The 41,647-nt window shown below is 68.1% G+C and carries 46 protein-coding genes, 4 tRNA genes and 1 pseudogene; 2 read left to right on the forward strand and 49 right to left on the reverse strand.

The window, feature by feature from the left end:
* The 3 genes and pseudogenes from ABS52_14290 to ABS52_14300 all read right to left on the reverse strand — a co-directional run.
* Nucleotides 1-888, reverse strand: an 888-nt coding sequence (locus ABS52_14290; protein ODT02283.1) for a hypothetical protein, incomplete at its 3' end; no start/stop codon positions are given.
* 98 nt (nucleotides 889-986) lie between these two features.
* Nucleotides 987-2,027: pseudogene (locus tag ABS52_14295) on the reverse strand (type IV pili twitching motility protein PilT).
* Nucleotides 2,028-2,154: 127 nt separating this feature from the next.
* Nucleotides 2,155-3,129 (reverse strand): tryptophan--tRNA ligase, encoded by a 975-nt coding sequence (locus ABS52_14300; GenBank protein ID ODT02284.1) that lies wholly within the window; start codon nucleotides 3,127-3,129, stop codon nucleotides 2,155-2,157.
* A gap of 24 nt (nucleotides 3,130-3,153) precedes the next feature.
* On the opposite strand from ABS52_14300, the gene ABS52_14305 reads away from it, so the two are divergent.
* Both ABS52_14305 and ABS52_14310 read left to right on the forward strand, forming a co-directional pair.
* Complete coding sequence (locus tag ABS52_14305) at nucleotides 3,154-3,966, forward strand: hypothetical protein (protein ID ODT02285.1); 813 nt, start codon at nucleotides 3,154-3,156, stop codon at nucleotides 3,964-3,966.
* A 201-nt stretch (nucleotides 3,967-4,167) separates the two neighbouring features.
* Nucleotides 4,168-5,691, forward strand: a complete 1,524-nt coding sequence (locus tag ABS52_14310; GenBank protein ODT02286.1) for a glutamate formimidoyltransferase — start codon at nucleotides 4,168-4,170, stop codon at nucleotides 5,689-5,691.
* Nucleotides 5,692-5,763: 72 nt separating this feature from the next.
* Here the strand turns inward: ABS52_14310 and ABS52_14315 are convergent, their stop codons facing one another.
* The 46 genes from ABS52_14315 to ABS52_14540 form a co-directional block, all read right to left on the reverse strand.
* Nucleotides 5,764-6,519 (reverse strand): type I methionyl aminopeptidase, encoded by a 756-nt coding sequence (locus ABS52_14315; GenBank protein ODT02287.1) that lies wholly within the window; start codon nucleotides 6,517-6,519, stop codon nucleotides 5,764-5,766.
* Nucleotides 6,520-6,522: 3 nt separating this feature from the next.
* Nucleotides 6,523-7,170, reverse strand: a complete 648-nt coding sequence (locus ABS52_14320; protein ODT02288.1) for an adenylate kinase — start codon at nucleotides 7,168-7,170, stop codon at nucleotides 6,523-6,525.
* A 153-nt stretch (nucleotides 7,171-7,323) separates the two neighbouring features.
* On the reverse strand, nucleotides 7,324-8,655 hold the full coding sequence (locus tag ABS52_14325; protein ODT02289.1) for a preprotein translocase subunit SecY: 1,332 nt from the start codon (nucleotides 8,653-8,655) through the stop codon (nucleotides 7,324-7,326).
* Nucleotides 8,656-9,105, reverse strand: a complete 450-nt coding sequence (locus ABS52_14330) for a 50S ribosomal protein L15 (protein ODT02325.1) — start codon at nucleotides 9,103-9,105, stop codon at nucleotides 8,656-8,658.
* Nucleotides 9,106-9,127: 22 nt separating this feature from the next.
* Nucleotides 9,128-9,259, reverse strand: coding sequence for a 50S ribosomal protein L30 (locus tag ABS52_14335; GenBank protein ODT02326.1), 132 nt, complete (start codon nucleotides 9,257-9,259; stop codon nucleotides 9,128-9,130).
* Nucleotides 9,260-9,374: 115 nt separating this feature from the next.
* Nucleotides 9,375-9,878, reverse strand: coding sequence for a 30S ribosomal protein S5 (locus ABS52_14340; GenBank protein ID ODT02290.1), 504 nt, complete (start codon nucleotides 9,876-9,878; stop codon nucleotides 9,375-9,377).
* Nucleotides 9,879-10,140: 262 nt separating this feature from the next.
* Nucleotides 10,141-10,497 carry a 50S ribosomal protein L18 gene (locus tag ABS52_14345; GenBank protein ID ODT02291.1) on the reverse strand — a complete coding sequence of 119 codons (357 nt, stop codon included), beginning with the start codon at nucleotides 10,495-10,497 and terminating at the stop codon, nucleotides 10,141-10,143.
* Nucleotides 10,497-11,036, reverse strand: a complete 540-nt coding sequence (locus ABS52_14350) for a 50S ribosomal protein L6 (protein ODT02292.1) — start codon at nucleotides 11,034-11,036, stop codon at nucleotides 10,497-10,499. Before ABS52_14350 ends, ABS52_14345 begins: the two co-directional genes overlap by 1 nt.
* Nucleotides 11,037-11,048: 12 nt before the next feature.
* Nucleotides 11,049-11,447 carry a 30S ribosomal protein S8 gene (locus ABS52_14355; protein ID ODT02293.1) on the reverse strand — a complete coding sequence of 133 codons (399 nt, stop codon included), beginning with the start codon at nucleotides 11,445-11,447 and terminating at the stop codon, nucleotides 11,049-11,051.
* A 140-nt stretch (nucleotides 11,448-11,587) separates the two neighbouring features.
* Nucleotides 11,588-11,893 (reverse strand): 30S ribosomal protein S14, encoded by a 306-nt coding sequence (locus ABS52_14360; protein ODT02294.1) that lies wholly within the window; start codon nucleotides 11,891-11,893, stop codon nucleotides 11,588-11,590.
* A gap of 24 nt (nucleotides 11,894-11,917) precedes the next feature.
* A complete protein-coding gene (locus tag ABS52_14365; GenBank protein ODT02327.1) occupies nucleotides 11,918-12,535 on the reverse strand; it encodes a 50S ribosomal protein L5 in 618 nt (205 codons plus the stop codon).
* Between the two features lie 92 nt (nucleotides 12,536-12,627).
* Nucleotides 12,628-12,948, reverse strand: a complete 321-nt coding sequence (locus tag ABS52_14370; protein ODT02328.1) for a 50S ribosomal protein L24 — start codon at nucleotides 12,946-12,948, stop codon at nucleotides 12,628-12,630.
* Nucleotides 12,949-13,030: 82 nt separating this feature from the next.
* On the reverse strand, nucleotides 13,031-13,399 hold the full coding sequence (locus tag ABS52_14375; GenBank protein ID ODT02295.1) for a 50S ribosomal protein L14: 369 nt from the start codon (nucleotides 13,397-13,399) through the stop codon (nucleotides 13,031-13,033).
* Nucleotides 13,400-13,411: 12 nt separating this feature from the next.
* Complete coding sequence (locus ABS52_14380) at nucleotides 13,412-13,696, reverse strand: 30S ribosomal protein S17 (protein ID ODT02296.1); 285 nt, start codon at nucleotides 13,694-13,696, stop codon at nucleotides 13,412-13,414.
* 18 nt (nucleotides 13,697-13,714) lie between these two features.
* The gene (locus ABS52_14385; GenBank protein ID ODT02297.1) at nucleotides 13,715-13,921 is read right to left on the reverse strand and encodes a 50S ribosomal protein L29; all 207 of its coding nucleotides are present in this window, start codon (nucleotides 13,919-13,921) and stop codon (nucleotides 13,715-13,717) included.
* On the reverse strand, nucleotides 13,911-14,339 hold the full coding sequence (locus tag ABS52_14390; GenBank protein ID ODT02298.1) for a 50S ribosomal protein L16: 429 nt from the start codon (nucleotides 14,337-14,339) through the stop codon (nucleotides 13,911-13,913). The genes ABS52_14385 and ABS52_14390 overlap by 11 nt, the downstream gene beginning before the upstream one ends.
* Nucleotides 14,340-14,459: 120 nt before the next feature.
* The gene (locus ABS52_14395) at nucleotides 14,460-15,119 is read right to left on the reverse strand and encodes a 30S ribosomal protein S3 (GenBank protein ODT02299.1); all 660 of its coding nucleotides are present in this window, start codon (nucleotides 15,117-15,119) and stop codon (nucleotides 14,460-14,462) included.
* Nucleotides 15,119-15,481 (reverse strand): 50S ribosomal protein L22, encoded by a 363-nt coding sequence (locus ABS52_14400; protein ODT02300.1) that lies wholly within the window; start codon nucleotides 15,479-15,481, stop codon nucleotides 15,119-15,121. The genes ABS52_14395 and ABS52_14400 overlap by 1 nt, the downstream gene beginning before the upstream one ends.
* A 3-nt stretch (nucleotides 15,482-15,484) precedes the next feature.
* Complete coding sequence (locus ABS52_14405; GenBank protein ID ODT02301.1) at nucleotides 15,485-15,796, reverse strand: 30S ribosomal protein S19; 312 nt, start codon at nucleotides 15,794-15,796, stop codon at nucleotides 15,485-15,487.
* 84 nt (nucleotides 15,797-15,880) lie between these two features.
* Entirely contained in the window at nucleotides 15,881-16,720 is an 840-nt protein-coding gene (locus tag ABS52_14410) for a 50S ribosomal protein L2 (protein ID ODT02302.1), read from the reverse strand.
* A gap of 6 nt (nucleotides 16,721-16,726) precedes the next feature.
* Nucleotides 16,727-17,017 (reverse strand): 50S ribosomal protein L23, encoded by a 291-nt coding sequence (locus tag ABS52_14415; GenBank protein ID ODT02303.1) that lies wholly within the window; start codon nucleotides 17,015-17,017, stop codon nucleotides 16,727-16,729.
* 3 nt (nucleotides 17,018-17,020) lie between these two features.
* On the reverse strand, nucleotides 17,021-17,911 hold the full coding sequence (locus tag ABS52_14420) for a 50S ribosomal protein L4 (protein ODT02304.1): 891 nt from the start codon (nucleotides 17,909-17,911) through the stop codon (nucleotides 17,021-17,023).
* Between the two features lie 3 nt (nucleotides 17,912-17,914).
* Complete coding sequence (locus tag ABS52_14425) at nucleotides 17,915-18,601, reverse strand: 50S ribosomal protein L3 (protein ID ODT02305.1); 687 nt, start codon at nucleotides 18,599-18,601, stop codon at nucleotides 17,915-17,917.
* 148 nt (nucleotides 18,602-18,749) lie between these two features.
* On the reverse strand, nucleotides 18,750-19,058 hold the full coding sequence (locus ABS52_14430; protein ID ODT02306.1) for a 30S ribosomal protein S10: 309 nt from the start codon (nucleotides 19,056-19,058) through the stop codon (nucleotides 18,750-18,752).
* A 100-nt stretch (nucleotides 19,059-19,158) separates the two neighbouring features.
* Nucleotides 19,159-20,361, reverse strand: a complete 1,203-nt coding sequence (locus ABS52_14435; GenBank protein ODT02307.1) for a translation elongation factor Tu — start codon at nucleotides 20,359-20,361, stop codon at nucleotides 19,159-19,161.
* A gap of 91 nt (nucleotides 20,362-20,452) precedes the next feature.
* Nucleotides 20,453-22,570 carry a translation elongation factor G gene (locus ABS52_14440; protein ID ODT02308.1) on the reverse strand — a complete coding sequence of 706 codons (2,118 nt, stop codon included), beginning with the start codon at nucleotides 22,568-22,570 and terminating at the stop codon, nucleotides 20,453-20,455.
* Nucleotides 22,571-23,010: 440 nt separating this feature from the next.
* Nucleotides 23,011-24,204, reverse strand: a complete 1,194-nt coding sequence (locus ABS52_14445; protein ID ODT02309.1) for a hypothetical protein — start codon at nucleotides 24,202-24,204, stop codon at nucleotides 23,011-23,013.
* Nucleotides 24,205-24,206: 2 nt separating this feature from the next.
* The gene (locus tag ABS52_14450) at nucleotides 24,207-25,013 is read right to left on the reverse strand and encodes a hypothetical protein (protein ODT02310.1); all 807 of its coding nucleotides are present in this window, start codon (nucleotides 25,011-25,013) and stop codon (nucleotides 24,207-24,209) included.
* The gene (locus tag ABS52_14455; protein ID ODT02311.1) at nucleotides 25,010-26,047 is read right to left on the reverse strand and encodes a hypothetical protein; all 1,038 of its coding nucleotides are present in this window, start codon (nucleotides 26,045-26,047) and stop codon (nucleotides 25,010-25,012) included. Before ABS52_14455 ends, ABS52_14450 begins: the two co-directional genes overlap by 4 nt.
* Before the next feature lie 2 nt (nucleotides 26,048-26,049).
* Nucleotides 26,050-26,502, reverse strand: a complete 453-nt coding sequence (locus tag ABS52_14460; protein ODT02312.1) for a hypothetical protein — start codon at nucleotides 26,500-26,502, stop codon at nucleotides 26,050-26,052.
* Nucleotides 26,486-26,788, reverse strand: a complete 303-nt coding sequence (locus tag ABS52_14465; GenBank protein ID ODT02313.1) for a hypothetical protein — start codon at nucleotides 26,786-26,788, stop codon at nucleotides 26,486-26,488. The genes ABS52_14460 and ABS52_14465 overlap by 17 nt, the downstream gene beginning before the upstream one ends.
* 352 nt (nucleotides 26,789-27,140) lie before the next feature.
* Nucleotides 27,141-27,611, reverse strand: coding sequence for a 30S ribosomal protein S7 (locus ABS52_14470; GenBank protein ID ODT02314.1), 471 nt, complete (start codon nucleotides 27,609-27,611; stop codon nucleotides 27,141-27,143).
* Complete coding sequence (locus ABS52_14475; protein ID ODT02315.1) at nucleotides 27,608-28,012, reverse strand: 30S ribosomal protein S12; 405 nt, start codon at nucleotides 28,010-28,012, stop codon at nucleotides 27,608-27,610. The genes ABS52_14470 and ABS52_14475 overlap by 4 nt, the downstream gene beginning before the upstream one ends.
* Nucleotides 28,013-28,221: 209 nt before the next feature.
* Nucleotides 28,222-32,532: a DNA-directed RNA polymerase subunit beta' gene (locus ABS52_14480; GenBank protein ODT02316.1), complete on the reverse strand. Its 4,311-nt coding sequence runs from the start codon at nucleotides 32,530-32,532 to the stop codon at nucleotides 28,222-28,224.
* Nucleotides 32,533-32,535: 3 nt separating this feature from the next.
* Nucleotides 32,536-37,182, reverse strand: a complete 4,647-nt coding sequence (locus ABS52_14485; GenBank protein ID ODT02317.1) for a DNA-directed RNA polymerase subunit beta — start codon at nucleotides 37,180-37,182, stop codon at nucleotides 32,536-32,538.
* Nucleotides 37,183-37,482: 300 nt separating this feature from the next.
* Nucleotides 37,483-37,869 carry a 50S ribosomal protein L7/L12 gene (locus ABS52_14490; GenBank protein ID ODT02318.1) on the reverse strand — a complete coding sequence of 129 codons (387 nt, stop codon included), beginning with the start codon at nucleotides 37,867-37,869 and terminating at the stop codon, nucleotides 37,483-37,485.
* A gap of 135 nt (nucleotides 37,870-38,004) precedes the next feature.
* Nucleotides 38,005-38,487 (reverse strand): 50S ribosomal protein L10, encoded by a 483-nt coding sequence (locus ABS52_14495; protein ID ODT02319.1) that lies wholly within the window; start codon nucleotides 38,485-38,487, stop codon nucleotides 38,005-38,007.
* 6 nt (nucleotides 38,488-38,493) lie between these two features.
* On the reverse strand, nucleotides 38,494-39,186 hold the full coding sequence (locus ABS52_14500; protein ID ODT02320.1) for a 50S ribosomal protein L1: 693 nt from the start codon (nucleotides 39,184-39,186) through the stop codon (nucleotides 38,494-38,496).
* Complete coding sequence (locus ABS52_14505) at nucleotides 39,186-39,611, reverse strand: 50S ribosomal protein L11 (protein ID ODT02321.1); 426 nt, start codon at nucleotides 39,609-39,611, stop codon at nucleotides 39,186-39,188. Before ABS52_14505 ends, ABS52_14500 begins: the two co-directional genes overlap by 1 nt.
* Before the next feature lie 370 nt (nucleotides 39,612-39,981).
* Nucleotides 39,982-40,539, reverse strand: a complete 558-nt coding sequence (locus tag ABS52_14510; GenBank protein ID ODT02322.1) for a transcription termination/antitermination factor NusG — start codon at nucleotides 40,537-40,539, stop codon at nucleotides 39,982-39,984.
* Between the two features lie 3 nt (nucleotides 40,540-40,542).
* Nucleotides 40,543-40,770, reverse strand: coding sequence for a preprotein translocase subunit SecE (locus ABS52_14515; protein ID ODT02323.1), 228 nt, complete (start codon nucleotides 40,768-40,770; stop codon nucleotides 40,543-40,545).
* A gap of 2 nt (nucleotides 40,771-40,772) precedes the next feature.
* Nucleotides 40,773-40,925: a 50S ribosomal protein L33 gene (locus ABS52_14520; GenBank protein ID ODT02324.1), complete on the reverse strand. Its 153-nt coding sequence runs from the start codon at nucleotides 40,923-40,925 to the stop codon at nucleotides 40,773-40,775.
* Between the two features lie 144 nt (nucleotides 40,926-41,069).
* Nucleotides 41,070-41,142: transfer RNA gene (locus ABS52_14525), tRNA-Thr, on the reverse strand.
* Between the two features lie 79 nt (nucleotides 41,143-41,221).
* Nucleotides 41,222-41,294: transfer RNA gene (locus ABS52_14530), tRNA-Gly, on the reverse strand.
* A gap of 38 nt (nucleotides 41,295-41,332) precedes the next feature.
* A tRNA-Tyr gene (locus ABS52_14535) sits at nucleotides 41,333-41,415 on the reverse strand.
* A 39-nt stretch (nucleotides 41,416-41,454) separates the two neighbouring features.
* A tRNA-Thr gene (locus ABS52_14540) sits at nucleotides 41,455-41,527 on the reverse strand.
* Nucleotides 41,528-41,647 lie beyond the last annotated feature (120 nt).

Genomic DNA, 41,647 nt, shown 5'->3' on the forward strand with positions numbered 1-41,647 from the left:
CGCCACGCTCGACTCGCGCAGGAGCTCCGCCACCAGGGCGGCGTCGGACGGGGAGAGGTCGAGGAGTGGAAGGCGAACGGGACCGCCATGTAGCCCGACACGCTGCATCGCCACCTTCACCGCCGGGATCCCCATCCGCCCCACGATCTCCATCCCCAGCGGCGTCAGGCGGCGCTGCGCCTCCGACGCCTCGGGCTCCTGCTTCGCCTTCGCAAGGCGCGCGATCTCCTGCGTGAGCTCCGGGGCAAAGAGCGCCACCGCCATGATCCCGCCCACGACCCCCATGTGGATGGCCTTGAGCCAGCTCCCGGCGTGCCCGGTGACGATCCCGAAGTGCGGCGTCTGCGCCAGCAGGTACTTCGCCATCGTCTCCAGGTCGCCGGAGCTGTCCTTCATCCCGATGATGTTGTCGTGCTCGGCCAGCCTCGCCACCAGCTCGGGCTCGAGCCGGAAGTGCATGTACTTCGGAATGTTGTAGAGCAGGATCGGGACCGGCGACTCGTCGGCCACCCGCTCGTAGTGCGCCTGCAACGCGGCGGTGGACATCGCGTTGGAGTAGTAGTGCGGCGCCACCACGAGGCAGGCGTTCGCTCCGCGTTCCGCGGCCTCGCGACAGCGGCGCACGCACGCCTTGGTCGACTCGGCCCCCGTGCCGACCAGCAGCTGCCGCGACGCCGGGATCACCGAGCGCGCCATCTCCACGAGTCGCAGGCGCTCGCTCTCCTCCAGCAGCGCCGCCTCGCCCGTGGAGCCGGCCACCAGCACACCGTCGAGCCCAGCGGCGATGTGCGCCTTGAGATTGGCGCCGAAGGCGTCGAGGTCGAGTTCGCCGCGACGGTCGAAGGTCGTGATGACCGGTCCGAAGATTCCCTTGATCGACGGGATCACTGCCACATTCCTCCTGTGGAGCCAAGGTTGATGTCCCCGCCGAACCCGTCGGCGGGGAGGTTCATGTCACGCGCCGGCTTCTTGAACACCGACATCTGCAGCTCGAAGTCCGCCGGGCGCGTCGACGCCGCCAGCGCCACGTCGAACGAGACGATCCCCTGCGTCACCATCTCTGCCAGGTGCTGGTCGAAGGTCTGCATCCCGTACTGGTCGCGCCCTTCGGCCATGTAGTCCCGGATCTCCCCCACCTTCTGCTGCTCGATGAGGTCGCGGATCGTCGGCGTGTTCACCATGATCTCGCACGCCACCGTCCGCCCCTTCCCGTCCTGGCGCGGGAGCAGGCGCTGCGAGATGACCGCGTACAGCGACTCCGCCAGGCGCAACCTCACGACTTCCTGCTCCTCCGGCGGGAACATCGACACCATCCGCATGATGGTCGACTGGGCGTCCGGCGTGTGCACCGTCGCCATCAGGAGGTGTCCCGTCTCGGCCGCCTTCATCGCCGTGTCGATCGTCTCCGGGTCGCGCAGCTCGCCGAGGACGATCACGTCCGGGTCCTGCCGCAGCGCCGCCTTGAGCCCCCGCCGGAACGTCTCCGTGTCGACCCCGATCTCGCGCTGCGTGATCGAGCTCCGCACGTCGCGGTGCAGGAACTCGATCGGCTCCTCCAGCGTGACGATGTGCTTCTCCAGGTGGGTGTTGATGTGCGAGATCATCGCCGCCAGCGTCGACGACTTCCCCGACCCCGTCACCCCCGTCACCAGCACCATCCCGCGCTCGGCGAGCGCGAGGCGCTCCAGGACCGGCGGGAGCGACAGGTCGCCGATGGTCGGGACGTTGAACGGGATCACCCGCATCACGATCATGAAGCTCGAGCGCTGCCGCAGGATGTTCACGCGGAATCGCCCGATCCCCGGGGCCCCCCACGAGCAGTCGTGGTCGAGGAGCGTGTCGATCTGCTCGCGCACCTTCTCGTTGCTGATCAGGCGGAGGGCGATCGCCCGCGTCTGCTCGGGGGTGAGCGCCTGCTTCGTCATCGCCACGAGCTTCCCGTCGATGCGCGCGCGAAACACGTCCCCTGCCTTGATGTGCAGGTCCGACGCCCCCCGGTCGACGGCCGCCTTGATGATCTTTTCCACGTGTTCGCTATCCGCTCCTGGTCGTCGCGCCCCGAACCGTTGAATCTGCCCGCGCGCGCCCGGTTTGGCGAGCGCCCGTCACCTACATGAGCCAACGCTCATCCGTGCCGCTCCGCCCCGCGCCCGGTCAGTCCAGCCCCATCCGGGCGCGCACCTCGGCCATCGTCGCCTTGGCCACCGTCCGCGCCGTCGCCGCGCCGTCGCCTAACGCGTCCGTGATCAGCGACGGCGTGGCCGCCAGCTCGGCCGCTCGGGCCCGGATCGGGACGAGCTCCGTCTCCATCGACGCCGCCAGCACCCGCTTGCAGTCGATGCACCCCCATCCCGCACTGCGGCACTGTGCATCGACGTGCGCCACCGTCGCGGGGTCACTGAACGCCTTGTGCAGCGAGAAGATGTTGCAGACGTCGGGGTTGCCCGGGTCGGTCCGCTTCACCCGCGCCGGATCGGTCACCGCCGGACGCAGCTTCTCCCAGATCGCCTTCGGCTCCTCCAGCAACGCCACCGTGTTCCCCAGCGACTTCGACATCTTGGCCTGCCCGTCGAGCCCCAGGATGCGCCGCGTCGGCGTCAGCTTCGCCTTGGGCTCGGGGAAGTACCCGTCGCCGAATCTCGCATTCCACCGGCGGGCGATCTCCCGCGACAGCTCCAGGTGCTGCAGCTGGTCCTCCCCTACGGGGACCGTGTCGGCGTGGTAGATGAGGATGTCCGCCGCCTGCAACACCGGATAGTTGAGGATCCCGGCCGGCACGCTCTCCTGCCGGGCCGACTTCTCCTTGAACTGCGTCTGTCGCTCCAGCTCGCCAAGCGGCGTGATGGCGTTCAGTAGCCACTGCAGCTCGGCATGCTCCGGGACCGCCGATTGCACGAAGAGCGTCGCCACCCCAGGGTCGATCCCGGCCGCCAGCAGCGAGACCGCCATTTCGTGCGTTCGCCTCTTGAGATCCGCCGGCTCGTAGGGGATCGTGATGGCGTGGTAGTTCACGATGCAGATGAACGACTCGATCTCACGCTGCAGCGCGACCCAGTTCTTCACGGCCCCGAGGTAATTCCCGATGTGCAGCTCCCCGGAGGGCTGGATCCCGCTGAAGATTCTCGGCATCAAGGCAACTTAAGGGGACCGACTTTGCCGTCGCAACGACACGACACCGCCCTCCGCACCCGCCTCCTCGAGGCGTCACTGCACGCCGCGCGCGGCGCCGCCGACTACGTGCGCGAGCGCACGCGCGACCTCGCCACGATCGATTGGCAGGTCAAGTCCCGCGCCGACTTCGTGAGCGACGTCGATCTCGGCGCCGAATCCCGCATCGGCGACTCGCTCCTCGAGCGCTTCCCGGAAGCGCTCGTCCTGGGGGAAGAGCTGAGCCCACTGGCCGCCGCGAACGAGGGGATCGTCTTCGTGGTCGACCCGCTCGACGGGACGACGAATTTCCTCCATGGCTACCCGGAGTATGCCGTCTCGATCGGTGCGCTGGTCGGCGGCGAGCTGGCCGCTGGCGTCGTGCTCCACATCCCCCAGGACGTGACGTACTCCGCCATCGCGGGCGGCGGGGCGTATCGCGACGGCGAGCCGCTGGTCGTCTCGTCCATCGACCAGCCGCTGCGGGCCCTCATCGGGACGGGGTTCCCCTTCAAGGAGCCCGACCAGGTGGAGCCGTACCTGGCGCAGCTCGGCCGCGTGATGACCGAGGTCGCCGGAGTACGCCGCCCCGGCTCCGCCGCCCTCGACCTCGCCCACGTCGCCGAGGGGCGCTTCGACGCCTTCTGGGAGCAGATGCTCTCCCCGTGGGACATCGCCGCCGGGATCCTGCTCGTGCGCGAGGCAGGGGGCCGCGTGACCGACTACGCGGGAGCGGACATATCGCCGTCGCATACGCCGGTGGTGGCCAGCAACGGCAGGCTGCACGACTGGCTCCTGGGACGGCTGTCCGAGGCCTAGCCGCGGCCCTCCCGCGGCGACAGGGGCGCGAAACGCGGGGACGCGCCGTCGAGGTGCAACAAGATGGTACGGGACGCGGCGAATGGATGATGCAAATGCCGCATCCCGTGAGCATTTTTTGACTGGGGGGGGACCCCACGCCCATCACGAACCCCCCATCCTCTCGTCCTCTCGTCCTCTCGTCTTCTCGTCTTCTCAGCGATGAAACTCATCGAGTGCGTCCCCAACTTCTCCGAGGGGCGCCGCCCCGAGGTCATCACCGCCATCCGTGACGCCATCGCCGCCGTCGACGGCGTCGCCATCCTCGACGTCTCCAGCGACACGTCGCACAACCGCACGGTCGTCACCTTCGTGGCCCCGGTCGAGCACGCCGTCGACGCCGCCCTTGCCGGGATGCGCGCCGCCGCCGCCCACATCGACCTCACCACCCATCAGGGCGAGCACCCCCGCATCGGCGCCACCGACGTCGTCCCCTTCATCCCGCTCGACGGCGCCACGATGGACGACTGCATCGCCCTCGCCCGCGCGTTAGGCGAGCGCGCCGCCGCGGAGCTGGGCATTCCCGTCTACCTCTACGAGCGCGCCGCGTCGACCCCCGCGCGCGAGAACCTCGCCGATGTCCGCCGCGGCGAGTTCGAGGGACTGCGCGACGAGATCGCCACCAACCCCCAGCGCCGCCCCGACTTCGGCGAGGCGCGCGTCCACCCCACGGCCGGCGCCACCGCCGTCGGCGCCCGCCCCTTCCTCGTCGCCTACAACGTCTACCTCGGGGGGAAGGAGAACCTCCACGTCGCCAAGGACGTCGCCAAGGCGCTCCGTCACTCGTCCGGCGGGCTACGGTACGTCAAGGGCCTCGGCCTCGAGGTCGATGGCCAGGCGCAAGTGTCGATGAACCTGGTCGACATCGACAAGACCCCGCTCTTCCGCGCCTTCGACATGGTCAAGATGGAGGCCCAGGCACAGGGCGTCACGCCCACCTGGAGCGAGGTCGTCGGCCTCGTCCCCGAACGGGCGCTCTTCGACACCGCCGCCCGCCACCTGCAACTGCGTGGCTTCTCCCCCGACCTGGTGCTCGAGCGCCAGGTGCGCGCCGCCGTCGGCGGCGGTGAGACCGTCAGCCGATTCGTCGCCAGCGTCGCCGCCCCGACGCCGGCCCCGGGCGGCGGGTCGGTGGCTGCCCACACCGGCGCCCTCGGCGCCGCCCTCGCCCAGATGGTCGCCGGGCTCACCATCGGCCGGAAGAAGTACGCCGCCGTCGAGGGCGAGATGAAGACCCTCGCGCTCGAGGCGACGGCGTTAGGCAACGCCCTCGCCACCCTCGTCGTGCGCGATGCGAACGCCTACGGCGAGGTGATGAAGGCCTACACGCTCCCGAAGGACACGGCGGAGCAGCTCGCCCTCCGCACGCAGGCCATCGACGAGGCCCTCCTCGGGGCCGCCGCCGTCCCGCTCGAGACGGCCCGGGCCTGCGCCGCCGTGGCCGAGCTGGCCGAGCGGGCCGCCGCCCGCGGCAACGCCAATTGCGCCTCCGATGCCGGCGTCGCCGCCCTCGTGGCCGAGGCGGCATGCCGGGGCGCCGTGTACAACGTGCGCATCAACGTCGCCTCGCTCAGCGACCGGTCACGCGGCGCCGCGCTCCTCGAGGAATGCGCCGCGCTCCTGGTGAAGGCCCGCGCCCACGTGGACGGCGCCACCCGGATCGTCGAGGCAGCGATCGGGGCGTGATCCCTCCCCCCGGCGACGGGAAAGGGCCGGGGGCGCCATCCGCCCCCGGCCCGAATTGCGCCTGACGGCTCCCTACGCCAGCGCCGTCAGCACCCGCGGCCCCTCGGGGAGGACGGCCACCGTGTGCTCGAAGTGCGCCGAGCGCGATCCGTCGGCCGTCACCACCGTCCACCGGTCCGACAGCGTGCGGATGGCCCCCCCGCCGATGTTCACCATCGGCTCGATGGCGATCGTGAGTCCCGCCAGCAGCTTGGGACCCCGCTTCGGCTTTCCGAAGTTGGGCACCTGCGGGTCGCCGTGCGGCTTGGTCCCCACGTAGTGCCCCACCAGGTCGTCCGCCGTCGTGAACCCCGCCGCCTTCACCACGCTCGAGATCGCCGAGCCGATGTCGCCGATGTGGTTCCCCAGCCGGGCGGCCGCCACCCCGGCGTCGAGCGCCTCCTTCGTCACCCGCAGCAGGCGCTGGTCCTCGGCGCTGATCTCGCCCACCGGGACGGTGATGGCGGAATCGGTGTAGAACCCGTCCAGCTTGACGCCGAAATCGAGCGAGACGATGTCACCGTCCTTGAGCACGCGCTTCGCCGACGGGATCCCGTGCACGATCTCCTCGTTGACCGAGATGCACACCGACCCGGGGAAGCCGTACAGCCCCTTGAACGCCGCCGTCGCCCCCGCATGGCTGCGGATGAACTCCTCGGCGATCGCGTCCAGCGCCTTGGTGGTGATCCCGGGGCGGACCTCGCTCCGCAGCAGCTCCAGGGTCTGGGCCAGCAGCTGCCCCCCCCGGGCCATGATCTCGATCTCGCGCGTCGACTTGAGGTGAATCACGGGCTAGATGCCTAACGCTGTACGAAGGCGGGCCAGGACCTCCTCGAGCGTCCCCAGGCCATCCACGAACTTGAGTGGCGCACCGTGCGCCCGGTACCACTCGATCACCGGCGCCGTCTGCTGCTGGTAGACGACGAGCCGGTTGCGGACCGCGTCCGGCTCGTCGTCCTTGCGGCGCACCAGCGTCCCCTCGGGCACGTGCCCGCCGGCGCTGCACTTCTCCCCCGGCGCGCGCCCCGTGTACGGGCGCTGGCACACGTCGCACACCGTGCGCGCGCTCAGCCGCGCCACGATCGCCTCGTCCGGAACCTCGACGACGAGCACGGCATCGAGCGGTCGCCCCAGCTCGTCGAGTACGCGCGCCAGCCCCTCGGCCTGCGGCGTGGTGCGGACGACCCCGTCCAGGATCGCCCCCTTCGCCGCCGACGGCGCCGCCAGCGCTTCCTTCATGATCCCGAGGATCACCGCGTCGGGGACGAGGTCCCCGCGGTCCATCGCCGCCTTGGCGGCCAGCCCCAGCGGGGTCCCCTCGCGCACCGCGGCGCGCAGGACATCGCCGGTGGCGATCTTCGGGATGCCGAGCTCCTCGGCGAGTCGCTCCCCCTGGGTGCCCTTCCCGGCGCCAGGGGGTCCAAGCAGGACGATGATCATCTCTCGGCCAACCTGTGGTGGAGTGCGGACGACGGACGCAGGAAAGGTGCCCTGGAAGACACGACCCGGCCAATGCGCGAGCACCGCCGGGTCGTGGGTCCTTCGTCGCTATGGAGGTCGGGGAGTGCCCTCGCGGGCCCCCCCCGGCTTGGATCAGAACCCGCCGGTCGTCTGGCGGCCGCGGAAGCGCACGCGCCCCTTCTTCATGAAGCCGTCGTACTTGCGAAGCAGGAGGTGCTGCTGCATCTGCGACATCGTGTCGAGGGCGACGCCCACCACGATCAGGAGCGACGTCCCCCCGAACTGGAACGGGACGTTGATCCACGTCGCGATGACGACCGGGAGGAGCGCGATCACCGTGAGGAAGATCGCCCCGGGCAGCGTGATGCGCGACATCACCTGGTCGATGTACTCCGCCGTCTTCGCCCCCGGCTTCACGCCCGGGATGAAGCCCCCCTGCTTCTTCAGGTTCTCCGCCAAGTCGATCGGGTTGAAGATGATCGACGTGTAGAAGTAGGTGAAGAAGACGATCAGCACGGCCGACGTGGCCACGTACAGCCACGTCCCCGGCTGGAAGAGCTCCGCCAGCCGCTGCGCCGAGGGATTGCCCGAGAACTGCGCGATGGCCCCGGGGACGACGATCACCGACTGCGCGAAGATGATCGGCATCACCCCCGAGGAGTTGATGCGCAGGGGGATGAAGTTCCGCGCCGCCTCGCGCATCCGCCCGCGGGCCATGCTGCGCTGCGGGATCTGGATCAGGATGCGGCGGGCGGCCAGCGTCATGGCCACGACGCCCGCCACCACCCCGGCCATCACCAGGCCCAGGACGGCGAGCGAGAACGGTCCGACCGCCCCCGTGCCGACGAACTTGAAGGTCTGGATGATCCCCGGCCAGAAGCGCTCGACGATCGAGAAGAAGATCAGGAGCGATGCCCCGTTGCCGAGTCCGCGCTCCGTGATCTGCTCGCCGAGCCACATCACGAAGATCGCCCCCGTCGTCAGGAAGAGCGCCGTCTGCAGGCGGAACCCGAACCCGGGGTTGGCCACCGCCTGCTGCAACGACTCCGTGAAGAGCGCGAAGCCCCACGCCTGCACGATGGCCAGGACCACGGTGCCGTAGCGGGTCCACTGCGTCAGTTTCTTCCGCCCCTCCTCGTCCTTCTGCATCTTCTCGAGCGTGGGGACGACCGCCCCCGCGATCTGCACGAAGATGCTCGAGGAGATGTACGGCATGATCCCGAGCGCGAACACGGTCGCGCGCGAGAGCCCGCCGCCCACGAAGAGGTCGTACAACCCCAGGAGCCCACCCGAACCCTGATTGGCGAAGAAGTCGGTCAGTGCGATGACGTCCACGCCGGGGACGGTGACGTGCGCCCCGAGTCGGTAGATCGCCAGGCAGAGAATCGTGAAGACGATCTTCTCCCAGAGCTCCGGCGTGTTGCGAATGTTCGCGAGCGCCTGGGCGGGATTCGGCTGCGCCATTTACTCCTCGATGCGGCCACCGGCCGCGGCGATCTTCTCACGCGCGCCGCCCGAGACCTTGATGCCGCGCACGGTGTAGGCGCCCGACACCTCGCCGGTCGCCAGGAGCTTCGCCGGCCCCTTGCGCAGCTTGATCAGCCCCGCCTTGGCCAGCGCCTCACGCGTCACCTCGTTCCCCTCGATCTTCGCCAGGTCGCCGAGGCGCACCAGCTGGTTCTCGACACGGAACCGGTCGTTGTTGAAGCCGCGCTTCGGAATCCGGCGCGTGAGCGGCATCTGGCCGCCCTCGAACCCGGGCTTCCCGCCACCCGGGCCACCATGCCCGGTGCGCGCCATGCTTCCCTTGTGCCCCTTGCCCGCCGTCTTCCCCTGCCCCGTGCCGGGACCGCGCCCGAGGCGCTTCCGGTTCCGGTGCGAGCCAGGCGCCGGCGAAAGGTTATGCAGCCCGATCTTTTCTTGGGTCGCCACGATCTCACTCCTTGACGGGCGTCACCTGAACCAGGTGGCGCACCTTCTTGATCTGCCCGCGAAGCGCGGGCGTGTCGTTCAGGATCACCGACGTCTGGTGGTGCCGGATCCCCAGCGCGCGAAGCGTGAGACGCATCGTCTCGCTGTGGCCGATCTCGCTCCTGACCTGCGTGACCTTCACCTTGCCGCCGGTCGCCGGCTCCTCCTTCGGCGTGACCCTGGGGCCACGCGTCCGGTGCCACACGAATGTCCTAGGCATGCGCCGCCTCCTTGCCCTTGTGACGCGAGCGGTAGCCGATGGCCGTGGTCTCGACCCCGCGCTCGCGCGCGATCTGCTCCACCGTGGTCAGCTGCGTGAGGCCGTCGAACGCCGCCCGCACCATGTTGTGCGGGTTCGTCGACCCTAACGACTTCGTCAGGATGTCGGTGATGCCGGCGCACTCCATCACGGCGCGCACCGCCCCACCCGCGATCACCCCGGCGCCAGGCGCCGCGGGCTTCATCACGACGCGCCCCGCCCCGTGCTGGCCGATCACCTCGTGCGGGATCGTCGAGCCCGTCAGCGGGATGCTGACCATCCGGCGACGCGCCCCCTCGACGGCCTTGCGGACCGCCTCGGACACTTCGTTCGCCTTCCCCGTCGCGAAGCCGACCTTCCCCTGCCCGTCGCCCACGGCGACCAGGGCATTGAAGGAGAAGCGACGCCCACCCTTCACGACCTTGGCCACGCGGTTGATCGCGACCACGTTCTCCACGAGGTCCGACCCCCCTTCACCACGTCCGGGGGCCTCGCCGCCGCGCGGGCCGCGCCCGCCGTCGCGCCCGCCGGGGGCGCCGCCCTCACGTCCGCGACCGCTGCCGCCGCGACCCGGGCCGCCACCGCCGGGGCCGCCGCGTCCGGGACCACGTCCCCCGCGGCCGCCGCCTGGGCCACCGGGGCCACCACGGCCACCGCGGCCACCGCCAGCGGGGCGCGACCCGCCGGTCGCCGAACCAGTTGTCTCGTTCTCAGCCATGTCAGAACTCCAGACCGCCCTCGCGGGCGCCATCGGCCAGCGCCTTCACGCGGCCGTGATAACGATAACCCGCGCGATCGAACACCACCTTCGCGATCCCCTGCTCCTTCGCGGCCGCCGCCAGCTGCTTGCCGACCACCGCCGCCTTCTCCGCCTTCTTTCCCGCGAGCTCGCCGTCGCCGACCGTCAGCAGCGTCCGCTGCGCCACGTCGTCCACGAGCTGCGCATAGATGTGCTTGAGCGAACGGAAGATGACCAGGCGCGGCCGCTCGGCCGTCCCCGTCACCCGCTTGCGAATGCGCAGGTGCCGGCGATAGCGGAGTTCCTGGCGCGTCTTCGGGATTCCCATGCTGCGCATTACTTGCCTCCCGCCTTACCGGCCTTCCGGCGAATGACCTCGCCCGCGTAGCGCACGCCCTTGCCCTTGTACGGCTCCGGCTTGCGCAGCTTGCGGATCTCCGATGCGATGCGGCCGACGACTTCCTTGTCGGCCCCTTCCACCACCACCTGGGTCGGTTGCGGCGCGGTGAGCTTCACCCCGGCCGGCGCCTTCACCTCGATGGTGTGCGAGTAGCCCAGGGACATCAGGAGGCCGTACGGCTTCACCTCGGCCTTGTACCCGACGCCCGTGATTTCCAGCTGTCTCGTGAAGCCCTTCGTCACGCCCTCGACCATGTTGGCCACCAGCGTTCGCGTCAGCCCGTGCAGCGCCTTGTGGCGCGTCTCGTCCGACGGGCGGGTCACCGTGATCTGGCCGTTCTCGTACGCCAGCTGCATCTCGGGATGGAACTCCCGCGACAGCTCTCCCTTCGGTCCCTTCACCGCGAGCGTCGACCCGTCCAGGGTCACCGTCACGCCGCCCGGGATAGCGACCGGTTGCTTGCCAATTCGCGACATCGTGGGCTCTCCTTACCAGACGAGGGCGAGCAGCTCGCCGCCGGTGTGCGCCTTGCGCGCATCGGCGTCCGACATCACGCCACGCGACGTGCTGAGAATCGCCATCCCGAGGCCGTTGCGCACGCGGGGGATCTCCCCGACCGCGACGTACTTCCGCAGCCCGGGCGTCGACACCCGCTGGAGCTCGCGGATCACCGGCTGCCCCCCCGCATAGCGGAGGATGATGCGCAGCAGCTTGTGTCCCTGCTCGTTCTCCACGTGCCGGAAGTCCTGGATGAAGTGGTTCTCCTTCAGGATCCGCGCGATCTCGGTCTTCACGCGCGACGCCGGCATGTCCACGCGACGGTGCTTCGATCCGCACGCATTGCGGATCCGCGTGAGCATATCGGCGATCGGGTCAGTCATGCTCATGTGTGTCTCGCTCTCCTATCGTATCCCACCCGGGACGTTTAGGAATGAATGGAAAAGGGGCCTGGAGCGGACGGCGACGAGTGGCGGCGCGGTGCGCCGCCGGACTCCCCTCCCCCGTCTCCCGCCTCCCGACTCGTGCCCTACCAGCTCGCTTTCCGCACGCCGGGGATCAGCCCGTTCAGCGCCATCTCGCGGAGCGCGAGGCGCGACAGGCCGAAGTACCCCTCGTACCCGCGCGCGCGCCCGGTCATCGAGCAGCGGTTGCGGATGCGGGTGCGCGAGGAGTTCCGCGGGAGCTTGCGCAGCTTGCTGTACGCCGCCTCGCGCTCCTCATCGGTCGTCTTCGGGTTCTTGATGGTCGCGAGGAGGGCGCGCCGCTTCTCGGCGTGACGCGCCACCAGCACCTTCCGCTCCTCGTTCTTGACGATCTTGGACGTCTTGGCCATGGCTGCCTAACGGCTTCGGCTGATTCAGTTGGTGAACGCGACGACGATCGGCTTCTCGTCGCCGCGGAAGGGCATGCCCAGCTCGCGCAGCAGCGCGAACGACTGGTCATCCCGGTCCGTGGTCGTCACGAACGTGATGTCCATCCCGTGGATCTGCTCGACCATGTCGTAGTTGATCTCCGGGAAGATCATCTGTTCCTTGATCCCCAGCGAGTAGTTCCCGCGCCCGTCGAACGACCGGGTGCCGAGGCCGCGGAAGTCGCGGACGCGCGGCAGCGCAGAGTTGATGAAGCGGTCCAGGAACTCCCACATGCGCGCCCCGCGCAGCGTCACCGCCGCGCCGATCTCCTGCCCCTCGCGCAGCCCGAAGTTGGCGATCGACTTCTTCGCCTTCTTCCGGACCGGGCGCTGCCCGGTGATCAGCGCCAGTTCCTCGACCACCGAGTCGAGCAGCTTCGGCTGCTTGATCGCCTCACCCAGCCCGACGTTGATCACGATCTTCGTGAGCGCCGGTGCCTGGTGCACGTTGGTCAGCCCGAACTGCTGCATGAGCCTCGGGGCCACGGTCGACTTGTAGTACCCCGCCAGCCGCGGCGCCGGCACCGGCAGCTTCGCCCCGGCGTGCGGCCCCTTCGGCAGCATCGACTTGCGGTCGCCGCCCTTGCCGCCCGTCGCCTTCGCGCCCGGGGCGGCGCCCTTCTTTTCCTTGGTCGCCATAATCTATCGTCCTCGCCTCAGCGGTTCCGCGGGATGGCATCCCCGCTCTTCGCGCTGATGCGTTCCTTCGTCCCGTCCGCATCGATCCGGCGGCGGGTGCGCGTCGGCGCCCCCGACTTCGGGTCGAGCAGCATCACGTTCGAATGGTGGATCGGGGCCGGCATCTCGATGATCGCGCTCTGCTCCTCGGCTCGGCGCGCCTTCCGGTGCCGCTTCACGATGTTCACCCCTTCCACCGTCACGCGCCCCGTCTTGGTGAAGACGCGGAGGACCTTCCCCTCCTTCCCCTTGTCCTCACCCCGCATCACGCGCACGGTGTCGCCCTTGGTGACCGGCATCGCGACCCGCTCGACCTTCCGCGCGTGCCGCACCGCCCCCAGGCGCTTTCCCTCGGTCTTGCGATACTTGAGCACCCGCATCTTACAGGACCTCCGGCGCCAGCGAGACGATCTTCATGTACCGCTTCTCGCGCAGCTCGCGAGCCACGGGGCCGAAGATGCGCGTCCCGCGCGGTTCGCCCTTGTCGTCAATGATCACCACCGCATTCTCGTCGAAGCGGATGTAGCTCCCGTCCTTCCGGCGGGTCTCCTTCACGGTGCGCACGACGACCGCCTTCGCGACGTCGGACTTCTTCACCGTCCCGTTCGGCAGCGCGTCCTTCACTGCCACGATCACCTTGTCGCCAAGTCCGGCATACCGTCGCTTGGTCCCACCAAGCACGCGGATCACCAGCGCCCGCTTGGCGCCCGAGTTGTCCGCCACCTTGACCATCGATTCCTGTTGGATCATCGCTCAGTTCTCCTAGCGCGCCCGCTCGACGATCTCGACCACGCGCCACCGCTTGTCCTTCGACAGGGGGCGGGTCTCCATGATGCGCACGGTGTCACCCGTCTTCGCCGAGTTCTCCTCGTCGTGGGCTTTCACCTTCGTCGTGCGCGTCACCATCTTGCCGTACACCGGATGCGGCACCCGGCGGTCGATCTTCACGACTACCGTCTTCTGCATCTTGTCGCTCACGACCACGCCCACGCGCACCTTGCGTGCGCCGCGTGTCGTGTCCAGCCCGTTGTTGGTCGTCTCGGCCATGTTCGCTCGTGCTCCTCGCTAGCGCTTGGCCGGTGCGGCCAGCTCCCGTTCACGCAGCACCGTCCTCAGGCGCGCGATGTTCTTGCGGATCTCCCGCAGCTGCAGCGGGTCCTCCAGCGGCTCCGTCGCGCTGCGGAAGCGCAGCCGGAACCGCTCCTCCTCCAGCTCGGCGATGCGCGCCTGGAGGTCCGCCAGGGACAGTTCCCGAATCTCCTCAGCTCGCATCGGTGGGCGCCTCCTCGCGGACCACGAACTTCGTCTTCACTCCCAGCTTGGCCGACGCCAGCGCCATCGCCTTCTCGGCGATCTCGCGCGTCACCCCTTCCAGCTCGAACATCACGCGGCCGGGCTTCACCACGGCCACCCATCCCTCCGGCGACCCCTTCCCCTTCCCCATGCGGGTCTCGGCCGGCTTCTTCGTGATCGGCTTGTCCGGGAAGATGCGGATCCACACCTTGCCGCCGCGCTTGATGTGGCGCGTCATGGCGACACGGCATGCCTCGATCTGCCGGTTCGTCACCCACCCGGGCTCGAGCGCCTGCAGGCCGTAGTGCCCGAAGGAGATCTCGGCGCCACGCTGCGCCAACCCCTTCGTCCGGCCCTTGAACATCTTCCGGAACTTTACTCGCTTAGGACTGAGCATATCAAAGGACAGTTATGAGAAGACGGGAGGACGAGAAGACGAGACACCGATCCTGACTGCCTGGCACTCGAGTGCGAGTCGACGAGGTCGCGGTCTCGTCTTCTCGTCTTCTCGCCTTCTCTAGACTCCGGTCGAATACGTCTTGCCGCGCCGCTCCTCCACCACCTCGCCCTTGAAGATCCACACCTTCACCCCGATGGTGCCGAACGTGGTCTTCGCCGTCGACGTGGCGTAGTCGATGTCGGCGCGCAGCGTGTGCAGCGGCACGCGCCCCTCGTGGTACCCCTCGACACGCGCGATCTCCGCGCCGCCCAGGCGGCCCCCCGCCTTCACCTTGATTCCCTGCGCCCCCATCCGCATCGCGCTCTGCACCGCCCGCTTCATCGCCCGGCGGAACGAGATGCGCTGCGACAGCTGGTTCGCGATGTTGTCCGCCACCAGCTGGCTGTCGAGCTCGGGACGCTTGATCTCCTCGACGTTGATCCCGACTTCCTTCCCCGTCAGTTGCGCCAGCTCGTCGCGCAGCTTGTCCACCTCCGCGCCCTTCTTCCCGATCACCACCCCCGGTCGCCCGGTGTGGATCGTCACCACCACCTTCCCCGGCTTCCGTTCGATGTGGATGTCGGAGATCGCGGCATGCCCCAGGCGCGTCTTCAGGTACTTCCGCAGCAGCGCGTCCTCCTTCAGCAGCTGCGGGAACTCACGGTTCGCGTACCAGCGCGAGCGCCAATCCTTCGTGATCCCGAGGCGAAAGCCGATCGGATTCGTCTTCTGGCCCATTATCGACCTTCCTTCTCCGCCACGACGATCTCGACGTGGCTGGTTCGCTTGATCATCGGCGTGGCCCGCCCCATCGCCGCCGGCGTCCACCGCTTGAGCTTCGGTCCCTCGTTGATGATCGCCTTCTTCACGAAGAGCGTGTCCACGTCCAGCGACGTGTTCGCCGCACGCGCCGTCTGCTCGGCATTCGCCACCGCCGACGCCAGCGTCTTCGCGATCTGCACCGCCGCGTGCTTCTTCGAGAACTTCAGCAGCGCCAGCGCATCGTTGACCATCATCCCGCGAATCTGGTCGATGACCAGCCGCATCTTGTACGGCGACTGCCGCGTGGTGCGCTGGATCGCGCGTGCCTCGGTAGCCATCGCTTACCTCCCTCCCTTGGCCGCCGCCGGAGCGGGGGCCTTCTTGTCGGTCGGGCGGTTCCCCGAGTGCCCGCGGAACAGGCGCGTCGGCGCAAACTCACCCAGCTTGTGCCCCACCATGTTCTCCGTCACGTACACCGGGACGAACTTGTTCCCGTTGTGCACCGCGAACGTGTGCCCCACGAAGTCGGGAAGGATCGTGCTCGCGCGCGACCACGTCTTCATCACCTTCTTCTCGTTCCGCGCGTTCATCCCCGCCACCTTCTTCAGCAGCGCCTCCTGGACGAACGGGCCTTTCTTGATGCTACGAGCCATGGAAGAGTCTTCGGATATCGTTAGGTATTTCCAGAAGACCGGTCAGACGCCTCTCGTCTTCCCGTCTTCTCGTCGTCGTGTCTTCTAGAACCCCGACTGCGTGGCCTTGCCGCGCTTGCGGCCGCGGACGATGAGGCGCTGCGACGGCTTCTTCATGTTGCGCGTCTTCACGCCCTCCTTCTTGCCCCACGGGCTCACCACGTTCCGGCCACCGCGTGTCCGGCCACCGTGCGGGTGATCCACCGGGTTCATCACCTCGCCACGCACCTTCGGACGCCAGCCCTTCCAGCGCGTCTTCCCGGCCTTCCCCCACGACTGCAGCTCGTGCTCCGCGTTCCCCACCTCGCCGATCGTGGCCAGGCAACGCTGGTGCACCCGCCGCATCTCCGTCGACCCCATGCGCAACGTCACGTAGTCGCCTTCCTTCGCCACCACCTCGGCCGACATCCCCGCCGAACGGGCCATCTGCCCGCCCTTCCCCGGAAGCAGCTCGATGTTGTGGACCGCCGTCCCCAGCGGCACCTCTCCCAGCGGCAGCGCGTTCCCCGTCCGCACGTCCGAGCCCGGCCCCGACACCACCGTGTCGCCGACCGCCAGCCCCTTCGGGTGCAGGATGTAGCGCTTCTCCCCGTCCGCATACTGCACCAGCGCGATGCGCGCCGAACGGTTCGGGTCGTACTCGATCGTCTTCACCGTCGCCACGTCGCCGAAGCGGTTGCGCTTGAAGTCGATGATGCGGTACTGCCGCTTGTGGCCACCGCCACGACGGCGCATGGCGATGTGCCCATGATTGTCGCGACCGCCCGACTTCTTGAGCGGCTCGACGAGCGACTTCTCGGGGGTGCTCCGCGTGATCTCCGCGAAATCGGAGATCGAGCGGAATCGCGTCCCCTTCGTCACCGGCTTGAATTGACGGATGCCCATGCTCGCTTAGCCCTCGAAGATGTCGATCTTGTCGCCCGCCTGGAGCGTCACGATCGCCTTTTTCCAGCTCGGTCGCACGCCCGACGTCTTCCCCATGCTGCGACGCGGCTTCCCGCGCATGTTCATGGTCCAGACCCCGGTCACCTTCACGCCGAACAACTTTTCAATCGCCTGCTTGATCGCCGGCTTCGTCGCGTCGTTCGCCACCTCGAAGACATACTCCCCCTTGGCCTGGTAGGCCGCCGAGGTCTTCTCGGTCACGACGGGACGCACGACGGTGCGGTGAAGCGTCGCCATCGCCTAGTCTCCCTTCTTCCGGGCGGCCTTCTTCGCCGCCGGCTTCTTGTCGTTAGCCGCCTCGGACTTGGGCGCAGCCTGCTTCGCCGCCGCCTTCGCCTTGGGCGCGCTCTTGGTGGCACCCGTGGTCGCGCCCATCGTGGCGCCCGCCGTGGCGCCCTTCGCCGCCGCCTTCGCCGCCGCCTTCGGCTTCGCCGCCTTGGCCGGCTTCGCCGCCTTGGCCGCCTTGGCCGCCGGCGCCGCTTCCTTCTCCGCGATCGGGGCCAGCGTGTGGCCAATGGCCGTCGCCTCGATCAGCAGCACGTCCGACCACAGGATGTGGTAGGCCGACGCGTCGCCGAAGGGGAGCACGTGCACGTTCGGGAGGTTCCGCCCGCTCAGGTGCACGTTCTGCTTCACGCCGTCGGTGAGGATCAGGACCTTCTGGCCGTCCGCGCCCACCCGCTCGACGAGCGCCTTGACGGTCCGGGTACGCGGCTCGGTGTAGTTGAAGGCGTCGATCACGTAGATCGCCCCCTCGCTGGCCCGCGCGTTGAGCGCGCTCTTGCGCGCCAGCGCCTTCACCTTGCGCGGCACGTCCTCGGAGTAGTTCCGGTCGCCGTGCGGGCCGAAGACGGTCCCACCGCCCGGCCAGTTCGGGGCGCGCGTCGACCCCTGGCGGGCCCGCCCGGTCCCCTTCTGCTTCCACGGCTTCTGGTTGCCGCCCACCACCAGCCCGCGCGTCTTGGTGTACGCGAGGCCGAGGCGCTGGTTGGCCAGGTACGCCTTCACCACCTGGTGCATCACCGGCATGTTGACCGTGCCGTCGAACGTGGCCGACGGGAGGGTCACGCGCTCACGCGCCGTGCCTAACGCGGTAAACGCCGCGGCGTCTAAGGTCGTCTGTTCGGACATGGCTTACCCCTGCTTGCGCACGAGCACGATGCCGTTGGTCGGCCCGGCAATCGCGCCTCGGATGTAGATCAGGTGCCGCTCGGTGTCGATCTTCTCGACGCGCAGGTTCACCTGGGTGTGCCGGTCCGTCCCGTAGTGCCCGGGCATCTTCTTCCCCTTGATGACGCGCGAGGGGTCGGTGCCGGGCGAGATGGAGCCGGGCTTGCGGTGCTTCGTGTTGCCGTGCGTGTTGGGGCCGCCGCCGAAGCCGTAGCGCTTCACCACGCCCTGGAAACCGCGCCCCTTCGTCGTCCCGGTGACCTTCACCAGCTCGCCGACCGTGAAGATCGTCGCGTCGATGGTGTCACCCGCCTTGTACGCGGGGAGCTCACTCCCCTTCGGCGCATCGTCCAGCCGGAAGGCGCGCAGCACGCGCGGCGGCGCCGAGAGCCCCGCCTTCGCCGCGTGGCCCACCTCGGCCCGGTTCGCACGACGACCACGCGGATCCCGCTCGCCCTTCTTCGACTCCCGACGCACCCGCTGCGAGCCGTAGCCCAGCTGCACAGCGCGATAGCCGCTCTTGTCCATCTCGTTCTCGAGCACCTGCACCACCGGGTTCGGCTTCGCCTCCACCACGGTGCACGGGATCTGCTGTCCCTGCTCGTTGAAGATCTGGGTCATCCCCAGCTTCCTGCCAATGATGCCTAACATGTCTTCCTCTCGTGAAGTCGCGGTCCGGGCGGCCAGTCGGCGCGCCGCGTTGGGATGACCGTTGGACTTGGATGCCGGACGGGGAACGGGAGACGGGAGACGGGAGGGGAATCGCCCACTCCGATCTCGGGCCTCGGGTCACTCGTCCTCAGTTCACCTTGATCTCGACGTCCACGCCGGCCGGAAGATCCAGCTTGGTGAGCGCGTCCACCGTCTGCGCGCGCGAATCGAGGATGTCGATCACGCGCATGTGCGTCTTCAGCTCGAACTGCTCCCGCGACTTCTTGTCGACGTGCGGCGACCGCAGCACGGTCCAGCGGCGCGTCTTGGTCGGCAGCGGGATCGGCCCCGACACCTGCGCGCCCGTCTTCTCGGCGGTGCGCACGATGTCCCCCGCGGCCTGGTCGATCACCGCGTGGTCGAAGGCCTTCAAGCGAATGCGAATACGTCCAGCCATATCGATCGAGTAGTTAGAAGACGAGAGGACGAGAAGACGGGAACCGATGGGCGACGAACCATCTCGTCTTCCCGGCGTCCCGTCTTCCCGTCGTCTGCATTTAGGCGAGGATCTTGGTCACGACGCCAGCACCCACGGTGCGGCCGCCCTCGCGGATCGCGAAGCGCAGCTGCTCCTCCATGGCGATCGGCGTGATCAGCTCGATCGTCATCTGGATGTTGTCGCCCGGCATCACCATCTCCGTCCCGCCCGGCAGCTCGATCGACCCCGTCACGTCCGTCGTGCGGAAGTAGAACTGCGGACGGTACCCCTTGAAGAACGGCGTGTGGCGCCCGCCCTCTTCCTTCGTGAGGACGTAGACCTCGGCCTCGAACTTCGTGTGCGGCGTGATCGAGCCGGGCTTCGCCAGCACCATCCCGCGCTCGATCTCCTTCTTGTCGACGCCGCGGAGCAGGAGGCCGACGTTGTCGCCCGCCTGCCCGTCGTCGAGGAGCTTGCGGAACATCTCGACGCCGGTCACGATCGACTTCTTTTCCGAGCCGAAGCCGACGAGGGCGACTTCCTCGCCCACCTTGATCTTCCCGCGCTCGATGCGCCCGGTGGCCACCGTGCCGCGCCCGGTGATCGAGAACACGTCCTCGACCGGCATCAGGAACGCCTTGTCGATCTCACGGACCGGCTCGGCGATGAACGTGTCGAGGGCATCGTACAGCTCCTCGATCTTGGCGACCCAGGCCGGGTCACCCTCGATCGCCTTGATGGCCGAGCCGCGGATCACCGGGGCGTCGTCGCCCGGATAGTTGTACTTGCTGAGCAGCTCGCGCACCTCGAGCTCGACGAGGTCGAGAAGCTCCGCGTCCTCGACGAGGTCGCACTTGTTCAGGAAGACGACGATGTTGGGCACGTTGACCTGGCGGGCGAGCAGGATGTGCTCGCGCGTCTGCGGCATCGGACCGTCGACCGCCGAGACCACGAGGATCGCGCCGTCCATCTGCGCCGCACCCGTGATCATGTTCTTCACGTAGTCCGCGTGCCCCGGGCAGTCCACGTGCGCGTAGTGACGATTGTTCGTCTCGTACTCGACGTGCGAGGTCGCGATCGTCAGGATCTTCGTCGAGTCACGACGCCCCTGCGATTCCGACGCCTTCGCCACCTCGTCGTAGGCGACGTACTTCGTCCCGAAGCCCTTGTCCGCCGAGATCTTCGTCAGGGCAGCCGTGGTGGTGGTCTTGCCGTGGTCGACGTGACCGATGGTGCCGACGTTTACGTGCGGCTTGCTCCGCTCGAATTTTGCCTTGGCCATTGCAGCGTTTCCTGGTGGTGTGGAGGTGCCCCGAACGGGGAGAGTCGCGCCGGGATTCCCTCCCGTCTCCCGTCTCCCGTTTCCCGTCTGCTTACTTCACCTTGCTGATGATCTCTTCCGCCTTGCTCTTCGGCACTTCCTCGTAGTGTGAGAACTCCATCGAGTACACCGCGCGGCCCTGCGACATCGAGCGGAGCTTGGTGGAGTAGCCGAACATCTCCGAGAGAGGCACCGTGGCGGCAATCACCTGCGCCTCCCCGCGCTGCGTCATGCCGCCGATCTTCCCGCGGCGCGACGACAGGTCGCCAAGGACGTCGCCCATGTACGACTCCGGGCTCACGACCTCGACCTTCATCATGGGCTCGAGGATGCACGGGGAGGCCTGCTTCGCCCCCTCCTTGAACGCCATCGAACCCGCAATCTTGAACGCCATCTCGCTCGAGTCGACCTCGTGGTACGACCCGTACACGAGCTGGACCTTCACGTCGACCATCGGGTAGCCGGCCAGCACGCCGTTCTCCAGCGCTTCCTTGATCCCCTGTTCCACGGGACCGATGTATTCGCGCGGAACCACGCCGCCCACGATCTTGTCCTCGAACACGAACCCCTGCCCTGCCTCGGCCGGCTCGATGTTGATGACCACGTGGCCGTACTGCCCCTTGCCCCCCGACTGCCGGATGAACTTCCCCTCGACCTTCTCGGCCCGGCGGCGAATCGTCTCGCGATAGGCCACCTGCGGACGCCCCACGTTCGCGTCCACCTTGAACTCGCGCATCATGCGGTCGACGATGATCTCGAGATGCAGCTCGCCCATCCCGGAGATGATCGTCTGTCCCGTCTCCGCGTCCGTGTGCACGCGGAACGTCGGGTCCTCTTCGGCGAGCTTGTTCAGCGCCACGCCCAGCTTGTCCTGGTCGGCCTTGGTCTTCGGCTCGATCGCCACGTCGATGACGGGCGTCGGGAACTTCATCGCCTCGAGGATGATCGGCTTCTCGTCGTCGCACATCGTGTCGCCGGTGCGCGTGTCCTTGAGCCCGATCGCCGCCGCGATGTCGCCCGCCCGCACTTCCTCGATCTCCTCACGCTTGTTGGCGTGCATCTGGAGGAGGCGCCCGACGCGCTCGCGCTTGTCCTTCGTCGAGTTGTACACGTAGCTCCCCGACTTCAGGACCCCCGAATACACCCGGAAGAACGTCAGCTTCCCGACGAACGGGTCGGTCGCGATCTTGAACGCCAGCGCCGCAAAGGGCGCCTGGTCCGACACCGCCCGCGTCTCGAAGGTCTCGTCGTGGTGCGGGAGGTGCCCCTGCACCGCCTCGATGTCCACCGGCGCCGGAAGGAAGTCGACCACCGCATCGAGCAGCGCCTGCACCCCCTTGTTCTTGAACGACGCGCCACACAGGATCGGCGTGAACTTCATCGCGCACGTCGCCGTGCGGATCAGCCCGCGGATCTCGTCGACCGACAGCTCCTCGCCGGCCAGGTAGCGCTCCATCAGCACCTCGTCATGCTCGACGATCGCCTCGATCAACTCGTGGCGCGCCCGCTCCACCACCTCCCGGAACTCCTCCGGTACCTCGCGCACGTCGAACGTCCGGCCCAACGTCTCTTCGTGGAAGATGTACTCCTTCCGCTCCACGACGTCGATGTGTCCCGTGAACAGCTCGCCCGAGCCCACCGGGAGCTGGATCGGGCAGGCGTTCTTCGTCAGGCGGTCGCGGATCATCGCGACGCAGCGCTCGAAGTTCGCCCCCACGCGGTCCATCTTGTTGGCGAACACCATGCGCGGAACCTTGTACCGGTCCGCCTGCCGCCACACCGTCTCCGTCTGCGGCTCCACCCCCGCCACCGAATCGAGCAGCGTCACCGCCCCGTCGAGCACCCGCAGCGACCGCTCCACCTCGACCGTGAAGTCCACGTGCCCCGGCGTGTCGATGATGTTGACGCGGTACTCCGGCCCCGTCCCCTGCTGGTGGCTCTGGCCGTGCCGGCGCCAGAAGCACGTCGTCGCCGCGGACGTGATCGTGATCCCGCGCTCCTGCTCCTGCTCCATCCAGTCCATCGTGGCGGCGCCATCGTGGACCTCGCCAAGCTTGTGGCTCTTGCCGGTATAGTACAGGATGCGCTCGGTCGTCGTCGTCTTCCCGGCATCGATGTGGGCCATGATGCCGATGTTGCGATAGTGCTCGAGCGGAGTCGTACGAGGCATTGGTGTCTTCTAGGCGTTAGGCGGCGTGGTATCCCACGCACGGCCGAATCTCACATCAGCAAAAATGCGGGTGGACCATGGCGCTCCTTCAGGCAGGAGCCGGTATCCATCCGCTGCCGCCGGGTACACCCGCCACTGCTGCACGAGTGGGGACCCATGGCGCGCCAGGCCATCCCGGCCTGACGTCGAATTGTCCTGCGTTGCTTTTCGGGAACCCGGCATCGCATCGATGCCGCGCCGGTTTCCTGCACCCCCGCGACGTCGCGGGCCCATAAGTGCCGACTCGCAGTTCGTCGGCTTCGCTCGGCTGGACCAGCACCCCGTAGGGCCCGCTTCAGCCGCACCCCGCACCCAACGGAAGATCCGCCGCGTATCGGGAGCCGAGGAATCTGGTCGGGCGGGAAGCGAAAGTCAATGCGCGAGTTAGCCCGACTTTCCCGTCAGCGCGCTATCCCCACCACGTAGCGCAGCCAATCACCCGCCCGCGGCAGGTGCCGGAACGCCCGCAGCACCCCCCCCTCCCGCCTGCTCGGGTCGACGTTCTCCGGCGCCATGTCGTCCAGCAGCCACGGACGCGCGCTCCCGTGCCCCGAGCGCGCCGGCTGGATCGCCGCCGTCCACAACGTCCGACGCAACCACTGCGACGGGCACCGCTCCGGCGAGGGAAACATCTCCCGGGCGGCGTGCCGCTCGCACATCCCCCGAAAGCTCGTCGTCACCGAGCGCCCCAACCGCTCCATCACCTCCGCCGGCACCTCCGCCCCCACCAGCTGGCCGGCCAGCCGGAACGTCCAGTAGCTGACCGACTCGGCCCGGTATCGACGCGCCAGCCCCTCGAACCGCGCCCAGTCGATCCCCGCATCGATCAGCGCAATCATGTCCCGAAACGCCCGCCACGCCCCGAACAGCAGCATGTGCGACCACGCGTAATGAATGCAGGTGTGAAGGAGGAGGAGCTCGCGCGTGGGGACCGACGCCGTCCCGGCGCCGATGCGCACCGTCTCCCCCTCCCGGAACAGCTCCGCCGCGCCGAGCCCGAAGGGATTCCCCTCCACCATCAGCTCCCGATGCAGCTCCAGGCGCGTGTCCAACCCGCGTTCGTCCACGAGCGGCGGATAGTGATGGTGCCGCTCGTAGCGCTCGAGGGGGTACGCGCCCGCGTCCCATCGCCACCCCACCTCCTGGAGCGCCGCGAAGGCGGCGTCCCCTTCCCGCTCCGGAACCACGAGGTCCACGTCGCCCATCGGCCGATCGGCGAACGAGCCGTACACCGTGACCGCCAGCGCCCCCCCCTTGAGCAGGAGCACCGGGATGCCGCGCGCGTTCAGGTGCGCAAGCGTGGCCCCGATGCGCTCGCCCAGATAGCCGGCCGAGAAGTCGGCGATCATCGCCATCCGTTCGAACGACGAGCGTACCTCCGGCGGCATCGACGGCGGCACGTCCGCCTTCACGCGACGCCACACGATCGCCGTCGCGCGCTCCCGATCGGCCATCTCCAGCAGGCGCCCCCAGTTCACCTCCCCACCGCGTGCCAGCGCGGCCAGCTCCCGGTCGGTCGCCGACGACCCTGCCGCCAGCACGAGAAGGCGAGCTTCGGGAGACAGCCGGTCGAGCAGGCGCGGGGTGGAGGTCATCGTCAGTACTGCGAGAGGGTCCCGCGCCGGCGCGCATGTGCCAGCGCCAGCGTCATCGCCAGGATCCCCAGCGACAGCAGGCACCCGGCAAAGGCCGCCAGCATCAGGACGTCATCCTTCAGCTGCGGAAGCGCGCGCCCCTCGAGCACCGCCTGCCGGATCGCCCGCAACCCGTACGTCATCGGGACGAACTCCGAAACGGTGTACACCCACGACGGGATCACGCTCGTCGGCCAATATACGCCGCCAAGGAACCCCGAGGTGGCGATGACCAGCTGCGGGATGGAGAGCGTCGTCCGGAAGGCGACCATGAGCCCCGTCGCCACGAGGGCGATCCCGAAATGCGCCACGGCCAGGAGCGCCACCACGAGCGCGACCTCGGGGAGCCGCGCGGCCGACATGTTCACCCCGAGGATCGCCGCCAGGGCGAGCATGATCGCACCGCGGACGACGGTGAACAGGACCGGATACGCCACCAACCCGACGAGGATCGTGGGGGTCCCCACGGGGGCGCCCAGCAGCGCCTCGAAAAAGCCGTTGTTGATGTCGCCCGACACCTGGGTCGGGAGCGAGTCCACGCACATCACCACGAACGACATCACCACGAAGCCGACGATGAGAAAGGCGAAGAAATCCTTCCCCTCGGCCTGGATCGTGGGCCCCATCATCGGCTGCAATGCGCGGGCGACGAAGAACACGGGGACGACGGTGACCAGCGACGTCACCAGCGCCTGGATGAAGCGCACCCGATAGCTCGATGCGGTCAGGAACGACGCCCTGAGCAGCGCCGCGATCGCCCGGAAGTTCACGCGCCCTCCCGCGAGCGCCGGACGACCCGGTCGATGAGCGCCGCCAGCGAGACGGGAACACGCTCCAACGCCGCGACGGGGATCCCGTGGGTGACGAGCTGGGCGAGCAGCGCTGCCGCGCCCTCCGCCCCTCCGCGAATCTCCAACGCCACCGGGTGCCACCCCTCGAGCTCACGCAGGGCGACCGGGGCGGACTCGAAGTCCCCCTCGTCGCCCGCCACGGCATGCGTGGCGAAGAGCGGATGTCCGGGCTGCGTGGTCCACGCCACGTACCGGTTCCCTGCAAGCTCCTGCGCCAGCTCCGACGCCACCCCCAGCGCCAGGAGCCGCCCCCCGTCCAGGACGGCAACCCGGTGACACAGGTCGAAGGCCTCCTCGGCGCTATGGGTGGCGATGATCACGGCGCACTGCCGGCGCTCGGCCAGCTCCTCGCGGAGGAATCGGCGGAAGCTGCGCGCCGAGATGGGGTCGAGGCTGCGCGTCGGCTCGTCGAGGAGGAGGACGCGAGGGTCCGCGAGCAGGGCCCGCGCGATCAGGAGACGCTGCATCATCCCCGACGAGAACTGTCCCACGAGCTTGCTCGCCGTGTCGCGCAGGTCCACCACGCCGAGCACGTCGTCGACCCTCGCGGCGATGTCGCCGGCGGGAACGCGCCACAGCCGGGCGAAGAGCTCGAGGTTCTCCCGCGCCGTGAGCCGCCAGTAGAGGCTCCGCTCGCTGGCGATCACCGGGACCACGAGGGCACGCGCCCGCTCGGGCTCGGCCGCCACGTCGACCCCCTCGACCAGCGCCTCCCCCGCATCGGGGGTGATGAAGGTGGCGAGCATCTTGAGCAGCGTCGTCTTGCCGGCGCCGTTGGGGCCGAGGAGGCCGAAGAACTCGCCGCGCCCGACATCGAAGCTCACCCCGTCCACGCTGGTGATCCAGCGCTTCTCGAACGGGCGCCGGAACGTCGCCCCCCACCCGCGGCGCACCGGGAAGCGCTTGGTGAGCGCTCGCACGCAGACGCTGGCGTCCGTCGCCGACGGCGCCATGCCTAACGCTTGCCGCCGCCGTGCGCCGTGGCCAGCAGCTCGAAGCCACGCACGTGCGCCCGCGAATCGCCCACGATCTCGCCCGAGAACTCGACCCAGGCGTGCGCGGCGATGCGCGCGTCGTCAGGACGCACGCCGATGCGGACGATCGCGCCGGCGATCCCCTCGCGCTCGAGGAGCGTGGTGATCGCCAGCGAGCGCGCCAGGCACTGCGGACGGGTGAGGCCGTGCAGCGCGACCCGGCGCACGGCGTCGCCGATCTCCCTCGCGCGTGGCAGCTGGCGGGGATCCGCCGTCCCCCCGGACGCCGGATGGCCGGCACTCCAGTCGTCGAGCAAGGCGCCGGTCGGGCGGCGGCGCAGCGCCCACTGCGCTTGCCAGAGCGACCACTGCGCCGCCAGCAGGTCGCGCCATTCGCGCGCCGAGAGCGTCAGGAGCTTACGGACGAGTCGCATCGGAGGCGTCGTCCTCCGGGCGCGGCGGTGTCACGAGTCCGTTGGCGGCGAGCTGTTCCAGGAACCGCCGGGCATCGCCCCGGACCACCTCGGCACTGACGTCGGAGTAGTCGGCCACCAGGGCGGCGCAGAGCTCGTCGAACGTCCGGGTCGCCGGGGGGAGGAGCTCCCAGATGCGGGCACCGACGGTGTTCACGCCGAAGTAGACCTCGCTGGTCGTCGAGAACAGGACTCCTCCCTCGGGAAGGGCCCGGAAGATCGCGGACTCCGATGGCCTCGGCAGCAACCTGTCAGTACTCGACACCACAACGCCTCCCGACTCGAATGGACACCGCGACTACGACTCACCGGCGCGTGCATCGGTCACACGCACCGACGTGGCAGGCACGGCCGGTTCGACGGCCCGGCAACGCGTTGGGCACCCGTCGCCCCCACCACTCCTTCCCACGCCCCAGTGCAGATTTGGTGCCCCGCCTTCCGGGATCCAGGCGCCCGTGCGATCCCGGAGGGGGGCGGCACCACCGGCGGAAATCTCGACACGCGGGGTGACAGCGTGCAAGCGCCCCACAGGGAATGCCGCGCCAAAACGACAGCGGGCGGCCCGAAGGCCGCCCGCTACGCCACATCCCGAAATGAGCCTACCAGCGGTAGTGCGCGAAAGCCTTGTTGGCCTCGGCCATGCGGTGGGTGTCTTCCTTCTTCTTGACCGCGTTGCCTTCGCCCTTCGAGGCGGCGATGACCTCGGCGGCGAGCTTCTCGGCCATCGACTTCTCGTTGCGATCGCGCGAGTAGCTGATGAGCCAGCGCATGGCCAGGGCCGTGCGGCGCTCGGGGCGCACTTCGACCGGGACCTGGTAGGTGGCGCCGCCGACGCGGCGCGACTTGACCTCGATGACCGGCTTGAGGTTCGCCAGCGCCTGCTTGAAGACGTTCACGCCCGGCTGGCTCGTCTTGGACTCGACGATGTCCATGGCCCCGTAGAAGAGGCGCTCGGCGTTGGACTTCTTCCCTTCGAACATCAGGGAGTTGATGAACTTCGAGACAGTCTGGCTGTCATAGCGCGCATCCGCGAGAACGGGACGCTTCACCGACTTCTTACGGCGGCTCACTTCTTCTTACCTCCAGCAGGGGCGGCGCCCGCCTTGGGCTTCTTGGTGCCGTACTTCGAACGGCTGCGGTTGCGGCCATTGACGCCAGCGGCGTCCAGGGTCCCGCGGACAATGTGGTAACGCACCCCGGGGAGGTCCTTCACACGGCCACCGCGCACGAGCACGATCGAGTGCTCCTGCAGGTTGTGCCCTTCACCCGGAATGTAGGCGATCACTTCGATCTGGTTCGTCAGGCGAACCTTGGCCACCTTGCGCAGCGCCGAGTTCGGCTTCTTGGGCGTGGTGGTGTACACGCGGGTGCACACACCGCGGCGGAACGGATTCGCCTTGAGCGCCGGCGACTTTTCCTTCTTGAGAACGTCCTTGCGCGCGCGCCGGACGAGCTGATTGATCGTTGGCATCCAGAACCAGTTCGTGAATCGACTTCTACGTGGATCGCCCCGTATGGGCGGCACGGAACAGAACGATGAAATTAGAGGCCCCGACTCGCGGAAGCAAGGTGCATGCCCCACACGAGCCGGGCCGTCGCCCCCGAACCCCTCCCCTGACGAAGACGCCCGGGCACGAGGCCCGGGCGTCTCGCCCATGAACACGGTCCCGCAGGCGCGGGTTACAGCTCGTCGTTCCCGCCGAAGCTGAACGTGCTGTCGGCGAAGCTCGCCGAGAAGACGCCGGGGAGCGGCTCCTCGGTCATCGGCAGCTCCGGGGTCGGCTGCGGAAGCTCCGCCCCCTCGATCTCCACGTCGTTGTACCGGTATTGCCCGGTCCCGGCGGGGATGAGGTGCCCGATGATGATGTTCTCCTTGAGCCCCATCAGGTCGTCCCGCGCGCCGCGGATGGCGGCATCGGTGAGGACCCGCGTGGTCTCCTGGAACGACGCCGCCGAGATGAACGACTGCGTCGTCAGCGACGCCTTCGTGATCCCCAGCAGGAGCGGTTCGGCCGTCGCCGGCTTCTCCTTCCGCTTCTTCGCGCGATCGTTCTGCTCGCGGAACACCTGCTTGTCGACGTGCTCCCCCTCGAGGAACTCCGTGTCGCCCGGATCGACGATGCGGACCTTCTGGAGCATCTGCTTCACGATCACGCCGATGTGCTTGTCGGAGATCTTCACGCCCTGCAGGCGATAGACCTCCTGCACCTCGTTGAGCAGGTACTCCTGCACCGCACGCGGCCCCTTGATGCGGAGGATGTCGTGCGGGTTCACCGGCCCTTCCGTCAGGCGGTCGCCGGCGCGCACGCGGTCGCCCTCGTGCACGCGCAAGTGCTTGCCGGCGGGCACCTCGTACAGCTGCGCCTCGCCCTCGGCCTCCTGCCCCGGCTGGCCCGGCGTGACGAACACCTCGCGCTTGCCGCGCTTGATGTCGCCGAAGCGCACGATGCCGTCCACCTCGGAGATGGTCGCCGGGTCCTTCGGGCGACGCGCCTCGAAGAGCTCGGCCACACGCGGCAGGCCCCCCGTGATGTCGCGCGTCTTGTACGCCTCACGCGACACCTTCGCGATCGTGTCGCCGGCGAAGATCTCATCGCCATCCTCGGCGACGAGCACGGCGCCGACCGGGATGACGAAGTCGCGGACGCGCTTCTCCTTCCCGCCCTTCGTCTGCCAGATCTCGATGTGCGGGTGAAGCTTCTTCTCGCGATCCTCGATGATGACGCGCTGGCGCAGCCCGGTGAGCTCGTCCAGCTCCTCGGACACCGACTCGTCCTCCACGATGTCGACGAAGCGGATCGTCCCCTCGACGTCGGCGAGAATGGGGTTGGTGTACGGGTCCCAGGTGAAGATCACCTGCTCCTTCTTCACCTCGTCCTTGTCCTTCACGAACAGGGTCGCGCCCAGCGGGACCGCCAGTCGCGCGGCGATCGCCGCGCTCGGGTCGGCCGACGCGCGGATGGTGATCTCGCCCTCGTACGAGGTGACCACCTGCTGCCCCTCGCGGTTCTTCACCGTCACGAGGCGATCGCCGAACTCGATGATCCCCGCGACCTTCGACCGGCGGGCCGTCTGCTCGGCGATACGCGCCGCGGTGCCACCGATGTGGAAGGTGCGCAGCGTGAGCTGCGTCCCCGGCTCGCCGATGGACTGCGCGGCGATGATCCCGACCGCCTCGCCCAGGTCGACCATCTTCATGGTCGCCAGGTTGCGCCCGTAGCACATGCGGCACAGCCCGCGCTTGGCCTCGCAGGTGAGGACCGAGCGAATCTTGACGGTGTCGATCCCTGCCTCCTCGATCGCGCGCGCGGCCTCCTCGTCGATGAGCTGGCCGGCCTCGGCGAGCACCAGGTAGCGCCCCGCCTCGTCGCGCACGTGCGGATCCACGACGTCCTCGGCGGCCACGGTGCCCACGATGCGCTCCGACAGCGCCTCGATGACATCCTCGCCCTCCTTCAGCGCCGCGACCTCGAGCCCCTGGATCGTGCCGCAATCCTCCTCGGCGATCGTGACGTCCTGCGCCACGTCGACGAGACGGCGCGTGAGATAGCCGGCGTCGGCGGTCTTGAGCGCCGTGTCGGCCAGCCCCTTGCGCGCCCCGTGCGTCGAGATGAAGTACTCGAGCACCGAGAGCCCTTCACGGAAGTTCGACTTGATGGGGCTCTCGATGATCTCGCCGATGCCGCCGGTGAGCTTCTTCTGCGGCTTGGCCATGAGGCCGCGCATCCCCGCCAGCTGGCGGATCTGGTCGCGGCTGCCGCGGGAGCCGGAGTCGAACATCATGAACACCGGGTTGAAGCCCGCGTGCGACTCGCGCATCGCCTTGACCATCGCGTCGGCGACATCGGAATTCGCGTGCGTCCAGGTGTCGATGACCTTGTTGTATCGCTCACCGTTCGTGATGTTGCCCGTCTGGTAGGCGCGCTGGAAGCGCTCGACGCGCTCCTCGGCCTCCTTGAGCAGCGTCGCCTTGTCGCCCGGGATGTGCAGGTCCTCGATCCCGATCGACACGCCACCGCGGGTGGCGTTGGCGAAGCCGAACTCCTTCAGGCGGTCGAGGAACTCCACCGTCTTGGAGAGCCCCGCCTTGCGGAAGGTCTCGAAGACGAGCTCGCCGAGCGCCTTCTTCTTCATGTCGCGGTTCTGGAAGCTCACCTCGGCCGGGATGATCGCGTTGAACAGCACGCGACCGACCGTGGTGACCACCCACCGGTGCTCGCCCTCGCGGTCCACGAGGAAGCGGATCGGGGTGTGGTGCTTCACGCGCCCCATCGCCAGCGCCATCTCGGCCTCGGCCGTGCTCCCGATGGTCCGCAGCTTCGCGACCGCCTTCGGATCCTTGGCGATCTTGTCGAAGTCGGCCCCCTGCTTGGTGGCGAAGTAGCAGCCGAGCACGATGTCCTGCGACGGCTCCGAGATCGGGCGGCCATCGGAGGGCTTGAGGATGTTGTTCGAGGAGAGCATCAGGAGGCGCGCCTCCAGCTGGGCCTCGAACGACAGCGGGACGTGCACCGCCATCTGGTCGCCGTCGAAGTCGGCGTTGAACGCCGCGCAGACGAGCGGGTGGATGCGGATGGCCTTCCCTTCCACGAGCACCGGCTCGAACGCCTGGATGCCCAGGCGGTGCAGCGTCGGCGCCCGGTTGAGGAGCACCGGGTGGTCCCTGATGATCTCCTCGAGGATCTCGTAGACCTCGGGGCTCTCGCGCTCCACGATCTTCTTGGCGCGCTTGACCGTCTCGGCGATCCCCTTCTCGACGAGCTTGTGGATGATGAACGGCTTGAAGAGCTCCAGCGCCATGGCCTTCGGGAGGCCGCACTGGTGCAGCTTGAGCTCGGGTCCGACGACGATGACCGAACGCCCCGAGTAGTCGACGCGCTTGCCCAGCAGGTTCTGGCGGAAGCGCCCCTGCTTCCCCTTGAGCATGTCGGAGAGCGACTTGAGCGGGCGCTTGCCGCGGCCGCGAATCGCCTTCGAACGGCGCCCGTTGTCGAACAGGGCGTCGACCGCCTCCTGCAGCATGCGCTTCTCGTTGCGGAGGATGACCTCCGGCGCACGGTGCGTGATGAGCTTCATCAACCGGTTGTTGCGGTTGATGACGCGGCGGTACAGGTCGTTGAGGTCGGAGGTGGCGAAGCGCCCGCCGTCGAGCGGGACCAGCGGACGGAGATCGGGCGGGATCACCGGGATCACGTCCATGATCATCCACTCCGGCTTGTTGCGCACGCCGCCGGCATCGCCCGAGTTGCGGAAGGCGTCGACGATCTTGAGCCGCTTGAGCATCTGCTTCTTGCGATGCTGCGACGACTCGTCGACGACGCTGCGGCGCAGCTGCTCGGCGACCTTGTCGACGTCGATGCGCTTGAGGAGCTCGCGCACCGCCGGCGCCCCGATGTCGGCCTGGAAGAGGGTGTCACCCTCCTCCTTCGCCTTCGCCTTCAGGTCCAGGTACAGGTCCTCGTCGAGGAGCTGGTTGGCCCGGACCTCCTGGTTGCCCGGCTCGATGACGACGTAGTTCGAGTAGTAGATGACCTTCTCGAGGTCACGGAGCGTGAGGTCGAGCAGGTTCCCCATCGGCGAGGGGAGCGTCTTGAAGAACCAGATGTGCGCCACCGGGACGGCGAGCTCGATGTGTCCCATGCGCTCGCGGCGCACCTTGGACAGCGTGACCTCGACGCCGCAGCGGTCGCAGATGACCCCGCGGTAGCGGATGCGCTTGTACTTGCCGCAATGGCACTCCCAGTCCTTCACCGGGCCGAAGATGCGCTCGCAGAACAGGCCGTCCTTCTCCGGCTTGAACGAGCGGTAGTTGATCGTCTCGGGCTTGGTGACCTCGCCCCACGACCACCACTGCCGGAGCCCCTGCATCTCCTGGCGCTCGCGCTCCTTCGGGTCCTTCGGGCCGCGGATCTCCTCCGGCGACGCGATGCGGACCTGGATGTAGTCGAACGACGAGGCACGCGTCTCGCGCGCGCTGCGGAAATCGATCATGGGTTACACCTCACCTTCGGTGGTGAATCCGGCGCCGCCTGCGGCGCCGTTCCCGTTCGCCTCACCCTTCGCCCCCATCTTCACGTAGATGCCCAGCGCCTGCAGTTCCTTGACGAGGACGTTGAACGACTCGGGGGTCCCCGGCTCGGGGAGGTTCTGCCCCTTCACGATCGCCTCGTACACGCGCGACCGGCCGTTCACGTCGTCCGACTTGACCGTCAGGATCTCCTGCAGGGTGTGGGCGGCGCCGTACGCCTCCAGCGCCCACACCTCCATCTCCCCGAAGCGCTGGCCACCAAACTGCGCCTTGCCGGCCAGCGGCTGCTGGGTGACGAGCGAGTAGGGGCCGATGGAGCGCGCGTGGATCTTGTCGTCGACCAGGTGCGACAGCTTGAGCATGTAGATCTCGCCCACCGTCACCGGGAAGGCGAAGCGCTCGCCGCTGCGGCCGTCGCGCAGCTGCATCTTCCCGCCGGGGGTGATCCCCGCCAGGCGCATCAGCTCGATTGCCGCCTTCTCCACGTCGGCCTCGGACTTCTTGCCCAGCATGGCCGCCAGCGCCGGGAGCTCGAGATCCTCGAGGACCTCCTGCGCCGAGCGCCCGAGGCGCTTCTCGACCGCCCTGGCGGCCGCCTTCATCTCGGCGCGGTACTGCGGCGTCGCCGACTCGTCCTCGCAGGCCACCTGGTGGAAGGCGAGCTGGTTCTTCAGCTCCGCCTCCTCACGCTCGGCCAGCGTGCGCGCCGCGTACGCCAGGAACTCGCGCACCCGGTTGAACACGTCCTTGGTCTCGGCCGTCATCGCGCGACCACCGAGGTCGTTGATCGACGCGTCGGCCAGCAGCGCCACCTGTTCCGGCGCCGACGTGTCGGGGCGGAAGTCCCGGGTGATGTGCCGGATGTCCTCGTCGCCGATGCCCAGCGCCGTGCCCGTCAGCCCCATCGTCTCGCGGGCCCAGGACAGCCCGGCGAGCTTCAGCAGCATGCCGATCTCGCGCTCGTTGGCCCCCTGGAAGACCGGCGTCTTGGCATAGAACCCGAGGATCCGCGCCGCCCACCCCAGGTGGGTCTCGAGGATCTGCCCCACGTTCATCCGCGACGGCACGCCTAACGGGTTGAGCACGATGTCGACCGGACGCCCGTCGGGAAGGAACGGCATGTCCTCCTCGGGGACGACCCGGGCCACGATGCCCTTGTTCCCGTGGCGGCCGGCCATCTTGTCACCCACCGAGATCTTGCGCTTCTCCGCCAGGTACACCTTCACCAGCTGGATCACCCCCGGCGGGAGCTCGTCCGGCTGCAGGATGCGGTCGATGCGCTCCTCCGCCTTCTCCTCGAGGCGCGCCTTCTCCTCGTTGGCCGCGTCGATGATCTCGCGCATCCGGTCGTTGACCTTCTTGTTCTCCACCCGGAAGGTCTTGAGGTCGAGCTGGGCGAAGCGCAGGTCGCGCAGGATCTCCTTCGTCAGCACCGTCCCGGTGGCGATCCCTTCCTCCACCGTCCCTGCCTTGAGCGCCAGCGCCACCGTCTGCCCTTCGAGCAGCACCTTCAGCTCCTCGTCGCGCACCTCGTTGACGCGCACCTTCTCCTCGCCCTCGAGGCGCCGCACCTCACCGATGCGCTCCCCGCGGTCCTTCTCGACCACCTGGTCCTCGATGCGCGAGAAGATCTTCACGTCGATGACCACGCCCTCCATCCCCGGCGACACCTTCAGCGACGAGTCCTTCACGTCCTTCGCCTTCTCGCCGAAGATCGCGGTCAGGAGCTTCTCTTCCGGCGACAGCTCCGTCTCTCCCTTCGGCGTGATCTTGCCGACCAGGATGTCGCCCGGCTTCACGTGGGCGCCGATGCGCACGATGCCGCGCTCGTCGAGGTCGACCAGCGACTCCTCGGCGACGTTCGGGATCTCGCGCGTGATCTCCTCCTGCCCGCGCTTGGTGTCGCGCACGTGCAGTTCGAGCTCCTGGATGTGGATCGACGAGTACACGTCATCCTTCACCAGGCGCTCGGAGAGGACGATGGCGTCCTCGAAATTGTGCCCGTACCACGGCATGAACGCCACCAGGACGTTCGAGCCCAGCGCCAGCTGCCCCATCTCGGTCGCCGCGCCGTCGGCCAGCACGTCGCCAGCCTTCACCTTCTGGCCAAGGCGGACGATCGGGCGCTGGTTGATGGCGGTGTCCTGGTTGGTGCGCCAGTACTTCTTGATCTTGTAACGGTCCTGCTGCGTGAGGCGCTCGAGCGGCTTGTCGTCGGCCGTGCGCGTTCGCTCGGCCGGGCCGGCGTCGACGATGATCTCGTCGGCCGTCACACGCGTCACCACCCCCGAACGCCGCGCGATCACCACCGCGCCGGAGTCCCGGGCCACCTTCGCCTCCAGCCCCGTCCCCACGAGCGGGGTCTGCGGGTTGACGAGCGGGACCGCCTGTCGCTGCATGTTCGACCCCATCAGCGCCCGGTTCGCGTCGTCATGCTCGAGGAACGGGATGATCGCGGCGGCGATCGAGACCAGCTGCTCGGGCGCCACGTCCATGAAGTCGATGCGATCCGGCGAGACCGCCGGGAAGTCGTCGCGCCAGCGGCACAGCACCAGGTCGTCGGCGAACGAGCCGTCGGCGTTGAGCTTGGCGTTGGCCTGCGCGATGACCGTCTCCTCCTCGCGATTGGCGTCGAGCCAGGCGAGCTCCTTCGTCACCTTCCCGTTCTTGACCACCAGGTAGGGCGTCTCGACGAAGCCCAGGTCGTTGACCCGCGCAAAGCACGCCAGCGACGTGATGAGGCCGATGTTCGGCCCTTCCGGCGTCTCGATCGGGCACATGCGCCCGTACTGCGAGTAGTGCACGTCGCGCACCTCGAAGCCCGCGCGCTCGCGCGTGAGCCCGCCAGGGCCAAGCGCCGAGAGGCGCCGCTTGTGCGTCAGCTCGGCCAGCGGGTTCGTCTGGTCCATGAACTGCGACAGCTGCGACGAGCCGAAGAACGCCTGGATCACCGCGCTCACCGTGCGCGCGTTGACCAGGTCGTCGAGCGAGATCTTCTCCGGGTCGGTGTTGATCGACATGCGCTCCTTGACCAGGCGCGCCATGCGGGAGAGGCCGACCGAGAACTGGTTGGCGATGAGCTCGCCGACCGACCGGATGCGACGGTTCCCCAGGTGGTCGATGTCATCGACGTAGCCGCGCCCCTCGTGGAGCTCCACGAGGTAGCGGAGGATGGCGATGAAGTCCTCCTTGGTGAGGACCGTCGTGCTCGCCTTCTCCTTGAGGCCGAGGCGCTGGTTGATCTTGTAGCGCCCCACGCGTCCGAGGTCGTAGCGCTTGGGGGAGAAGAAGAGGCGCTCGAGCGCCTGCTTCGCCGTCTCCTTGTTGGGCGCGTCGCCCGGGCGCAGCAGCGTGTAGATCGAGTTCAGCGCCTTCCCCTCACCCGCCTCCGGATCGTTCCCCCACCCCTGCTTCTTGCGCTCCTCGGGGGTGATGTGCTTCGGGTCCGTCGGGTCCTTGCCGATCGTGTTCTTGATCAGCGCCGACTCGGCACGTCCCGACGGAACGAAGACCTGCACCTTCACGATGTCGGCCTTCCGGATGCGCTTGATGAGCGACTCCTTGAGCGCGGCCCCGGCGTCGGCGACGACCTCCCCCGTCTCGGGGTCGACCACGTCGTGCGACAGGACGCGCGGCGCCGGGCGCTCCCCGCGCTCGATCGCGTCCACCTCGTCGCGGAGGTCGATCGTCATGTACGACGAGAAGACCTTGATGGTCTTGATCCCCTGGCGCACGAGGCGGTTGAGGATCTCCTCGGTGAGCTCGTCGCCCTCGCGGACGAGGAGGTCGGCGGCGGCGCGCTCGGCGGCGGCGCGGGCCTTCTTCGTCTTGGCCTTGGGAGCGTCCGGGTCGGCCTCCTCGCCGGCCAGCGTGATGTCCTCGGCGACGATGGCGCCCAGGACCTCGCGCGTCTCGGCGCGCCCCTCACGCTTCTTCGTGAGGTCGAGGTCGCGGACGGCGAAGAAGAGCCGGAGGATGTCCGAGTTGGCGCCATAGCCGAAGGCGCGCAACAGGGCCGTGGCCGGGAACTTCTTCTTCTTGTCGATGTGGACGTAGATCACGTCGTGGATGTCGACCGTGAACTCCACCCACGACCCGCGGAACGGGATGATGCGCGAGGAGATGAGGCGCTGCCCGTTGGGGTGCGTCGACTCCTCGAAGACGACGCCCGGCGAGCGGTGCAGCTGGCTCACGATCACGCGCTCGGCGCCGTTGATGACGAACGTGCCGAGGTCGGTGAGGAGCGGCAACTCGCCGAGGTAGACTTCCTTCTCGATGATGTTGCGCGGGCGCTTGACGCCGTTGACGTCCTCGTTGATGACCAGGCGCAGCGTCGCCTTGAGCGGCGCCGAGTAGGTCATGTCCCGCTCGATGCACTCCTCGACGGAGTACTTCGGCTCGCCAAGGTTGTACTTGACGAACTCCAGCGAGAAGTTCTCGTGGACGTCGGTGATGGGGAAGAGATCCTTGAAGACACGCTCGAGGCCGATGTCCTCACGGTCGTGCGAGGCCGCATCCAGCTGGAGGAGCGTCTCGAACGCTCGGGTCTGGATGTCGAGGAGATGGGGCATCCCCATTCCTTCGTCGAGCTTTCCAAATGTGATCTGCTTCATCAATTCAGGCATGTTTCACCCGCGCACAGGCGAAAACGGCCCCACTCCCGGGCGCGCCGCGATTGGCGCGATCGAGAGGGAGGCGGAGGAAGGAGCTGCGGAAGTGGTACGGTACGGCTGAATCACTGAGCGGAGGCTGGAGCTGAAGGAGTAAGGGAGACGGGAGACGGGAGACGGAGGACGGGAGACGGGAGGGCGGCGGCCTTGGGCCGCCGCGTCATCCTGAATCCCGAGGGGGTCGCGAGCTGCCACGCAGCGAGCACTCCCGTCCCCCGTCTCCCGTCTCCCGTCCGCCCTTCCTTACTTGACCTCCACCGCCGCGCCTTCGGCTTCCAGCTTCGCCTTGATCTGGGCGGCTTCGTCCTTGGACACGCCGGCCTTGATCTCCTTCGGCGCGCTGTCGACGAGGTCCTTGGCTTCCTTCAGGCCGAGGCCCGTCAGCTCGCGGACGACCTTGATGACCTGGATCTTCTTGGCGCCGGCTTCCTTGAGCACGACGCTGAACTCCGTCTGCTCCTCGGCCGCCGGGGCCGCCGCGGCCGCACCGCCAGCCGCACCACCGGCGGCGACGGCCGCGATGGTGACGTTGAACTTGGACTTGAAGGCTTCGATGAGGTCGGCGAGCTCGATGACCGACATGCTGCCGATCGCGTCGAGGATCTCGTCCTTGCTCAGGGTCGTAGGCATGATCTGTATTCTCCGTGTGGGACCCAGGCGATCCTGGGATTGTTGGTTCACAATTCCATGGCGGGGGAGTGAAGGGATGGCGGCGCGGGGTGCTGCTCCCGACTCCCGACTCCCGTCTCCCGTCTCGCCTGGGGCTTAGGCGTTCTCGAGCTGCTCCTTTCTCGCTTCGAGGGCGAGGGCGAACATCATCAGGACACTGTTGAGCGCGCTGACGAACTGCGACAGTGCCTCCTCACGCGTCGGGAGCGTCGCGAGCTTCTTGATGGTCGCGTCGTCGACGGCGTTCCCTTCGTACAGCCCCCCCTTCACGGCGGGCTTCTGGTCGTTCTCCTTCGCGAAGTCGACCAGCACCTTGGCGGCCGTGATCGCGTCCTTGGCCACCACCACGCCCGTTGGCCCCTTGAGGCGGCCTCCGGTGAGGCCGCTCTCGTTCACGGCCCGGATCGCGAGGGTGTTCTTGATGACGACGTACTCGACGCCGGCCTTGCGGAGGCGGCGGCGCAGCTCGGTCATCCGCTTCACGTTGAGCCCGGTGAAGTCGGTGAAGTAGAGCGCGGTTGCGCCCTTGATCTTGTCGCTGAGCTCGGTAACGAGCTGCTCCTTCTCGGATTTCTTCATCGCTCGTTAACCCCGATACGGAGTGGTGTCCACGCGAACGCCGGGGCCCATGGTGCTGGAGACCGAGACGTTCTTGACGTACACGCCCTTGGCCGCCGCCGGCTTGGACCGGACGATCTGGTCCATGAAGGCGGTGAAGTTGGTCTCGAGCGCCTCGATCCCGAACGACACCTTGCCGATGGCCGCATGCACGTTGCCGCCCTTGTCCACGCGGAACTCGATCTTCCCCGCCTTGGACTCGCGAACTGCCTGCCCCACGTTCATGGTGACCGTCCCGGCCTTGGGGTTCGGCATCAGTCCGCGGGGACCGAGCACGCGCCCCAGCTGGCCCACCTGGCCCATCTGGTCGGGGGTGGCGATCATCACGTCGAAGTCGAGCCAGCCGTCCTTGATCTTCTGGAGGTTCTCGACGCCGACGAAGTCGGCCCCGGCCTCCTCCGCCTCGCGCGCCTTCTCACCGACGGCGATGACGAGGACCCGGACCGTCTTCCCGGTGCCGGCCGGGAGGACGACCGTCCCGCGCACGACCTGGTCGGCGTGGCGCGGATCGACCCCCAGACGGACCGCGACCTCGACGGTCTCGTCGAACTTGGCGAAGGCGGAGCTCTTCACGAGCTCGAGCGCCTGGCGCGCCTGGTACGACAGCGCCGCATCGACCTTCTTCGCCGCGGTGGTGAACTGCTTGCCGTGAGTGCGCATCAGTCCTTCACCTCGACTCCCATCGAGCGCGCGGCGCCTGCCACCATCGACATGGCCGACTCGATCGAGTCACAGTTGAGGTCCGGCATCTTCACTTCGGCAATCTTCTTGACCTGCGCCTTGCTGATCGATCCGACCTTCACGCGGTTGGGCTGCCCCGACCCCTTTTCCAGTCCGAGCTCCTTCATGATCAGGATCGCCGCGGGCGGCGTCTTGAGGATGAAGGTGAACGACTTGTCCGAGTAGATCGTGATCTCGACGGGGAGGATCAAGCCATCCTGGCTCTGCGTCCGAGCGTTGAACTCCTTGCAGAACTGCATGATGTTGATCCCCTGCGGGCCGAGAGCCGTACCCACCGGAGGAGCCGGATTCGCGCGCCCCGCGGGGATCTGGAGCTTGACGAACCCGCTGACCTTCTTTGCCATTGGTCTCCTCTGCGTGCGAGCGCGTGATGCACCGCGGTGCGCAGGGCCGTGCACACGGCCAGGCACACTGCCGTGCCCGACGGAAAACCCATCGAGCGCGCCCAGACTCCCACCGTGTATTTCACGTCGTCGTGGTTTCCGACGGTGCGCTCCTCGCCGCTGAGCGGCCGCCCCGCGCAAGGGCCGGTGACTGCATCGGTCGCCGAGGGGCGGTTGCCCGCGCTCTGGCGCACCTGCACCGGGATCCTGTCGAACCGGGGCGCTGCAGTTCCCTCACGCCCCCGCCGATCCCCCGGCGTCTTGCCCTGCCTGTCGTGCGTCGTGTCCTGTCTCCGGGCGCCCCCCGGTGCCGGCGGGCGCCGGGATCCCGTCAATAGGCCTTCAGCTGCAAGTAGTCGAGCTCGACCGAGGTCGGGCGCCCGAAGAGGGAGACCATGACGCGGACCTTCCCCTTGTCGGGCATCACTTCCTCGACCGTGCCGTTGAAGTCGGTGAACGGCCCCTCCGTGATCGCCACGGCCTGGCCGACCAGGAACGGGATCTCCTCGCGCGGCGCGGCTTCCTCGACCTCCTCGGCGATCCCGAGCAGGCGCCGGACTTCCTCCGGCCGAAGCGCCATCGGCTCCCGGGTGGGAGCGCCCAGGCCGTGCTGCACGAACTTGATGACGCCCTGGATTCCGTTGATGATGTGCGCCGTCTCCTGGTTCCAGAGCATCTCGACGAGCACGTAGCCGGGATACAGCTTGCGCTCGACCGTGACCTTCTTGCCGTTCTTGATCTCCACGACTTCCTGCGTCGGGACGAGCGCCTGACGGATCAGCCGCTCCTCCGGCGCGCGGGGATCCTGCTCGATCTTCCGCTGGATGAGCGACTTGACCTTGTTCTCGTGACCGGCCGTCGTCTGGATGGCGTACCAGCGGTGTTCCACGGCTCAGCCCCCGAACAGCGAGGGGATCCAGCGCACGAGCACCTGCTGGAACACCAGGTCCATCAGGGCGATGACGCCGCCGATGAAGAGCGACAGCACGATGACCCCGATGGACAGCTGGCGCACCTGCGGCACGTCAGGCCACGTCACCTTCCGCATCTCGGCCATCACGTCGTGATAGAAGGCGACGAGGCGTTGCACCCAGCTCGCGCTGGCAGCTTGGGTAGTCACGGCTACTTCGTTTCCTTGTGCGTCTGGTGCTTGTTGCAGCGCGGGCAGTACTTCTTCCACTCCACGCGCTCGGGGTGCGTGCGCTTGTTCTTCGTGGTGAAGTAGTTCCGGTTCTTACACTCGCCGCAGGCGAGGATGATCTTGTCGCGAGGCATGGAACACCAGAAGACGAGAAGACGAGAAGACGAGAAGACGAGGCCTCAGCGCCCCACCATGCCGGGCACCAGCCTCATCCCTCGACGGAATTGCATTTGCGGACCTGCACCTGCCACGCCCGCCAGGGCGCTGCACCCGCCCCAAGCACGCGACCGGGATTGAACCGGTGACCTCACCCTTACCAAGGGTGTGCTCTACCGACTGAGCTACGCGTGCGACCTCGTGCCACACCTACAAGCCAACTGCCGGCCCTCCCCTCCCCTCCCGCCCCTCGCCCCACCGGCCAACCCTACAGAGCGGGAGACGGGGCTCGAACCCGCGACCTCAAGCTTGGAAGGCTCGCGCTCTACCAACTGAGCTACTCCCGCATCGTGCCATACCTAACGACTCCCGCAACGCCCTCCGATGGTGGGGGAAGGATTCGAACCTTCGAAGGCATACGCCGGCAGATTTACAGTCTGCTCCCGTTGGCCACTTGGGTACCCCACCTAACGCCCCGCTGCATCGCCCCCGCCCGCGTCCCCGGCAAGCTGACGGCGAGACTCGAACTCGCGACCACCTGATTACAAATCAGGAGCTCTACCAACTGAGCTACGTCAGCGACTTCCCCGCCATTTTGCGCGAGACACATACGATAGTGGGACCTGCAACTCGTGTCAACTCAACCAGATACACCAGACTCCCCCGCGCCTCGCCCCGGCACCCCACCCCCCAGACCCCT

The sequence above is a fragment of the Gemmatimonadetes bacterium SCN 70-22 genome, assembly GCA_001724275.1.
Lineage (GTDB): Bacteria > Gemmatimonadota > Gemmatimonadetes > Gemmatimonadales > Gemmatimonadaceae > SCN-70-22.

Bases quoted from the DNA above. Each gene is read 5' to 3' on its own strand.
- ABS52_14300 (ODT02284.1), bottom strand. From the start codon at position 3,129: ATGCCGAGAATCTTCAGCGGGATCCAGCCCTCCGGGGAGCTGCACATC.
- ABS52_14310 (ODT02286.1), top strand. From the start codon at position 4,168: ATGAAACTCATCGAGTGCGTCCCCAACTTCTCCGAGGGGCGCCGCCCC.
- ABS52_14320 (ODT02288.1), bottom strand. From the start codon at position 7,170: ATGATCATCGTCCTGCTTGGACCCCCTGGCGCCGGGAAGGGCACCCAG.
- ABS52_14325 (ODT02289.1), bottom strand. From the start codon at position 8,655: ATGGCGCAGCCGAATCCCGCCCAGGCGCTCGCGAACATTCGCAACACG.
- ABS52_14335 (ODT02326.1), bottom strand. From the start codon at position 9,259: ATGCGTCTCACGCTTCGCGCGCTGGGGATCCGGCACCACCAGACGTCG.
- ABS52_14345 (ODT02291.1), bottom strand. From the start codon at position 10,497: ATGCGCAGCATGGGAATCCCGAAGACGCGCCAGGAACTCCGCTATCGC.
- ABS52_14350 (ODT02292.1), bottom strand. From the start codon at position 11,036: ATGTCGCGAATTGGCAAGCAACCGGTCGCTATCCCGGGCGGCGTGACG.
- ABS52_14355 (ODT02293.1), bottom strand. From the start codon at position 11,447: ATGAGCATGACTGACCCGATCGCCGATATGCTCACGCGGATCCGCAAT.
- ABS52_14360 (ODT02294.1), bottom strand. From the start codon at position 11,893: ATGGCCAAGACGTCCAAGATCGTCAAGAACGAGGAGCGGAAGGTGCTG.
- ABS52_14365 (ODT02327.1), bottom strand. From the start codon at position 12,535: ATGCTGCCGAAGGGGCCGCACGCCGGGGCGAAGCTGCCGGTGCCGGCG.
- ABS52_14370 (ODT02328.1), bottom strand. From the start codon at position 12,948: ATGCCGGTCACCAAGGGCGACACCGTGCGCGTGATGCGGGGTGAGGAC.
- ABS52_14375 (ODT02295.1), bottom strand. From the start codon at position 13,399: ATGATCCAACAGGAATCGATGGTCAAGGTGGCGGACAACTCGGGCGCC.
- ABS52_14380 (ODT02296.1), bottom strand. From the start codon at position 13,696: ATGGCCGAGACGACCAACAACGGGCTGGACACGACACGCGGCGCACGC.
- ABS52_14385 (ODT02297.1), bottom strand. From the start codon at position 13,921: ATGCGAGCTGAGGAGATTCGGGAACTGTCCCTGGCGGACCTCCAGGCG.
- ABS52_14390 (ODT02298.1), bottom strand. From the start codon at position 14,339: ATGCTCAGTCCTAAGCGAGTAAAGTTCCGGAAGATGTTCAAGGGCCGG.
- ABS52_14395 (ODT02299.1), bottom strand. From the start codon at position 15,119: ATGGGCCAGAAGACGAATCCGATCGGCTTTCGCCTCGGGATCACGAAG.
- ABS52_14400 (ODT02300.1), bottom strand. From the start codon at position 15,481: ATGGCTACCGAGGCACGCGCGATCCAGCGCACCACGCGGCAGTCGCCG.
- ABS52_14405 (ODT02301.1), bottom strand. From the start codon at position 15,796: ATGGCTCGTAGCATCAAGAAAGGCCCGTTCGTCCAGGAGGCGCTGCTG.
- ABS52_14410 (ODT02302.1), bottom strand. From the start codon at position 16,720: ATGGGCATCCGTCAATTCAAGCCGGTGACGAAGGGGACGCGATTCCGC.
- ABS52_14415 (ODT02303.1), bottom strand. From the start codon at position 17,017: ATGGCGACGCTTCACCGCACCGTCGTGCGTCCCGTCGTGACCGAGAAG.
- ABS52_14420 (ODT02304.1), bottom strand. From the start codon at position 17,911: ATGTCCGAACAGACGACCTTAGACGCCGCGGCGTTTACCGCGTTAGGC.
- ABS52_14425 (ODT02305.1), bottom strand. From the start codon at position 18,601: ATGTTAGGCATCATTGGCAGGAAGCTGGGGATGACCCAGATCTTCAAC.
- ABS52_14430 (ODT02306.1), bottom strand. From the start codon at position 19,058: ATGGCTGGACGTATTCGCATTCGCTTGAAGGCCTTCGACCACGCGGTG.
- ABS52_14435 (ODT02307.1), bottom strand. From the start codon at position 20,361: ATGGCCAAGGCAAAATTCGAGCGGAGCAAGCCGCACGTAAACGTCGGC.
- ABS52_14440 (ODT02308.1), bottom strand. From the start codon at position 22,570: ATGCCTCGTACGACTCCGCTCGAGCACTATCGCAACATCGGCATCATG.
- ABS52_14445 (ODT02309.1), bottom strand. From the start codon at position 24,204: ATGACCTCCACCCCGCGCCTGCTCGACCGGCTGTCTCCCGAAGCTCGC.
- ABS52_14455 (ODT02311.1), bottom strand. From the start codon at position 26,047: ATGGCGCCGTCGGCGACGGACGCCAGCGTCTGCGTGCGAGCGCTCACC.
- ABS52_14460 (ODT02312.1), bottom strand. From the start codon at position 26,502: ATGCGACTCGTCCGTAAGCTCCTGACGCTCTCGGCGCGCGAATGGCGC.
- ABS52_14475 (ODT02315.1), bottom strand. From the start codon at position 28,012: ATGCCAACGATCAATCAGCTCGTCCGGCGCGCGCGCAAGGACGTTCTC.
- ABS52_14480 (ODT02316.1), bottom strand. From the start codon at position 32,532: ATGATCGATTTCCGCAGCGCGCGCGAGACGCGTGCCTCGTCGTTCGAC.
- ABS52_14485 (ODT02317.1), bottom strand. From the start codon at position 37,182: ATGAAGCAGATCACATTTGGAAAGCTCGACGAAGGAATGGGGATGCCC.
- ABS52_14490 (ODT02318.1), bottom strand. From the start codon at position 37,869: ATGCCTACGACCCTGAGCAAGGACGAGATCCTCGACGCGATCGGCAGC.
- ABS52_14495 (ODT02319.1), bottom strand. From the start codon at position 38,487: ATGAAGAAATCCGAGAAGGAGCAGCTCGTTACCGAGCTCAGCGACAAG.
- ABS52_14500 (ODT02320.1), bottom strand. From the start codon at position 39,186: ATGCGCACTCACGGCAAGCAGTTCACCACCGCGGCGAAGAAGGTCGAT.
- ABS52_14505 (ODT02321.1), bottom strand. From the start codon at position 39,611: ATGGCAAAGAAGGTCAGCGGGTTCGTCAAGCTCCAGATCCCCGCGGGG.
- ABS52_14520 (ODT02324.1), bottom strand. From the start codon at position 40,925: ATGCCTCGCGACAAGATCATCCTCGCCTGCGGCGAGTGTAAGAACCGG.